The organism is Streptomyces sp. NPDC043878, from assembly GCF_056435735.1.
In genome coordinates, this window is record NZ_JBWKDW010000007.1 from 224,975 (window position 1) to 280,989 (window position 56,015).

The 56,015-nt window shown below is 72.5% G+C and carries 49 protein-coding genes (1 of these 49 cut by a window edge); 28 read left to right on the plus strand and 21 right to left on the minus strand.

Going from position 1 to position 56,015, the window contains the following annotated elements:
- Positions 1 to 957, plus strand: partial view of an acyl-CoA dehydrogenase family protein gene (locus tag AC07AZ_RS12785; RefSeq protein WP_478846777.1) — the 3' portion only. It extends 234 nt beyond the left edge of the window; only the last 957 of its 1,191 coding nucleotides appear in the window; the start codon falls outside the window, past its left edge; the stop codon is at positions 955 to 957.
- Positions 957 to 1,430 carry a nitroreductase/quinone reductase family protein gene (locus AC07AZ_RS12790; RefSeq protein WP_478846779.1) on the plus strand — a complete coding sequence of 158 codons (474 nt, stop codon included), beginning with the start codon at positions 957 to 959 and terminating at the stop codon, positions 1,428 to 1,430. The genes AC07AZ_RS12785 and AC07AZ_RS12790 overlap by 1 nt, the downstream gene beginning before the upstream one ends.
- A gap of 188 nt (positions 1,431 to 1,618) precedes the next feature.
- Here the strand turns inward: AC07AZ_RS12790 and AC07AZ_RS12795 are convergent, their stop codons facing one another.
- Positions 1,619 to 2,254 carry a TetR family transcriptional regulator gene (locus AC07AZ_RS12795; protein WP_478846907.1) on the minus strand — a complete coding sequence of 212 codons (636 nt, stop codon included), beginning with the start codon at positions 2,252 to 2,254 and terminating at the stop codon, positions 1,619 to 1,621.
- 134 nt (positions 2,255 to 2,388) lie between these two features.
- On the opposite strand from AC07AZ_RS12795, the gene kbpA reads away from it, so the two are divergent.
- Both kbpA and AC07AZ_RS12805 read left to right on the plus strand, forming a co-directional pair.
- Positions 2,389 to 3,120, plus strand: a complete 732-nt coding sequence (kbpA, locus tag AC07AZ_RS12800; protein ID WP_478846781.1) for an AfsK-binding protein KbpA — start codon at positions 2,389 to 2,391, stop codon at positions 3,118 to 3,120.
- Positions 3,121 to 3,299: 179 nt separating this feature from the next.
- Positions 3,300 to 5,642: an outer membrane protein assembly factor BamB family protein gene (locus AC07AZ_RS12805; RefSeq protein ID WP_478846783.1), complete on the plus strand. Its 2,343-nt coding sequence runs from the start codon at positions 3,300 to 3,302 to the stop codon at positions 5,640 to 5,642.
- A gap of 96 nt (positions 5,643 to 5,738) precedes the next feature.
- Here the strand turns inward: AC07AZ_RS12805 and AC07AZ_RS12810 are convergent, their stop codons facing one another.
- The 3 genes from AC07AZ_RS12810 to AC07AZ_RS12820 are packed head-to-tail and all read right to left on the minus strand — an operon-like array spanning position 5,739 to position 8,087.
- On the minus strand, positions 5,739 to 6,509 hold the full coding sequence (locus tag AC07AZ_RS12810; RefSeq protein WP_478846785.1) for an enoyl-CoA hydratase/isomerase family protein: 771 nt from the start codon (positions 6,507 to 6,509) through the stop codon (positions 5,739 to 5,741).
- On the minus strand, positions 6,506 to 6,922 hold the full coding sequence (locus AC07AZ_RS12815; RefSeq protein ID WP_478846787.1) for a Zn-ribbon domain-containing OB-fold protein: 417 nt from the start codon (positions 6,920 to 6,922) through the stop codon (positions 6,506 to 6,508). The genes AC07AZ_RS12810 and AC07AZ_RS12815 overlap by 4 nt, the downstream gene beginning before the upstream one ends.
- Before the next feature lie 16 nt (positions 6,923 to 6,938).
- Positions 6,939 to 8,087, minus strand: coding sequence for a lipid-transfer protein (locus tag AC07AZ_RS12820; protein WP_478846789.1), 1,149 nt, complete (start codon positions 8,085 to 8,087; stop codon positions 6,939 to 6,941).
- 94 nt (positions 8,088 to 8,181) lie between these two features.
- Here AC07AZ_RS12820 and AC07AZ_RS12825 point away from each other — a divergent pair, with 94 nt between their 5' ends.
- Positions 8,182 to 9,789: a FadD3 family acyl-CoA ligase gene (locus AC07AZ_RS12825; RefSeq protein WP_478846791.1), complete on the plus strand. Its 1,608-nt coding sequence runs from the start codon at positions 8,182 to 8,184 to the stop codon at positions 9,787 to 9,789.
- 531 nt (positions 9,790 to 10,320) lie between these two features.
- On the opposite strand, the gene AC07AZ_RS12830 is transcribed toward AC07AZ_RS12825, so the two are convergent.
- Entirely contained in the window at positions 10,321 to 10,527 is a 207-nt protein-coding gene (locus AC07AZ_RS12830; RefSeq protein WP_478846793.1) for a hypothetical protein, read from the minus strand.
- 212 nt (positions 10,528 to 10,739) lie between these two features.
- Positions 10,740 to 13,727, minus strand: coding sequence for an SARP-family global regulator AfsR (gene afsR / locus AC07AZ_RS12835; protein ID WP_478846795.1), 2,988 nt, complete (start codon positions 13,725 to 13,727; stop codon positions 10,740 to 10,742).
- A gap of 209 nt (positions 13,728 to 13,936) precedes the next feature.
- Here afsR and AC07AZ_RS12840 point away from each other — a divergent pair, with 209 nt between their 5' ends.
- The 6 genes from AC07AZ_RS12840 (at position 13,937) to AC07AZ_RS12865 (ending at position 21,436) form a co-directional block, all read left to right on the plus strand.
- Positions 13,937 to 15,184, plus strand: coding sequence for an amidohydrolase family protein (locus AC07AZ_RS12840; protein WP_478846797.1), 1,248 nt, complete (start codon positions 13,937 to 13,939; stop codon positions 15,182 to 15,184).
- Positions 15,181 to 16,107, plus strand: coding sequence for an LLM class F420-dependent oxidoreductase (locus AC07AZ_RS12845; RefSeq protein ID WP_478846799.1), 927 nt, complete (start codon positions 15,181 to 15,183; stop codon positions 16,105 to 16,107). Before AC07AZ_RS12840 ends, AC07AZ_RS12845 begins: the two co-directional genes overlap by 4 nt.
- A gap of 9 nt (positions 16,108 to 16,116) precedes the next feature.
- A complete protein-coding gene (locus tag AC07AZ_RS12850) occupies positions 16,117 to 16,893 on the plus strand; it encodes an SDR family NAD(P)-dependent oxidoreductase (RefSeq protein WP_478846801.1) in 777 nt (258 codons plus the stop codon).
- 116 nt (positions 16,894 to 17,009) lie between these two features.
- Positions 17,010 to 18,128, plus strand: coding sequence for an LLM class flavin-dependent oxidoreductase (locus tag AC07AZ_RS12855; protein WP_478846803.1), 1,119 nt, complete (start codon positions 17,010 to 17,012; stop codon positions 18,126 to 18,128).
- Between the two features lie 93 nt (positions 18,129 to 18,221).
- Positions 18,222 to 19,952 carry an N-acyl-D-amino-acid deacylase family protein gene (locus AC07AZ_RS12860; protein ID WP_478846805.1) on the plus strand — a complete coding sequence of 577 codons (1,731 nt, stop codon included), beginning with the start codon at positions 18,222 to 18,224 and terminating at the stop codon, positions 19,950 to 19,952.
- Positions 19,949 to 21,436 carry an aldehyde dehydrogenase family protein gene (locus AC07AZ_RS12865; protein WP_478846807.1) on the plus strand — a complete coding sequence of 496 codons (1,488 nt, stop codon included), beginning with the start codon at positions 19,949 to 19,951 and terminating at the stop codon, positions 21,434 to 21,436. The genes AC07AZ_RS12860 and AC07AZ_RS12865 overlap by 4 nt, the downstream gene beginning before the upstream one ends.
- Positions 21,437 to 21,570: 134 nt before the next feature.
- Here the strand turns inward: AC07AZ_RS12865 and AC07AZ_RS12870 are convergent, their stop codons facing one another.
- Positions 21,571 to 21,963, minus strand: a complete 393-nt coding sequence (locus AC07AZ_RS12870; protein ID WP_478846909.1) for a nitroreductase/quinone reductase family protein — start codon at positions 21,961 to 21,963, stop codon at positions 21,571 to 21,573.
- 108 nt (positions 21,964 to 22,071) lie between these two features.
- Between AC07AZ_RS12870 and AC07AZ_RS12875 the strand changes: the two genes are divergently transcribed.
- Entirely contained in the window at positions 22,072 to 22,896 is an 825-nt protein-coding gene (locus AC07AZ_RS12875; protein WP_478846809.1) for an endonuclease/exonuclease/phosphatase family protein, read from the plus strand.
- 54 nt (positions 22,897 to 22,950) lie between these two features.
- Here the strand turns inward: AC07AZ_RS12875 and AC07AZ_RS12880 are convergent, their stop codons facing one another.
- Positions 22,951 to 24,408, minus strand: coding sequence for an FG-GAP-like repeat-containing protein (locus AC07AZ_RS12880; protein WP_478846811.1), 1,458 nt, complete (start codon positions 24,406 to 24,408; stop codon positions 22,951 to 22,953).
- A 176-nt stretch (positions 24,409 to 24,584) separates the two neighbouring features.
- Positions 24,585 to 25,352: a calcium-binding protein gene (locus AC07AZ_RS12885; protein ID WP_478846813.1), complete on the minus strand. Its 768-nt coding sequence runs from the start codon at positions 25,350 to 25,352 to the stop codon at positions 24,585 to 24,587.
- A 130-nt stretch (positions 25,353 to 25,482) separates the two neighbouring features.
- Between AC07AZ_RS12885 and AC07AZ_RS12890 the strand changes: the two genes are divergently transcribed.
- Together AC07AZ_RS12890 and AC07AZ_RS12895 are read left to right on the plus strand one after the other, a co-directional pair.
- Complete coding sequence (locus AC07AZ_RS12890; RefSeq protein ID WP_478846815.1) at positions 25,483 to 26,070, plus strand: hypothetical protein; 588 nt, start codon at positions 25,483 to 25,485, stop codon at positions 26,068 to 26,070.
- A 67-nt stretch (positions 26,071 to 26,137) separates the two neighbouring features.
- A complete protein-coding gene (locus tag AC07AZ_RS12895; RefSeq protein ID WP_478846817.1) occupies positions 26,138 to 26,860 on the plus strand; it encodes a Type 1 glutamine amidotransferase-like domain-containing protein in 723 nt (240 codons plus the stop codon).
- Here AC07AZ_RS12895 and AC07AZ_RS12900 read toward each other — a convergent pair.
- The gene (locus tag AC07AZ_RS12900; protein WP_478846819.1) at positions 26,846 to 27,064 is read right to left on the minus strand and encodes a DUF397 domain-containing protein; all 219 of its coding nucleotides are present in this window, start codon (positions 27,062 to 27,064) and stop codon (positions 26,846 to 26,848) included. The genes AC07AZ_RS12895 and AC07AZ_RS12900 overlap by 15 nt on opposite strands.
- A 10-nt stretch (positions 27,065 to 27,074) precedes the next feature.
- Entirely contained in the window at positions 27,075 to 27,926 is an 852-nt protein-coding gene (locus AC07AZ_RS12905; protein ID WP_478846821.1) for a helix-turn-helix domain-containing protein, read from the minus strand.
- Positions 27,927 to 28,126: 200 nt separating this feature from the next.
- Here AC07AZ_RS12905 and AC07AZ_RS12910 point away from each other — a divergent pair, with 200 nt between their 5' ends.
- From AC07AZ_RS12910 to AC07AZ_RS12920, 3 genes are all read left to right on the plus strand, one after another.
- On the plus strand, positions 28,127 to 28,558 hold the full coding sequence (locus AC07AZ_RS12910; RefSeq protein WP_478846823.1) for an ATP-binding protein: 432 nt from the start codon (positions 28,127 to 28,129) through the stop codon (positions 28,556 to 28,558).
- Positions 28,559 to 28,659: 101 nt separating this feature from the next.
- Positions 28,660 to 28,935 (plus strand): hypothetical protein, encoded by a 276-nt coding sequence (locus tag AC07AZ_RS12915; protein WP_478846825.1) that lies wholly within the window; start codon positions 28,660 to 28,662, stop codon positions 28,933 to 28,935.
- Positions 28,932 to 29,213, plus strand: coding sequence for a hypothetical protein (locus AC07AZ_RS12920; RefSeq protein ID WP_478846827.1), 282 nt, complete (start codon positions 28,932 to 28,934; stop codon positions 29,211 to 29,213). Before AC07AZ_RS12915 ends, AC07AZ_RS12920 begins: the two co-directional genes overlap by 4 nt.
- 238 nt (positions 29,214 to 29,451) lie before the next feature.
- Here AC07AZ_RS12920 and AC07AZ_RS12925 read toward each other — a convergent pair whose 3' ends face one another.
- Positions 29,452 to 30,975: a CehA/McbA family metallohydrolase gene (locus AC07AZ_RS12925; protein ID WP_478846829.1), complete on the minus strand. Its 1,524-nt coding sequence runs from the start codon at positions 30,973 to 30,975 to the stop codon at positions 29,452 to 29,454.
- 208 nt (positions 30,976 to 31,183) lie between these two features.
- Here AC07AZ_RS12925 and AC07AZ_RS12930 point away from each other — a divergent pair, with 208 nt between their 5' ends.
- From AC07AZ_RS12930 to AC07AZ_RS12945, 4 genes are all read left to right on the plus strand, one after another.
- Positions 31,184 to 32,071, plus strand: coding sequence for an LLM class F420-dependent oxidoreductase (locus AC07AZ_RS12930; RefSeq protein ID WP_478846831.1), 888 nt, complete (start codon positions 31,184 to 31,186; stop codon positions 32,069 to 32,071).
- Between the two features lie 69 nt (positions 32,072 to 32,140).
- On the plus strand, positions 32,141 to 34,771 hold the full coding sequence (locus AC07AZ_RS12935) for a bifunctional FO biosynthesis protein CofGH (protein WP_478846834.1): 2,631 nt from the start codon (positions 32,141 to 32,143) through the stop codon (positions 34,769 to 34,771).
- Between the two features lie 72 nt (positions 34,772 to 34,843).
- On the plus strand, positions 34,844 to 35,404 hold the full coding sequence (locus tag AC07AZ_RS12940) for a hypothetical protein (RefSeq protein WP_478846836.1): 561 nt from the start codon (positions 34,844 to 34,846) through the stop codon (positions 35,402 to 35,404).
- Between the two features lie 149 nt (positions 35,405 to 35,553).
- Complete coding sequence (locus AC07AZ_RS12945) at positions 35,554 to 36,669, plus strand: ADP-ribosylglycohydrolase family protein (RefSeq protein WP_478846838.1); 1,116 nt, start codon at positions 35,554 to 35,556, stop codon at positions 36,667 to 36,669.
- A 134-nt stretch (positions 36,670 to 36,803) separates the two neighbouring features.
- Here the strand turns inward: AC07AZ_RS12945 and AC07AZ_RS12950 are convergent, their stop codons facing one another.
- Both AC07AZ_RS12950 and AC07AZ_RS12955 read right to left on the minus strand, forming a co-directional pair.
- Positions 36,804 to 38,381, minus strand: coding sequence for a sodium:solute symporter family protein (locus AC07AZ_RS12950; protein ID WP_478846840.1), 1,578 nt, complete (start codon positions 38,379 to 38,381; stop codon positions 36,804 to 36,806).
- 160 nt (positions 38,382 to 38,541) lie between these two features.
- Positions 38,542 to 39,327, minus strand: coding sequence for an SDR family oxidoreductase (locus AC07AZ_RS12955; protein ID WP_478846842.1), 786 nt, complete (start codon positions 39,325 to 39,327; stop codon positions 38,542 to 38,544).
- A gap of 80 nt (positions 39,328 to 39,407) precedes the next feature.
- Between AC07AZ_RS12955 and AC07AZ_RS12960 the strand changes: the two genes are divergently transcribed.
- Entirely contained in the window at positions 39,408 to 40,247 is an 840-nt protein-coding gene (locus AC07AZ_RS12960) for a hypothetical protein (RefSeq protein WP_478846844.1), read from the plus strand.
- A 25-nt stretch (positions 40,248 to 40,272) separates the two neighbouring features.
- Here the strand turns inward: AC07AZ_RS12960 and AC07AZ_RS12965 are convergent, their stop codons facing one another.
- Both AC07AZ_RS12965 and AC07AZ_RS12970 read right to left on the minus strand, forming a co-directional pair.
- Positions 40,273 to 42,114 carry an MFS transporter gene (locus tag AC07AZ_RS12965; protein ID WP_478846846.1) on the minus strand — a complete coding sequence of 614 codons (1,842 nt, stop codon included), beginning with the start codon at positions 42,112 to 42,114 and terminating at the stop codon, positions 40,273 to 40,275.
- 207 nt (positions 42,115 to 42,321) lie between these two features.
- Complete coding sequence (locus tag AC07AZ_RS12970; RefSeq protein ID WP_478846848.1) at positions 42,322 to 45,204, minus strand: D-alanyl-D-alanine carboxypeptidase; 2,883 nt, start codon at positions 45,202 to 45,204, stop codon at positions 42,322 to 42,324.
- 222 nt (positions 45,205 to 45,426) lie between these two features.
- On the opposite strand from AC07AZ_RS12970, the gene AC07AZ_RS12975 reads away from it, so the two are divergent.
- From AC07AZ_RS12975 to AC07AZ_RS12985, 3 genes are all read left to right on the plus strand, one after another.
- Positions 45,427 to 46,182 carry a GOLPH3/VPS74 family protein gene (locus AC07AZ_RS12975; protein ID WP_478846850.1) on the plus strand — a complete coding sequence of 252 codons (756 nt, stop codon included), beginning with the start codon at positions 45,427 to 45,429 and terminating at the stop codon, positions 46,180 to 46,182.
- Positions 46,183 to 46,564: 382 nt separating this feature from the next.
- Positions 46,565 to 47,422: a helix-turn-helix domain-containing protein gene (locus AC07AZ_RS12980; RefSeq protein ID WP_371670768.1), complete on the plus strand. Its 858-nt coding sequence runs from the start codon at positions 46,565 to 46,567 to the stop codon at positions 47,420 to 47,422.
- A gap of 180 nt (positions 47,423 to 47,602) precedes the next feature.
- Entirely contained in the window at positions 47,603 to 47,791 is a 189-nt protein-coding gene (locus AC07AZ_RS12985) for a DUF397 domain-containing protein (RefSeq protein WP_356040363.1), read from the plus strand.
- A 365-nt stretch (positions 47,792 to 48,156) separates the two neighbouring features.
- On the opposite strand, the gene AC07AZ_RS12990 is transcribed toward AC07AZ_RS12985, so the two are convergent.
- Together AC07AZ_RS12990 and AC07AZ_RS12995 are read right to left on the minus strand one after the other, a co-directional pair.
- Positions 48,157 to 48,654, minus strand: a complete 498-nt coding sequence (locus AC07AZ_RS12990) for a glutathione peroxidase (RefSeq protein ID WP_478846853.1) — start codon at positions 48,652 to 48,654, stop codon at positions 48,157 to 48,159.
- 95 nt (positions 48,655 to 48,749) lie between these two features.
- Complete coding sequence (locus AC07AZ_RS12995; protein WP_478846855.1) at positions 48,750 to 49,739, minus strand: ArsR/SmtB family transcription factor; 990 nt, start codon at positions 49,737 to 49,739, stop codon at positions 48,750 to 48,752.
- A gap of 188 nt (positions 49,740 to 49,927) precedes the next feature.
- Between AC07AZ_RS12995 and AC07AZ_RS13000 the strand changes: the two genes are divergently transcribed.
- On the plus strand, positions 49,928 to 51,124 hold the full coding sequence (locus AC07AZ_RS13000; protein ID WP_478846857.1) for an MFS transporter: 1,197 nt from the start codon (positions 49,928 to 49,930) through the stop codon (positions 51,122 to 51,124).
- A gap of 183 nt (positions 51,125 to 51,307) precedes the next feature.
- Here the strand turns inward: AC07AZ_RS13000 and AC07AZ_RS13005 are convergent, their stop codons facing one another.
- From AC07AZ_RS13005 to AC07AZ_RS13015, 3 genes are all read right to left on the minus strand, one after another.
- Complete coding sequence (locus AC07AZ_RS13005) at positions 51,308 to 52,351, minus strand: chitinase (protein WP_478846859.1); 1,044 nt, start codon at positions 52,349 to 52,351, stop codon at positions 51,308 to 51,310.
- 216 nt (positions 52,352 to 52,567) lie between these two features.
- On the minus strand, positions 52,568 to 53,371 hold the full coding sequence (locus AC07AZ_RS13010; RefSeq protein ID WP_478846861.1) for a DUF4232 domain-containing protein: 804 nt from the start codon (positions 53,369 to 53,371) through the stop codon (positions 52,568 to 52,570).
- 694 nt (positions 53,372 to 54,065) lie between these two features.
- Complete coding sequence (locus AC07AZ_RS13015; RefSeq protein ID WP_478846863.1) at positions 54,066 to 54,287, minus strand: hypothetical protein; 222 nt, start codon at positions 54,285 to 54,287, stop codon at positions 54,066 to 54,068.
- A gap of 273 nt (positions 54,288 to 54,560) precedes the next feature.
- On the opposite strand from AC07AZ_RS13015, the gene AC07AZ_RS13020 reads away from it, so the two are divergent.
- The gene (locus tag AC07AZ_RS13020) at positions 54,561 to 54,689 is read left to right on the plus strand and encodes a hypothetical protein (RefSeq protein ID WP_478846865.1); all 129 of its coding nucleotides are present in this window, start codon (positions 54,561 to 54,563) and stop codon (positions 54,687 to 54,689) included.
- Positions 54,690 to 55,117: 428 nt separating this feature from the next.
- Positions 55,118 to 55,888: a lamin tail domain-containing protein gene (locus AC07AZ_RS13025; protein WP_478846867.1), complete on the plus strand. Its 771-nt coding sequence runs from the start codon at positions 55,118 to 55,120 to the stop codon at positions 55,886 to 55,888.
- Positions 55,889 to 56,015 lie beyond the last annotated feature (127 nt).

Below are 56,015 nucleotides of genomic sequence, written 5' to 3' on the forward strand. Positions count from 1 at the left end.
GAGACGGGCCGGTTCCTCGCCCCTTCCCCGCTGCTCGCCACCGCCGCCCTCGCCGCGCCCCTGCTGCTCGCGCTCGGGACCGAGGCGCAGCGGGCCGAACTGCTGCCCCGGATCGCCTCCGGCGCGCTGACCGCCGCACTGGCCGTACCCGGCGCGCGGCTCGCCACCGTCCTCGCGCTCACCGGCCCCAACACCGGCGACTGGGCGGGCGGCGGACGGGCGGGCGGTGTCCAGGCCGGGCGCGCGGGCGACGGCTGGCGGCTGTACGGGCAGGTCGACCAGGTGCTCGACGGGCACAGCGCCGACCTGCTGCTCGTCGCCGCCCACGCCGGGGGCTTCGCCCGTTCGCGCACCCTGCTCTTCCTCGTGCCCGGCGACGCCCCCGGGCTCGTCCGCGTGCGGCAGACCGCGCTGGACGCGACCCGCCCGCAGGCGCGTCTGCAACTACGGGACGTGTCCGCGCGGTTGCTCGGGGACGAGGACGGCGACCAGGTCCTGGCGGCGCTCGCCCGGACCGGCGACGGGGTCGCCGCCCTGCTGGCCTGCGAGGCCGTCGGCGCCGCCGACCGGGCACTGGAGCAGACCGTGGGGCACGTCCGGCAGCGCGAGCAGTTCGGGCGGCCGATCGGGTCCTTCCAGGCCGTGAAGCACCGGCTGGCCGACGTGTACGTGCAGGTGCAGGCCGCGCGCTCGGCGGCCTACTACGCGGCCTGGGCCGCCCCGGGCGGCGAGCGGGTCGGCCCCCTCGCCCTCGCGCAGGCCCTGGAGGCGCTGCGGACCGCCGCCGCCGAGGGCATCCAGCTGCACGGCGGCATCGGTTTCACCTGGGAGCACGAGGCCCACCTGTACTTCAAGCGGGCCTGCGGAGACGAACTGCTGTTCGGGCCGGTCCACCGGCTGCGGGAGCGGGCCGCCGCCGGAGCCCGTCTGTTCGAGACCCCGGAGGTGAGCGTGTGATGACCGTCGGCGTGCGCGTGGTGCAGAAGGTGTCCTCGACCCGCGGCTTCGCCCGGGTGGCGCCGTACGTCATCCCGGCGCTCGACCGTGCCGTCCACCGGCTCACCCGCGGGAAAGTGCTGCTCAGCGCGCAGATGCTGCCGGGGATCGTGCTGACCTCGACCGGTGCGCGCAGCGGGCTCGTCCGGCGGGCGCCGCTCGCCTGCATGCCCGAGGAGGACGGGCGGAGCTGGATTCTGGTCGGGTCCAACTTCGGCCGGCCCGGACACCCCGCCTGGACGCACAACCTCCTCGCCCATCCCGAGGCCGAGATCAGCTGGAAGGGCGCGGACCTGCCGGTCACCGCCCGGCTGCTGGCGGGGGAGGAGCGGGCGGCCGCCTGGCGGGAGGTGCTGCGCTTCTGGCCGCCGTACGCCACGTACCAGGCGCGGGTGGAGCGCGAGATACGGCTGTTCAGGCTGGTCCGCCGCTGAACCCGTCGACGGGGAGCGGCCGGGGTCCGTCGGCCGGGCGGTTGAACCGGTCCGCGGGGGCCGGCCGGGGTCCGTCGGCCGCGCTCTCCGGCGTCAACTCCCGCCGGACGTGCGGCAGGCGGTGGCTCACCGGAGTGAACCACCGCCTGGCAGACAGGACTTCGGGACTGGAAAAAGGGCCGGACCGGCTATCTCGTCGGCTTCTTGCCGGTCACACCCAGGTACACCAACAAGGCCAGGTTGGGCTTGAGTTCGGCCTGCTTGACGCCCCAGGTCGAGAAGCCCTTCTGGTGCGAGGCGACCGCCGCGAGCATCGCGACCAGCGCTCCCGCGACCGCCCCCGGGTTCACGTCCTTGTCGACCTTGCCCTTGGACTGGAGTTCGGCGACGGAGTCCGCGAGGGAGTTGTTCACCGAGTTCAGGATCTTCATGCGGATCTTGTAGAACCGCTTGTCGCCCTCGGCCGCGCCGAGGTCGACCACCCTGAGGATCGCCTCGTTGCGGCGCCAGAACTCCAGGAAGCCGTCCACGAGTTCCTGGGCGGTCTGCCAGCCGGCCTTGCCGACCCACGACCTGCCCGCGAGCAGCTCGGTCAACCCGGCGCCCTCAGTGGCCATTTGCTCGGCGATCTCCAGGACGGCGCCTTCGACGTCCGGGAAGTACTGGTAGAAGGTGGCGGGCGAAGTGCCCGCCTTCCGGGCGACATCGATGACTTTGACGTCCCGGTAGGGGGAAGAGCTGAGCATCTCGCTGAGGCAGTCGAGCAGCTTCTGCCGGGTCGCCTGCCCACGCCGACCGGCCACGCGGCCGTCGACGGTACGCACTTGTCCTGTCATGACGTCAGCTTACCGAGGGGTGAGGGGAGCGCGATTCGGCCGACTGCAAATGGGGTGCGAGGGGGCGCGGAGGGTGGCGCGCCTGGTCTGCGAGGTGGGCGAGACGCCGTTACGTTGTCGGCATGGCCGAAAACAGGGCATCCGCGTACGGAGAGGGCGTCCCCTGCTGGATCGACGCCCAGCTTCCCGACCCGGCGGCGGGCAGGCGGTTCTACGGTGAGCTCTTCGGGTGGACCTTCGAGGAGCGGGCGGAGCTGCCGGGCTCGCCCGTGTGGGCGCTGCGGGACGGCGAGCCCGTCGGCGCGCTCGTCCGCAAGGCGGACGGCCGGATGCCCACCGTCTGGACGGTGTACTTCGCCACCCCGGACGCCCGGGCGCTGGCCCGGCGGATCGCCGCCGCCGGCGGGCAGGTCGTCACGGCGCCCGTGCCGGCCGGTGACCTGGGCGCGGCCGGACTGGCCGCCGACCCCGAGGGCGCCGTCTTCGGCATCTGGCAGCCGGGCCGCCACCCCGGTTTCGGCGCGCGGCACGAACCGGGCACCTTCGCCTGGGCCGAGCTGTACGCGCGGGACACCGAGACCGCCAACGCCTTCTACGGCGAGCTCTTCCACGACGCCCTGTTCGGGCCGGACGCCGAACCCGACTTCGGCCGCGCGTCCGTCGCCGAGGTGTTCCCGGCGGAGATGCCGCCGCACTTCCTCGTCCACTTCCGGGTCGACGACTGCGAGGCCGCGCTCGCGACGGCCCAGCGGCTCGGCGGGCGGGTCCAGGTGCCGCCCTTCGGGGCCACGTACGGAAGAGTGGCCGTGATCTCGGACAACCAGGGGGCGTCGTTCGCCGTTCTCCAGCGCTGAACGGCGGACTTATGTCCGCAGATGCGGCGAGACACCCCGATTTTTCCCCGAGTTCGCAACCAGTGCCCCGGACAGGAAGAATCGGGGTGCGTGCCGCCAGGGCGGTGCGGTGGTGAGACGCTGCACGGGGTCGCGTACATATGTGGGTGGCGCGGCTCGTACGGGGAGGTGGCAGGCAAGTGGTGGATCAGCTGACGCAGCACGATCCGCGGCGGATCGGGCCGTTCGAGGTGCTGGGACGGCTGGGTGCCGGCGGCATGGGGCTGGTCTATCTCGCGCGCTCGGCGTCCGGCCGGCGCGTGGCGATCAAGACGGTCAGGACGGAGCTCGCCGAGGATCAGCTCTTCCGCGTCCGCTTCACGCGGGAGGTCGAGGCCGCCCGCGCGGTCTCCGGCTTCTACACGGCGGCCGTGGTCGACGCCGACCCGCGCGCGGCGGTGCCGTGGCTGGCGACCGCCTACGTGCCCGCGCCCTCCCTCGAGGAGATAGTGAACGAGTGCGGGCCGATGCCCGCCCAGGCGGTGCGCTGGCTGGCCGCCGGTGTCGCCGAGGCGCTCCAGTCGATCCACGGCGCCGGGCTCGTCCACCGCGACCTGAAGCCCTCCAACGTGCTGGTGGTCGAGGACGGGCCGCGGGTCATCGACTTCGGCATCGCCTCCGGCGTTTCGAACACGCGTTTGACGATGACGAACGTCGCCGTCGGCACGCCCGCCTACATGTCCCCGGAGCAGGCGAAGGACTCCCGCAGCGTCACCGGCGCCAGTGACGTCTTCTCCCTCGGCTCCATGCTGGTGTTCGCCGCCACCGGACACGCCCCCTTCCACGGCGCGAACCCCGTCGAGACGGTGTTCATGCTGCTGCGCGAGGGCCCCGACCTGGAGGGCCTGCCGGACGAACTGCGCCCGCTGATCGAGTCCTGCATGCAGATGGAGGCGAAGAACCGCCCCAACCCGGCCGACCTCCAGGCCCAGCTGGCCCCCCACCTCTTCGGCTCCGGCTCCGACGACAGCGGTACGGCGTCCGCGTGGCTGCCCGAGCGGGCGGTCACCCTGATCGAGACCCGCCGCGGCGGCCGGCTCGCGCTCCAGCCGGCCCAGGGCGGCCGTGCCGGCGGCCGGGTCGCCCCCGTACCGCCCCCGCCCTCGCGCGACCCCGTCATCCCCGTGCCCGTGGGGGCGCCCGACACCGGCCCCGTGCGGCTGGCCGGCGCCCAGGTGCCGATCGGGCCCGGACCGCGCGTCGCCGACGCCCGCGCCGCCGCCGTGAAGGCGCCTCCGCCGGAGGCCGGCCTGGCCGCCGCCTGGTCCAGACCCCGCCCCGGCGTCAACGGCACGGACGGTGCCGTGGGCCCCGCCGTACCCGCGCCCCCGCCGGTACCCCCGGAGACCGCGGCCGGCTGGCGCCCGTGGCGGTTCCGGATGTCGAACGACGTGTGGGGCACCCCGTCGGTCGCCGGCGACCTCGTCTACGTCACCTCCTTCGAGGTGCACGCCCTCGACGTGGGTACGGGCCGCCGCCGCTTCAAGACGCGGGACGTGGCCTGGTCGATGGCCGTCGCGGACGGCCGTGTCCACGCCTCCGACGGGCCCACCCTGTTCGCCCTGGAGGCCCGCGAGGGCGGCGACCTGTGGCGGCTGTCGACGGACGCCTGGGTGTACTCGCTGAAGGCGGACCGCGGGACCGTGGTCACCGGGACCCGCGGTGGCGGCGTACAGGCGTGGGAGGCGTCCAGCGGCCAGAAACTGTGGGAGCTGACCGGCGTCCAGACCGACTTCGAGTCCCCGGAGGCCGGACCGGCCCTGCACGACGGCACGGTGTACGTGTGGCAGGACGCCCGGCTGCGCGCCCTGGACGCCCGTTCGGGTGAGGAGCGCTGGTCGTACCCGATCGGCGACGCGGCCTCCTGCGGCGGGGTGCCGGTGCGGGTGGCGCCCGCGCCCGACGGCTACGTCTACGTCTCCGCCGGCACCCGCGTGCTGGCCGTCGACGTGGCGAGCGGCCATGTCCGCTGGCACTTCGAGGCACCGGCCGCCTTCCTGTGCGCCCCGGCCTTCGTGCCCGGCCCCGCGGTCACCGGCGGCGGCGTCTACCTCGCCGACTACCTCGGCACGGTCTACGCCCTGGACGCCACCGACGGCCGCGACCGCTGGCGCATCGCCACCGAGGCCCGGGCGTCGGCCGACCCCGTCCTCGTGGCGGCGGGCCATGTGCACGTGGGCAGCGGAAAGGGGCTGTACACCCTGGACGCCGTCACCGGAACCCCCAAGTGGCGCTTCCAGGCGGGCGGCGACATCGTCGGCGCCCCCGTGGTGGCCGAGGGCCGTATCCACTTCGGCTCCACGGACCACCTGCTCTACACGCTGAAGGCCGACGACGGACGCCTGAGGTGGAAACTGGCGACCGGCGGGGAGATCACCGGCTCGCCGGTCGTCAAGGACGGCGTGGTGTACGCGTGCAGCAAGGACCGCTGCGTGTACGCCCTGGACGCCGAGAAGGGCACGGGCACGGCACGGACCGCCTGACCGCGAACGCGGGACCCGGCGGTCCCCCACCGGACCCGGTGGTCGGACCGGACCCGGTGGTCCGCCCGGCCTCGGTCCGCCCCGGTGGGGAGCCTCCTAGCGCAGCCGGAACTCGCGTCCCCGCCGCCCGAACAGCTCGGTCTGGCGCTCGCCCGGGAGGTTGCCGAGCGCGATCAGGTGCGGGGCCTGCGCGAACCCCTGGGCCAGCGGCGCCTCCCTGGCCGCCCACAGGGCGCGCACGGTGCCCTGCACGGCCTCGGGCGGGCAGTCGGCGATGACCTCGGCGCAGGCCAGTGCCGCCGCCAACGCGCCGCCGGGCTCGGTGAGTTCGGACACCAGCCCGACCTCGTGGGCGCGCCGCGCCGACATCCGCTCGGCCGTGCCCATCAGCGCCATCCGCGCGGCCTCTCCGGGCGGCATGCGCTGCGCCATCAGCACGGACTCGTACGCGCTGACCATCCCGTAGGTGGTGTGCGGGTCGAAGAAGGAGGCCGTCGGGTCGGCGACGAGGAACTCCGACTCCCCGAGCAGGTAGAAGGCGCCCCCGCAGGCCATCCCGCGCACGGCCGCTATGACCGGCTTCCACAGGTCGTTGGCCTTCGGGCCGACCCGCAGCAGCGGATCGTCCGTCATGTAGGGCGAGTTCGGCTGCGGCACGACCGTGTCCCGGTCCAGGCCGGTGCAGAACGCACGTTCCCCGGCCCCGGTCAGCACCACCGCCCGCACCGCGTCGTCGAACCGCAACGCGCTCCACACGCCGACGAGTTCGTCCCGCATGGCGAGGTCGATGGCGTTGAGCCGCGCGGGCCGGTCGAGGGTGACGACGGCGACACCGGTGTCCTTGTCGGCGTCGACCCGCACGCTCACGGCCGCTCCAGGACCCACTGGGGCAGCCCGTCCGGGCTGAAGACGACGTGCACCCGCGCGCCGATACGCAGACGTTCCGGGGGTACGGAGTCAAGGCGCGCCCCGGCCTCGGCGACCACGTTCCCGACGAGCCGGACGCGCGGGGCGTCGGCGAGTTCCACGACGACGACGTTGTACGGCGCCTGCTCCGCGTAGTCCGGCAGGAGCGGCGGGTGGGGGACGACGTAGGACCAGACACGGCCGCGTCCCTCGACGCGCTGCCAGTGACTGTCGAAGGACGCGCAGCGCGGGCAGCACGGCCGGGGCGGGAAGCGGAGTTCGCCGCAGCCGGAGCAGGACTGGACGCGCAGTTCGCCCTGCGCGGCGTAGCGCCAGAAGGGGGCGCCGTCGGTGTCGGTGACGGGGGCCAGCATGCCGTTCCTCAACTCCTCAGGTGGTCAGCAGCAGGGCGGAGGTGGGGACTCCCTCGCCGGCGGTCACGAGGCAGGTGGCGGCGTCCGGGACCTGCGCGGTGCTGGTCCCGCGGAGCTGCCGCACGCCCTCGGTGATCAGGTTGAAGCCGTGGACGTACGCCTCCGAGAGGCCGCCGCCGCCGGTGTTGATGGGCAGCCGCCCGCCGGTCTCCAGGGCGCCCCCCTCGGTGAACGCGCCGCCCTCGCCCCGGCCGCAGAAACCGTAGCCCTCCAGCGACAGCGGGATCAGGGCGGTGAAGGCGTCGTAGATCTGGGCGACGTCGACGTCCTGGGGGGTGAGGTCGGCGTGCTTCCACAGGTGCCGGGCGGCCGTCCAGGCGGGGCCGGTGAGCGGGTCGTCGTTCCAGTAGTTGACCATGCCGTGGTGCTGGGCGGGCAGGCCCTGGGCGGCGGAGTGGATGTACACGGGCCTGCGGCGGCAGTCACGGGCCCGCTCCCTGCCGACGACCACACAGGCCAACGCACCGTCCGTCTCCAGGCAGTTGTCGAACAGGCACAGGGGTTCGCTGATCCAGCGGGAGGTCATGTACATCTCGCGGGTGAGCGGGCGGTCGTACATGATCGCGGCCGGGTTCTGGTTGGCCCGGTTGCGGCAGGCGAGGGCGACGTTGAAGAGGTGGTCGCGGGTCGCGCCGTACTCGTGCATGTAGCGACGGGTGAGCATGGCTATCTCGTCGGCGGGCCGCAGCAGCCCGAAGGGGCGCGTCCACTGGCCGGGGGTGGGCAGCTGGACGGCCGTACTGGCCCAGGGGCGGGGCCCGGAGCCGCGTTTGCGGGAGCGCCAGGCGACCCCCACCGTCGCCTGCCCGGAGGCGACGGCGGCGGCGAGATGGGCGACGGTGGCGCAGGAACCGCCGCCGCCGTAGCCGACCTTGCTGAAGAAGGTGAGGTCGCCGAAGCCGACGGCCTTGGCCAGCTCGACCTCGTCGGTCTCCTCCATGGTGTAGGAGGCGAGGGCGTCCACCTCGCCCGGCGCGATCCCGGCGTCGTCGAGGGCGGCGAGCACGGCCCGGCAGGCGAGCGTCTTCTCGTCCTCGGGGAGCCGTTTGGCGAACGGCGTCCGGCCGATGCCGACGATCGCGGTGGCGTCCTTGAGTCCGGCCATGCTGGGCATCCCTCCGCACACCGACAGGCAGCTGACAGGCCGTCAGGTTACAGCTAATCTGACGGTCAGTCAGCTAGTGGGCGGGAGGCCGGTTGTGCGCGGAGACGTGGAGTGGGGCACCATCCCGGGCCTGGTCCGGTCGGCGGCCGAGCGGCACGCGGACGTGGAGGCGGTCGTCGAGGGCCGGACCCGGATCACGTACGCGGAGCTGGGCGCCCGCGTGGAACGCGCGGCGGCCGCGTGTCTCGCCAACGGCGTGACGGCCGGCGACCGGGTGGGCGTCTGGGCCCCGAACTCGCTGGACTGGATCGTCGCCGCGCTGGGCGCGGTGTCGGCGGGGGCGGTGCTGGTGCCGCTGAACACCCGGTTCAAGGGCGCGGAGGCGGCGTACGTGCTGCGCCGGAGCGGGGCACGGCTGCTGTTCGTGACGGGCACGTTCCTCGGCACGTCGTACGTGGCGTCGCTGCGGCGCGCGGCGGGTGAGGCGGCGGGGGAGGGCTCCGGTGACGGGCCCCTGCCCGGGCTGCCCGCGCTGGAGCAGGTGGTGGTACTGGCGGACGACGCCCCGGCCGACTTCCTGACCTGGAAGGACTTCCTGGCCACCGGGGAGTCGGTGTCGGCGGCGGAGGTGCGGGCGCGCGCCTCGACGATCGACGGCGGTATGCCCTCCGACATCGTCTTCACCTCCGGCACGACCGGCCGCCCCAAGGGCGCGGTGATCACCCACGCGCAGACCCTGCGGGCGTACGAGGTGTGGAGCGACCTGGCCGGGCTGGCCCCAGGCGACCGCTACCTGATCGTGAACCCCTTCTTCCACACCTTCGGCTACAAGGCGGGCGTGGTGGCCTGTCTGATGCGCGGCGCGACGATGATCCCGCAGCCGGTGTTCGACGTGGGCACGGTGCTGGCGAACATCGCGGCGGAACGCGTGTCGGTCCTGCCGGGTCCGCCCACCCTGCACCAGTCGCTCCTCGACCACCCGGCCCGCGACACCCACGACCTGACCGCGCTGCGGCTGGTGGTCACCGGCGCCGCGGTGGTCCCGCTGCGGCTGGTGGAACGCCTGCGGGGAGAACTCGGCGTCGGCACGGTCCTGACCGCCTACGGCCTCTCGGAGGCCAGTGGCATCGTCACGATGTGCCGTCGCGGGGACGACCCGACCGTCATCGCCGCCACCTCGGGCCGGGCCATCCCCGGGACGGAGGTCAGGGTGGTGGACGCCGGTGGAGCGGCCGTGGCGCCGGGCGTCCCGGGGGAGATCCTCGTCCGCGGCTTCAACGTCATGCGCGGCTACTACGAGGACGACACCGCCACCCGGGAGGTGCTGTCCCCCGACGGCTGGCTGCGCACCGGCGACGTCGGCGTCCTGGACCCGGCGGGCAACCTGCGCATCACCGACCGGGTGAAGGACATGTTCATCGTCGGCGGCTTCAACGCCTACCCGGCGGAGATAGAGCAACTGCTCGGCCTGCACCCCGGGGTCGCCGACGTGGCGGTGATCGGCGTCCCCGACGCCCGACTGGGCGAGGTCGGCCGGGCGTACGTGGTGCGCCGGCCGCGTGCCGTCCTGACCGCGGACGAGCTGATCGCCTGGGCCCGCCGGGAGATGGCGAACTACAAGGTCCCGCGCACGGTCGAGTTCGTGACCGAGCTGCCGCGCAACGCGAGCGGCAAGGTGGTGAAGGGCGAACTGCGACGGTGAACCTCGCGGTTCAGAGTCACCCGGTGGAGCGCTGCAATGAACTGACCGGTGTCGTGCAGGAGTTCAGCGCACGGCGCTCCGTGCCCACAAGCCTCCGGACGTGCTTCGGCCGCGGTGGCTTCCCCTCCACGCCACCGCGGCCGAACCCCCGTCGCACGTTCCCCCGTTCCCCCGTTCCCCGGCGCCGCCGTGTCCCCCGTTCCCCCGCGTCCCCGGTCCCCGGAGCCAGGTCCCCCCGGACCTGCCCCCTGGCCCCGCGAATCAGGTCCCCCCGGACCCGACTCCCGGACGCGGTCCCCCCGGACCTGGCCCACCGGATCTCGAAATCCCCCGATCCCCCGCACCCCCGATCTTTCGGATCCCCCGATCCCCCGATTCCTCGGATCCCCCGATCCCCGTCGTCCCCCGATCCCCCGATTCCTCGGATCCCCCGATCCCCCGATCCCCGTCGTCCCCGGATCCCCCGATCCGGTTCTCCCGGGTTCCCCCGAACCCGGCCCCCGTCTCCCCCGAACCCCCGTCCGGACGGCGTTACTTCGTCGGCTTGAAGGGCTCCGACGTCGCGTGCATGTCCTTCGTCGTGACGGGCTCGTCGGTGGCGTGCATGTCGCCCGTGGTGGCGGTGGCCGTGGTGGCCGCCGTGGTGTCGGCGGACAGGGTCTCCGTGGTCGCGGCCGTGGTGCCGGCCGTCCCCGTGGCGTGCATGTCCTGAGGCTTGATGACCGTCTCTTCGCTCATGTGCTGGCTCCACTCGGTGTGTTCGTCAGTAGGTCGGTGAGGCCCGTCCGGTCACTCCCCCGAGGGTGGCCGGACGGGCCTCCCGAGCCGCTCACCCTAGTGCGCGGATGCGCGGCCCTCACCAGTGACCCGTCTGCCCCCCGACGCGACGGATCGACTGGTCAGAGCATCGCCCCCGGCGATAAACGAATGATGAACGCGCGGTCGGCGCCTCACACCGTCCGTGCCGGAGCCACCAGTTCGCGCACCGCCGCCGCCTCCGCGGAGCCCAGCTCCTCGTAGATGCGCAGGGCCTCCTGCCAGCAGACCTGGGCCCGGTCCCGCTGGCCGATGCCGGTGAGCGCGTGGCCGAGGACGGTCAGGACGTTGCCGCGCCGCCACTCGCCCCCGATGCCCCGCAGCACCGTCAGAGCGGTCTCCGCGTTGGGGGCGGCCTGGGCGAACCGCCGTGCGGCGATGTCCACTTCGGCCAGCCGGAACAGCGTCATGCCCTCCCACAGACGCTGCCGGCTCTCGCGGAACACCTCCAGCGCCTCCAGGAGGCGTTCGGCGGCGGTGTCGAGCCGGCCGCTCTGGGTGAGCGCCATCCCGAGGGCGTAGCGGCCGTTGGCGCCGCGCATGGAGTTGCCCATCGCGTCGTAGATCTCCATGCCCTGCTGGGCCAGCGCGACGGCGCTGCCGGTCAGTCCGGTCGCCAGGTGGATGCGGGAGAGGTTGCACAGGGCGCTCGCCTCGCCGGGGCGGTCGCCGAGCGTGCGGAAGTGCTCGATGGCCTGGGAGAGGTGTTCCTCGCCGTCGGCGTTGCGGCCCTGGTACAGCGCGATGATGCCGCGGGCGTTGCGGCCCCAGCCGGCCGGCAGCAGGTCGCCGGCCTCCCGGGCGAGGCGGATGACCTGCTCGGCCTCCTGGTCGGCCAGGTCGAACCGGCCGCCGTCGACGTGCGCGTGGGCGAGCGTCATCAGGGCCCGCGCCTCGACCCGCGGCCCGCCGCCCTGCCGGGCCGCCTCCAGCAGCGCCCGTGCGGTGGCCTCGTACTCGCGGGGGTTGGCGCCGGACTCCGAGAGGTCCAGGGCCGCCCACAGCAGGTCGACCGCCCGCCGCAGCCTGCCGGCGCCGGCCGCGGACTGCCGGGCGACGGCCAGCAGGCAGTTCGCCTCGGTGTAGAGCCAGTCCCGGGCCGCGCGCCGGTCGGGGAACGTCAGCCCGGGGTGCTCGGTGGCGGTGAGGTGGTCCACCAGCCGGTCGCCGGGCCGTTCGATCGCGTACACCCCGGCCGCGGTGGCGAGGTAGAAGTCCAGCAGCCGCGACAGCGCGCCGTCCCGCTCGCCCGGCGGTTCGTCGCGTTCGGCGCACGCACGCGCGTAGAGCCGTACGAGATCGTGGTACCGGTACCGGCCGGGCGCCGCGGACTCGACCAGGGACGTGTCGACCAGGCCCTCCAGGACGTCCTCGGTCTCCTCGGCCGGCAGATCCAGTACGGCGGCCGCCGCCGACACCGAGAGGTCCGGCCCGTCGGCGAGCCCCAGCAGCCGGAACGCCCTCGCCTGGGCGGGCTCCAGCTGCCCGTAGCCCAGCTCGAAGGTGGCCTTGACCGCGAGGTCGCCGGCCTGGAGTTCGTCGAGCCGGCGCCGCCCGTCCGCCAGTTTCGCGGCCAGCACGGACACCGTCCAGGTGCGGCGGGCCGCGAGCCGGGAGGCCGCGATGCGGATCGCGAGGGGCAGGAAACCGCAGGCGGCCACCACGTCGAGGGCGGCCTCGCGCTCCGAGGCGACCCGTTCGCGGCCCACGATCTTCGTGAACAGGGACAGGGCCTCGTCGGGCGACATCACGTCCAGGTCGACCAGGTGCGCGCCGGCCAGGTCCACCATCCGCACCCGTGACGTGACCAGCGCCGCGCAGCCCTCGGTGCCCGGCAGCAGCGGCCGTACCTGCGCCGCGTCCCGGGCGTTGTCCAGCAGGACCAGGACCCGGCGGCCGTCGAGGACCGAGCGGTACAGGGCCGCCCGTTCCTCCAGGGAGTCCGGGATCGACGCGTCCGGTGTGCCCAGGGCTCGCAGGAAGGACCCGAGCACGGTCTCCGGTTCCGCGGCCCGCGACCCGGCGCCCTGGAGGTCGACGTACAGCTGGCCGTCGGGGAACGCGCCGCGCGCCTGGTGTGCCACGTGCACGGCGAGGGTCGTCTTGCCGACACCGCCGATGCCCGCCAGCGCCGAGACGGCCATCACCCGGCCCTCCGCCGAGGCCAGCACCTCGCCCAGTTCGGTGACGAACGCGGACCGTCCGGTGAAGTCGGGTACGGTCGCCGGGAGTTGGGCGGGGCGGACCGGCGCCGCGGCCGGCTCGGGCTGCGGGGCCGAGGGGGGCTCGGCCAGCGCGGGGTCGGCCCGCAGGATGCGCCGCTGCAGTTCGCGCAGGCCCGGGCGGGGGTCCACGCCCAGCTCGTCGGCCAGCAGCCGCCGGGTGTCCGCGTACACCGCGAGGGCCTCCGCCTGCCGGCCGCTGCGGTACAGCGCCAGCATCAGGAGCTCACGCAGGCGTTCCCGCAGCGGGTGGGCCGCCGTCAGCGCCGTCAACTCGGACACGGCCTCCGCGTGGCAGCCCTGCTCCAGGTCCATGTCCAGGCGGCTTTCGAGGAGTTGCAGCCGCCACTCCTCCAGCCGGACCCGCTGCGTCTCGGCGTAGCGTCCCGGCACTCCCGCGAGGGCCTCCCCGTCCCACAGCCCCAGCGCCCGGCCGAGGACGTCCCGGGCGTGGCACAGGTCGCCGGCGGCGCGGGACTTCTCCGCCTCGGCGGCCAGCTCCTGCACCACGGCGAGGTCCAGCCCCCCCTCGCGCAGACCCCGCACCGCGTAACCGCCGGACTCGCTCACCAGGAGCCCGGCGTCGAGGACCTTGCGCAGCCGGGAGGCGTAGGTGCGCAGCGCGGCCAGTGCCTGCGGCGGGGGCTCGTCGCCCCACAGGGCGTCGATCAGCTCGGCCGCGGTCGCGGTGCGGCCCTCGCGGAGCAGGAGCGCGGCGAGCAGCGCGCGTTGCTGGGGGGAGCCGGTGTTGAGCTGGTCCTCGCCGCGCCAGGCCCGCACCGGACCGAGCACGCCGAAGCGCAGCACCGCCGACTCCGTGGCGGAGTCGGGACGCCTCTGCTCCGGTACGCGCGGTACCTCGGGCACCTGCGGCGCCCCTGGTGCCTGCGGTACGTCCATCGCCGTCCCCCTAGAAACAGTGAGCAACGACGCCAGTTTGCCTTGTTCATGGCAGATGCGTCAGCCGTGGGAGACGGCGATCACAGGCAGGCGCACGGGGGTGCACAGAGCCCACACAGGATCTCCGCACGGTTCCGGACGGGAAGGGCCGCAGCGGGCGCCGCCCGCACAGCTGACGGGTCGTCAGATCAGCGCTACCGTGAGGTGCCATGGACACCCACGACTCCCAGGGCGGCGCGTTTCCGCTGATCATCTCGGTCGACGACCACACCGTCGAACCCCCGAACGTGTGGCAGGACCGGCTCCCGAAGAAGTACCTCGACACCGGCCCGCGCATCGTCCGGGCCCCGCTGAAGGAAATGACCTTCCTCGGCGGCAGGTTCAAGCCCGTCATGGGCCGGCCGGGCGACGACGGGCCGGTGGGCGACTGGTGGGTCTACGAGGACCTGCACCGCCCCCTCACCCGCCTGGACACCGCCGTCGGCTACGGCAGGGACGAGATCAAGCTGGAGATCATCACGTACGAGCGGATGCGCCCCGGCTCCCACGACGTCCCGCAGCGGCTCGCCGACATGGACGTCAACCACGTCCAGTCCGCCCTGTGCTTCCCGACCTTCCCGCGCTTCTGCGGCCAGACCTTCACCGAGGCGAAGGACCGCGAACTCGCGATCCTGTGCGTGCGGGCCTACAACGACTGGATGGTGGAGGAGTGGTGCGGCCCGAACGCACGGGGCCGGCTGATCCCGCTCACCCTCGTCCCGCTGTGGGACGCCGAACTCGCCGCCCGGGAGGTCCGGCGCAACGCGGCCCGCGGGGTCCGCGCCGTCGCCTTCTCCGAGATACCGCCGCACCTCGGGCTGCCGTCCGTGCACACCGACGACTGGGACCCCTTCCTCGCCGCCTGCGCCGAGACCGGCACGGTCGTCGCCATGCACATCGGCTCCTCCAGCCGGATGCCGTCCACCTCCGCCGACGCCCCGCCCGCAGTCGGCTCCACCATCACCTTCGCCAACTGCTGCTTCTCGATGGTGGACTGGCTGATGAGCGGGAAGTTCGAGCGCTTCCCCGGCCTGAAGGTCATGTACGCCGAGGGGCAGATCGGCTGGATCCCCTACATCCTGGAGCGCGCGGACGTCGTCTGGGAGGAGAACCGCGGCTGGGGCGGGGTCGCCGACAAGGTCCACCGCCCGCCGTCCGAACTGTTCGCCGAGCACGTCTACGGCTGCTTCTTCGACGACGCCTTCGGACTGCGCAACCTCGACGCCATCGGGGTCGGCAACGTCCTCTACGAGACGGACTACCCCCACTCCGACTCCACCTGGCCCAAGTCCCGCGAGGTCGGCGAGGCGCAGATGGGCCACCTGGACGCCGATGTCGTCGAGCGGATCGTCCGGGGCAACGCGATCGGCCTGCTGGGGCTCACGGCGGACGGGCTGTGGCCGGGCGGCGCCCGGTGAACTCCCCGATCGGGTACGGCATCCAGCTGCCCGTGCAGTCGCAGAGCACGATCTACGCCGAACCCTGGGAGGCCGGCGCCGGGCCCGCCGACCTGGTGGAGATCGCCCGCGCCGCCGACCGGGCCGGCTTCGGATACGTCGCCGTCTGCGACCACGTGGCGATACCGCGGCGGCTGGCACCCGCGATGAGCACCGTCTGGTACGACCCCGTCGCCACCCTCGCCCACCTGGCCGCGGTCACCGACCGCGTCCGACTGCTCAGCCACGTCGCCGTCGTGGCCCTGCGCCACCCGCTGCTCACCGCCAAGCAGTACGCCACCCTCGACCACCTGTCGGGCGGCCGGCTCGTCCTCGGCGTCGGAGCCGGGCACGTGCGGGAGGAGTTCGAGGTGCTGGGGGTGGACTTCGAGCGGCGCGGGGCCGTCCTCGACGAGACCATGGACGCCCTGCGCGCGGCCCTCGGCCCGGAGGAGTACCCCGAACACCACGGCAAGCTGTACGACTTCGGGGGCCTCGGCCAGCGGCCCCGCCCCGCACAGGCCCGCGTCCCCCTCTGGGTCGGCGGCTCCTCACCCGCCGCCGTCCGCCGGGCCGCGCTCAAGGGCGACGGCTGGCTCCCGCAGGGCGACCCGCGCGACCGGCTGCCGGGGCAGATCGCCACGCTCAGGAGGCTGCGGGCCGAGGCCGGCGCCGAAGGGCCGTTCACCGTCGGCGCGATCACCGAGCCGCTGTACGTCGGCGCCCCCGGCTGGGACGTGGGCCGGCGCACCCTCACCGGCGCCCCGCAGGAACTCGCCGATTCCCTGCGCGCCTACCGCGCGATGGGCGTGGACCAGATCCAGGTCCGCTTCCGCAGCCGCAGCCGTACCGAACTGATCGACCAGATGGCGGCGTTCGGCGCCGACACAGCTCCTCACCTCTAGGGAGACCACATGGGCAAGCTGGACGGACGGGTCGTCATCGTCACCGGCGCGGCACGCGGACAGGGCGAACAGGAGGCACGCCTCTTCCGGGAGGAGGGCGCCCGGGTGGTCGTCGCGGACGTGCTGGACGACCAGGGGGAGGACCTGGCCAAGGAACTGGACGCGCGCTACGTCCATCTCGACGTCGGCCGGGAGGCGGACTGGACGGCCGCGGTGGCCGCCACGAACGAGGCGTACGGGAGGATCGACGGGCTGGTCAACAACGCCGGCATCCTGCGGTTCAACGCCCTGCTCGACACCCCGGTAGAGGAGTTCATGCAGGTCGTGCGGGTGAACCAGGTCGGCTGCTTCCTCGGCATCAAGACCGTCGCCCCGCACATCGCCGCCGCCGGCGGGGGCACCATCGTCAACACCGCCTCCTACACGGCCGTCACCGGCATGGCGGCGGTGGGCACCTACACGGCGACCAAGCACGCGATCCTCGGCCTCACCCGGGTCGCCGCCCTGGAGCTGGCCGGACGGCACATCCGGGTCAACGCCATGTGCCCGGGCGCGATCGACACCCCGATGTCCAACCCGTCCCTGCTCGACCCCACGGCGGACGTCGAGGAGACGGCCAGGGCCCTGGAGGGGCTGTACCGCGGGCTCGTGCCGCTCGGCCGGGTCGGCCGGCCGGAGGAGGTGGCCCGCCTCGCGCTCTTCCTCAGCTGCGAGGACTCCTCCTACATCACCGGTCAGCCGTTCGTGATCGACGGGGGCTGGCTGGCGGGCGTCAGCCTCATCTGAGTGACCGTCAGCTCTTGACGGTCCATGGGTGCGGTGCCACAGTCGGCCCAGATACTGATCTGACGGTCCGTCAGGTCGGCTGGACGCCGGTAACAGACTGGGGACGGTGAACCTCCTTGGAATTCGGGCTCTTTGTACAGGGATACGTGGGCAAGCGGGCCGAGACCGATCCGCTCGCCGAGCACAAGGCGCTGATGGAGGAGACCGAGTACGTCATCCAGGCGGACCGGTCCGGCTTCAAGTACGCCTGGGCGTCCGAACACCACTTCCTGGAGGAGTACTCGCACCTCTCCGCCAACGACGTCTTCCTCGGCTACCTCGCCCACGCCACCGACCGCATCCACCTCGGCTCGGGCATCTTCAACCCCCTCACCCAGGTCAACCACCCGGTCAAGGTCGCCGAGAAGGTGGCCATGCTCGACCACCTCACCGAGAACCGCTTCGAGTTCGGCAGCGGCCGCGGCGCGGGCTCACACGAGATCCTCGGCTTCCTCCCCGGCATCACCGACATGAACTTCACGAAGGAGATCTGGGAGGAGACCATCGCGGAGTTCCCCAAGATGTGGCTCCAGGACGAGTACGCCGGCTTCCAGGGCAAGCACTGGCAGCTCCCGCCGCGCAAGATCCTGCCCAAGCCGTACGGGAAGTCGCACCCCGCGATGTGGTACGCCGCCGGGTCGCCGCCCTCGTACGCCATGGCCGCCCGCAAGGGCCTCGGGGTCCTCGGCTTCAGCATCCAGAAGGTCTCCGACATGGAATGGGTGCTGGAGCAGTACAAGACGGCGGTCGTGAACGCCGAACCGATCGGGGACTTCGTCAACGACAACGTGATGGTGACGACGACCGCGATCTGCGCCCCCACGCACGACGAGGCCATCCGGATCGCGGCCGGCGGCGGGCTGCACTACCTGCCCTCCCTCGTCTTCCGCTACCACGACACCTTCCCGCGCCCCGAGGGCTTCCCGGTCTGGCCGGAGACCCTCCCGGAGTACACCCCCGAGTTCGTCGAGCTCCTCGTCGAGGAGGAACTGCTGATCTGCGGCGACCCCGACGAGGTCCTCACCCAGTGCAAGCGGTGGGAGCAGGCCGGGGCCGACCAGCTCAGCTTCGGGCTGCCGGTCGGCGTGCCCAAGGAGGAGACCCTCCAGACGATCCGGCTGATCGGCGAGCACGTCATCCCGAAGATCGACACCGACCCCGTCCACCGGACGTCACGGTTCCGGCAGGCCGTCTGACCGCCGTCGCGGAGCGCGGGCCGTCCGTGGCCGGTCCGCGGTTCCCCGCGCCCTCGGGGCGTGGATCCCAACGGAGTTGAGGAGGCAGGGCGCATGCTCGATCACGTCATCAAAGGGGCGACCGTCGTCGACGGCACCGGCGGCCCCGCGTACCCGGCGGACGTGGGGATCCGGGACGGCCGTATCGCCGTGATCGGCACGGTCACCGGAGAGTCCCGCACCAGCGAGGACGCCACCGGGCTCGTCCTCGCCCCCGGCTTCGTCGACCCGCACACCCACTACGACGCCCAGCTGTTCTGGGACCCCTACGCCACCCCGTCCCTGAACCACGGGGTGACCACCGTCGCCGCCGGCAACTGCGGCTTCACCCTCGCGCCGCTCCACCCGGACCGCCCCGAGGACGCCGACTACACCCGCCGCATGCTCGCCAGGGTGGAGGGCATGTCGCTCGTCGCCCTGGAGGAGGGCGCGCCCTGGACCTGGCACGGCTTCGGCGAGTACCTCGACGCGCTGGAGGGGCGGATCGCCGTCAACGCCGGCTTCATGGTGGGGCACTGCGCGCTGCGCCGGTACGTCATGGGTCCCGACGCGGTCGGCGGACAGCCGAGCGAGGACCAACTGGCGTCCATGCTGCGGCTGTTCCACGAGGCGATGGACGCCGGCGCCTGGGGCCTGTCCACCACCCAGTCCTCCACCCACTCCGACGGCGACGGCCGCCCGGTCGCCTCCCGGCACGCCCGGCCGGCCGAACTCCTGGCCCTCGCCAAGGCCGTCGGGGAACACGAGGGCACCCAGATCGAGGCGATCGTCGCCGGCTGCCTCGACCAGTTCAGCGACCCGGAGATCGACCTGCTCGTGGAGATGAGCGCGGTCGCCGGACGCCCCCTGAACTGGAACGTCCTCACCATCGACGCCTCCGTCCCCGAACGCGTGCCCCGGCAGCTGCTGGCGAGCGAACAGGCCCGGAAGGCGGGCGGCCGGGTGGTGGCGCTCACCATGCCGATCCTCACGCCGATGAACATGTCGCTCGGCACGTTCTGCGCCCTGAACCTCATCCCCGGCTGGGGCCCGATCCTCGGCCTGCCGGTCCCGGAGCGGATCGCACGGCTGCGGGACGCCGGCGTACGGGCCGGGATGCTGGAGCGCGCCAACTCCAAGGAGGCGGGCGTCTTCCGGCGGCTGGCGAACTTCGGCCGCTACGTGATCGGCGACACCTACAGCGAGGCCAACGAGGGCCTGTCCGGGCGCGTGGTCAAGGACATCGCCGCCGAACGCGGCCTCGACCCCTTCCACTGCCTGGTCGAGATCTGCGCCGCCGACGACCTGCGTACGGTCCTGTGGCCCATGCCCACCGACAACGACCCCGCGTCCTGGGCGCTGCGCGCCGAGACCTGGAACCACGAGGACGTCCTGCTCGGCGGCTCCGACGCGGGCGCCCACCTGGACCGCATGTGCGGCGCCCCGTACACCACCCGGTTCCTCGGCGACTGCCTGCGCGGCCGGAGACTCGTCGGCCTGGAACAGGCCGTGAAGATGCTGACGGACGACCCGGCACAGCTGTTCGGCCTGCGCGAACGCGGCCGGCTGCGGGAGGGCTTCCATGCCGACCTCGTCCTCTTCGACCCGCAGCGGATCAGCGCGGGCACGGCCACCCTGGTGCACGACCTGCCGGGCGACAGCCCCCGGCTGGACGCCAGGGCGATCGGGATACGGGCCGTATGGGTCAACGGCGTCGAGGCGATCCGCGACGACACCGTGACGGGCGCCGTACCGGGCCGGGTCCTGCGCTCGGGCCGGGACACGGGGACGGTGGCGACCAGGTGACCCGTGAGCGGCGGACGCTCGACGGCGACCGGGTGACCGACGGCCCGGGACTGTTCCTCGGCGGTCGCCGGGTGGAGCCGGACGGCGGTCACTACGAGGTCGTCGACCCGGCGACCGAGGAGACCGTCGGCTGGGCGCCGGAGGCATCCCGGGACCAGGTGCACGCGGCCTGCGCCGCCGCCCGCGAGGCGTTCGGGCCCTGGTCGCGCACCTCCGCCGAGGAGCGGGCGGCGATCCTCGGCCGGGCGGCGGACATCGTCCGCGAGCGGCTGGTGCCCGCCGCGGAACTGGCCCGGGCGGAGACCGGCGCGACGACCGGGACGGCCCGGGCGATGCAGGTGGGAGTGGCGGCGGCCCGTTTCCAGCGGTACGCGCGCGTGGAGCCCGCCGAGTGGGCGATCACGCCGCAGATCACCGAGGCCGGTCCGCTCGGCCGGGCCGGCGTGACCGGTGCGCTGGCGGTACGGCAACCCGTCGGGGTCGTCACCTGCATCACCTCCTACAACAACCCGTGGGCCAACGCGGCCGGGAAGGTCGCCCCGGCGCTCGCCATGGGCAACACCGTCGTGGTGAAACCGGCCCCGCAGGACCCGCTGTCCGTCTACCGCATGGCGGAGGCGCTGGAGGCGGCCGGGGCCCCGCCCGGAGTCGTGAACGTCGTCTCCGGCCGGTCGGTGGAGGTCGGCGAGGCGGCCGTGGACTGCGACGACGTGGACATGGTGAGCTTCACGGGTTCGACCGCGGTCGGCCGGCGCATCGCCGAGGTCTGCGGCCGGGGCATGAAGCGGCAGCTGATGGAACTGGGCGGCAAGGGCGCCGCCGTGGTCTTCGACGACGCTGACCTCCGCTCGGCGGTGGCCGGTGTCGGCTCGACGTTCTCCTTCTACAGCGGACAGATCTGCACGGCACCGACGCGCGTCCTGGCGCAACGCGGGGTGTACGACGAACTGGTCGGCCAACTTGCCTCCTACGCACGTCGGTTGAAAGTCGGCGACCCACGGGAGCGGGACACGGTCGTCGGGCCGGTGATCTCGGAAGTGCACCGGGACCGGATCGAGTCGTACGTCGAACTGGGCCGCAAGGAGGGCGCGGTGGTGGTCCACGGCGCCGAACGCCCCTGCCTGGACCGGGGTTTCTACGTCGCCCCCACCCTCCTCGCGGACTGCACGAACGACATGCGCGTGGCCCGGGAGGAGATCTTCGGCCCGGTGGTGGTCGTGGTCCCCTTCGACGAGGAGGAGGAGGGCATCGCCCTCGCCAACGACAGCGACTACGGCCTGATCGACTACGTCTGGTCCGGCGACGTGGCCCGCGCCTTCCGCGTGGCACGCCGGCTGCGCGCCGGCGGCGTCGGCGTCAACACCGTCGCCCGCAACATGGAGGCCCCCTTCGGCGGCTTCAAGAAGAGCGGCGTCGGCCGGGACGTCGGCTCGTACGCGCTGCACGCGTACAGCGAGGTGCAGTCGATCGTCTGGCCGGGCTGACCCCCTGCCCTCAGGGGGCGCGGGGACCCGCGCGACGAGCCACGACGGTGCCGCGGACGACCGACGGCACCGGACGGCACCGGACGGCACCGGACGGCACCGGACGCTACGTCGCGGCACGTCCGGCGGAGCGCTCAGTCGAGATCCACCCGCACCGTGAGCAGTCCCGCGCCCACCGCCCGTACCGCCGCGCTGTTCATCCGGGGCAGGCCGCGCAGCCGTACCACGGCGTCGTCGTCCGGCAGGAGGTGCGCCGTGCCGGTGAGCCAGCGGCCCCGCAGCCGCACCCGCACCCGCGGGTCCGCCTTGATGTTGCGGATGTACTGCGAGCGCTCGCCGAACTCGGAGACCAGCCAGAAGGAGTCCCCGATCCGCCGGCCGCCGACCGGGGTGCGGCGAGGCTCACCCGACACCCGGCCGGTGGTCTCCAGCAGGGTCTGCGTCGGCATCCGGCGCTGCAAGGGGTTGGCGAACCGTCGCTGGACGGCTGAGACGGCCCGGTACTTGGACTCGGCGTCGCGGAACAGCTTCACTGACACTTCCCCGTCCGTTGTCTTCGTCCGCTGCCTCACGCAGGTGGCGGTGGTCTTCAATGGTCCCAGTGTTGGACGGGAGAGGGGACGGGCGGGTCGGCGATGCGCATCGTGAGCTGGAACCTGTGGTGGCGGTTCGGGCCCTGGGCCGAGCGGCAGAAAGCGGTTCTCGCCGTGCTGCGGGACCTGGAGCCGGACGTCGTCGGCCTCCAGGAGGTGTGGGCGGCCGACGGCGAGAACCTCGCCGGATGGCTCGCGGACGAACTCGGCCTGCACTGGGCCTGGGCCCCCTCCCACGCGTCCGAGCGGTGGCAGCGGCGGATCGGGGACCCGTCCGTCGAGATCGGCAACGCGGTGCTCAGCCGCTGGCCGGTCATCGAACAGGACGTCCTGCGGCTCCCCGCCCCCGAGGAGTTGGACGACGGACGCCTCGCCCTCTACGCCCGCCTCGCCGCGCCCCACCACGAGGTCCCCTTCTTCACGACCCACCTCACCTCGGCCCCCGCGGCGTCGGCCGTACGCGTCCAACAGGTCACCGCGCTGGCGGAGTTCGTGGCGGCCCACCGGAACGGCACCGCGTTCCCGCCGGTGATCACCGGGGACTTCAACGCGTGGCCGGACTCCGACGAGATCCGCCGCTTCGGCGGCTACAGGACGGCGCCGGCCGCCCCCGGCCAGCTCTTCCTCGACGCGTGGGAGTACGCCGACCCGGCGTCCCCCTCCGCGACCTGGGACCCGGCGAACCCGTACGTCGCCGACCACAGCCCGGCCGTCCGCATCGACTACGTCCACGTGGGGCCGCCCGGCCCCGGCGGCCTCGGCCACGTCCGTTCGGTCCGCCGTGCGGGCGCGGGCCCGGTGGACGGCGTATGGCCCTCGGACCACGCGGCGGTGGTCGCGGACCTGGCGGCGGGGGCGACGGACTGACGACCTGGTGCGCGGCAGGCGACTCCGCCGACTGTCACGCACCAGGTCGCGAGCTCAGGAGCCCGACATGGCGTCCCCGAACATGGGGTCGTGCCCCGAGTTCCCGATGCCCACGGACGATGCGCCGAAGGTCACCGCGCCGGTGGCCGTGACGCCTGCGGTGGAGCCGCGCAGGACCCATACGGCGCCGTCGTCGCTGTTCTCGCCGCCCGCGCCCACCGACAGGTCGGCGCGGCCGTCCTTGTCGTGGTCGGCGAGGTGGATGGCGTCGCCGAACATGTCCGAGGACTCGTTGGCGCCCGGGACACCCGGGGTGCCCTGGTTGAAGGACTGGGCGCCGGTCCCCGTCAGGCCGGAGGCGCCGCCGCGCAGCACCCAGACGTTGCCTGCCTCGGCCGCGGAGCCGATGGTCTCGAAGTCGGCGCCGACGGCGAGGTCCGGGTAGCGGTCACCGTTGACGTCGCCCGCGGCGAGGGTGCCACCGAACGAGTCGTGGGACTCGTCCGTTCCCGGCACGCCCGGGGTGTCCTGGCTGAAGACGGCGCTGCGCGTGGTGTCGACGCCCGCCGCACCGCCGTAGAACACGGTGACGTAGCCGCCCTTCGCCGTCTGGTCCATGATGTCGACGAAGTCGGTGCCGACGACCAGGTCGTCGTGCCCGTCGCGGTCGAAGTCGGCCACGGTGAGCGCGCCCGCGTACCCCTCGCCCACCTCGGTCTGCGGAGTGGGCCCGGTCGAGGCGCCCAGGTAGACGAAGTTGCCCGCGGCGGACCCCACCACCACGTCGTCCGCCCCGTCGTTGTCGAAGTCCCCGGCGGCCAGCTGGACGGCGCCGTCGGGGTACGCGCCGGACTCGATCTGCGCGTCGAAGCGCAGCTTCCCGGCCGCGCCACCGGACCTGGTGAAGCCGCCCTTGAAGATCCACACGTCCTTGCCGGTGGACCCCACCGCCAGATCGGCCTTCCCGTCACCGGTGAAGTCCCCGACCGCGAGGGACTGGCCGAACCGGTCGTGGCCCGACGCGTTCGGGTCGCTGATCGTCGTGCCGCCCGACAGGCCGGACGAGCCGCCCCACAGGATGGTGACCGAACCGCCGTCGACATCGCCGCCGACGTCCTCCAGAGGTGTGCCCACGACGAGATCGCCGTAGCCGTCGTTGTTGAGGTCGCCGTGCGCGAGTTCGGTGCCGAAGCGGTCGGAGGTCTCCGAGGTGCCCGGCACGCCGGCGGAACTCTGCGATGTGGACTTGTGGCGCGCGGCGCTGATGCCGTTCGACGAACCGTAGTTGACGACCACGGCGCCCGCCTTCGCCTTCCCGCTCGCGACGGCACCCGGGGCGCCGGTCGCCAGATCGCGGTAGCCGTCACCGTTGAAGTCGTCGGCGAGGTGCGACGGGGCGGCACTCGCACCGCCGGGCAGGGTGATGAGCAGGCCACCGGCCAGGGCGGCCGCGACGGCGGTGGCGCCCAGGACGACGGGACGCCGGGAACGCTTGTGATGGGGCCGGGACATGGGTTCCTCTCCAGGACATACATGCGAGCCCCAGAGATGACCTCCGGTGAGCCTGAAGGGTTGTACGGGAAGGAGAGGTGCTGGTGTGTCGAGCCGCGGGACGGCACGGTGGACGATCGGGCGCGTCGCAGGGCGGCGAGCTGCTGTGGGCGGAGTGCGGGGGGCGCCTCCGGTGGCTAGTGCACCACGACCCGGTCGCCCTGCGAGGTCGCCCCCGTGGAAACGGTGTTGGCGGTGAACCGCCAGCGCCAGGTGCCGGTGGTGTTCGCGGTGACCTCGGTGCGCAGTCTGCCGGCGCTGTCGGTGGTGACCGTCTTGACGGCCTTGAAGGTGTCCGTGCCGGACTTGCGGAACTGGAGGATCACGGACTTGCCGGCGTAGTCGTCCCAGACGTTGGTGTCCCAGTCGGCCCGCCGGAGCCAGCCGGTGACGGTGAGTTCGCCGCCCTTGTCGACCGGCTCGGGCGAGGCGTCGGTGCTCTCCAGCTTGGCGTGCCGCTTGACGCTGAACGGTGCGCCCGGCGACAGGTGGTGGGAGTCGCCGTCGGCGGCCACGGCCTTGGCCTTGAAGTGCCAGCCGCCCGCGGCGCTGTCGCGCAGGTCCTGCGCGTCCGTGCCGTCCGGCGAGAGCGGGAAGCTGTAGACGCACCGCACGGTGGTCGCGCTCTGCGCGGTGCACTCGTCGCGGGTGGGACGGATGACCAGCCCGTCGGGGCCGACCACCTTGGGGCCGACAACACCGACGATCCCGGAGTCGTCCGAGGCGGTCAGCGTGACGCCGACCCCGTCCCCGAGCGTGGCTCCGACGCCGATGACCGGCTTGCTGACACTGATGGATGTGATGCGGGCGTCTCCCACGGTGGTGTCGGCATGAGCGGCGGGCACCACGGCGGCGAGGACGGCGAGGGGAGCGACGGTGAGGACCGCCGCGTAGCGCTTGCGCATGGTTCTCCCAGCACGAGGGGCCGGAACAGGGTCCGGATGTGGGGGAGACCCGCGAGGGCGTCACCGGGTTGTACGGACGCCCGTCCGCAAATCGATGTCTCCTGTTCGCAACAGTTGGCAGGATGCGGCGGTGAGCCACTTCTCCCACTCGCCCATCGGTCCCGGTCGGGACAGCGAACCTCCACCGCCGCCCCGGCCGGCCGAGCCCGGCCGGTGGCCGAAGCTGGAGGCCGCGCTCGCGGTGGTCAACCGCGACGTGACGGCCACCCTGCCCGACCAGGACGCGCTGGTGCTGATGTGCGTGCCCCAACCGGAGAACGAACAGGTCTACGTGGCGATGCCGGACGGCCGCTGGCAGGGCAACGCGGTGAACGCGTGCGATGTGGAGGCCGGCGACCCGCCGGAGCCGGACGACGCGACGACGGTCCTGATGGTGGTCGCGGGGGCGGCGCAGGAGACCCTCATGGAGTTGCTGTGGCAGGTGTGGCCGGTCTGCCGGGAGCACAAGACCGGAATGCATCCGCGCCCGCCCGGGACCACGGAGGACTGGTACCCGGACCACACGGACGCGACCGGCGCACCGGTGTGGTGGTGCCGGGGCGGCCGGGACGGCGAGTGCCACGACGTCGCCGAGGTGGGCGAACTGGCGGCCACCCTGCCGGGCAGACAACGACGTGAACTCCGGCGGAGGAGCCGCAAGGACGACGGTCGCCGATAAATGACGACGGCCGTGGACGACCACGCGTTACGGTCGGCACCGACCAGCTGATCGAGGAGGCGCCCCCATGGCTGTCCGTCCCCCACGTCGCCTGGCTCTCCTCGGCGGAGGGTTCTCCACCGAGGACGACGGCCTGTTGGACGACTGGGTGCTCGGCCACGCCCGCACTTCCCGGCCCAGGGTCTGCTTCGTCCCGACGGCCAGTGGTGATGCCCCCGGTTACGTCGAACGGTTCCTCGCCGCGTTCCGGCCACGCGACTGTGAGCCTGGCGTCCTGTCCCTCTTCCGGCGGGAACTCGATGACGACGCCCTGCGGAGGTTCCTGCTCTCGCAGGACGTCATCTACGTGGGCGGCGGAAACACCGCGAACCTCCTGGCCGTATGGCGCGCGCACGGCGTAGACCGGATACTGCGCGAGGCCCACGACCGTGGAACGCTGCTCTGCGGAATCAGCGCCGGCGCCAACTGCTGGGCCGAAAGCTCACTTACGGACTCCTACGGCCCGCTGACCGCGTTGCCGGACGGCCTGGGCCTGCTGCCCGGGTCGGTCTGCCCGCACTACGACAGCGAACCGGGCCGCCGCGCCTCCTACCGGGCAGCCGTGGCCACCGGCGCGCTGCCCGCCGGGTGGGCACTGGACGACGGAGTCGGAGCGCTCTTCACGGACGGCCACCCGACAGAGACGGTGACCCGCACCCCACAGGCCCACGTGCACCGCCTCGAACCGGACGGCCAAGGAGGCACCACGGAGAACGCCCTGGCGTGCCGGACGCGATCAAAGGACTTCTGATCGCAGGCGCCACGCAGCCTGACCCCGCGACTTCAGCGCGCTGAGAAGGGTGCTGAAAGTGACGGAGTCGGTGATGAGGACGGCTGCGGTCGGATCGGCGGATTCGGTGAGGTGGACAGTGGAAGGGGTGGCGTCGGCGGATATGTGGACGCAGGCGTCCCCTTCTTGGCAGTACGACGATTTCTGCCAGGTGCGCGTGGACATCTTCGTTCCTTCAGAGGTTCTGGGCGATGGACTGGATCAGATCGCGCGACTTCTCGGGACTGAGGGCGATGGCCTCCACGATGTCCAGGAGGGTCCGGTATTTCAGCAGCAGGGCTTCGGCGTCGAGGAAGACCGGGCCATGGAACTGGTCGAGCTGTGCGGTGTCGAGCTGCGGTACGGGGCCGTGGAGATAGTTGATGGACTGGCCCGACCCGGGGAACGCACCAACGCCGAACGGGAGCACGCGGAGGGTGATGTGGTCCTGTTCGCCCATGTCGAGCAAATGCTGCAGCTGGGCCCGGGCCACACGCCTGCCGCCGACGCCCATGTGTAGGGCCGCCTCGTGCACGACGGTGCTGTACGGGGACGGATCCGCCCTGTACAGCACGCCCTGCCGCTTGAGGCGCTGCGAAACGCGATGCTCGACCTCGGGTGGTGTGGGCGCAGGGATGACGTGGCGGAAGATCTCGCGCGCGTGATCGGCAGTCTGGAGCAGCCCTGGCACGTGGGAGGTGTACGCAGTGCGGACAGCAGTGGCGTGGTGCTCCAGCTCCGCGAGGTCGAGGAGGCCTGAGGGCAGTACTTCGCGGTACGACTCCCACCAGCCGAACGTCTTGTCGGTCGCCATGCCGATCAGGGCCTCGACGAACGCCTGGTCCGGACAGGAGTAGATGCGGGCGAGCGCCCTGACCCGTTCAGCGCTCACGCCGAACCGGCCCGATTCCACGTTGCTGAGCTGCCCCTGACTCGTGCCGACAGTTCCTGCGGCCTCTGTTGCAGTCATGCCCGCGCGCTCGCGCATCTTGCGTAGTTCGACTGCCAGCCGGAGGCGACGGGCCGTCAGGGGCGGTCTTGCGGGCATGTGAACTCCTCCTGCACGCGCGTTCCAGCAATGGTCACTCACACGAGGGAAGTTGAAGGAAAGTATCTCGGATATTGGCAAATGACATTTGCCAAGCTCTATCTTCTTGCTCAGGCGCCCCGTCTGGAAGCGCACCGTGGGACGCCGCGGCAGAGACACCAGGCACCCATCCAACTCCCCTCAGTGACCGGAGACTTCCGATGGCCACCGTATCCCCGTCGTGGAACTACACCCTGCACCTTCCGCACGACCCACGCGCACCGGGTATCGCGCGGGCGACTCTGAGGCTCATTCTGGCCGCGCATGAGATGCCCGAGCTGGCCCCCACCGCAGAGCTGGTGGCGGCCGAACTCCTGGCGAACTCGCACTGTCACACCAAGGGCCCCTACGCGCTCCGCGTCCGCTCGGCGGAGCCAGGCCGGCTGCGGGTGGCGGTCTGGGACACGGACCCGCACGTCCCGCCCGGCTTCTCCGACCCGGGACCGCCGCCCCCGCTGGAAGCCGAGGGCGGCCGAGGCCTCCACCTGGTCCGGGCCTGCGCGGACGCGTGGGGCGCGTCGGTGCTCCGGGAACTGGGCGCGTCGAAGGGCGGCAAGCTGCTCTGGGCGGAGTGCGGGGCGGGGGCGTGGTGAGCGGGGTCGCGAGGGCTCTGGGCGACGGAGTGAGATGTCCGTCCCTCGCGGGCGGCGCCATACTGGGAAGTGGAGCCATGCCCGTTCACCAGGAGCAGACCATGAGCGCACAGCCCGAGCACGCCTGGGGAGAGATGCCGCTGCCGGAGATCCGGACGGTGGACGACCTGCGCAGTGCACTCAGCCGCTACGGCTTCCCGGGCGACCGGGAGCGGTTCGAGGACGAGCTGGCAGCCGCCATAGGAGCCTCTCCGACCAATGATTTCGAGGGCGCGGCAGCTGTGGTCAGGGCTTACCGGCACCGGATCCTGATCCGGAACTCGCCCGAGGTCATGGCGGCCCTGGAGGACGCCCGGGCAGGGGGCAGCGGCACGTGAACGGAGTTCCGCTGGAGGAGGCCGAGCCCGCCAGGAAGGCGTTCGGTGACCTGACGGAGGGGGAGCGGGAAGCCGTTCGTGAGGCGCTCGAAGAGATTGCTCGCGACCCGGCTGTAGGGCGAGAGATCCCCGGCTGGCGGCCCCCGTCCGTGGAATACACGTACACGACGCCCCTCGCCCGAGACTCGGCCGAGGCGATCACAGTCGTGTACACGCACACTCCGGGCATGGGTGTGACTGTTGTCTTCTACTTTCGTGATCCACAGGTTGTGGAATGAACCCGCAGGTCAGGCTGGTCGAGCCCGGCCGGTGACCCGCGCCCCACAGGCCCACGTGCACCGACTCGAACCGGACGGCCGAGGCGGCACCACGGAGACCGCCCCACGTGCCGCCCAGCCCCTCATCCGTATGGGAGGTGTGCTGTCGGGCCGTCCCCGTACTTCGCAGAGCCGCCGCTGTCTTCTTCGGCCCACCAGTCGGGACATGGCCGGTCAGTCTGCCACCGCCCAACTCCCGCTAGCGACCCAGAAAAACCGGGTTCGTGAACGCCGCCAGCGCCCCCGGTACTGGCCCCGCCGCCACCTCGTGCCGCAGCTCCGCCCGTACGTACGCCGCGTAGGCCGGGGTCGTGTGCCACTCCGCCGCTCCCGAGCCGTCCACCGGCAACGGCGCGCTCGTGAACAGCACGCCCTGGTCCGTGACGAAGCGGATCGTGCAGCGGGGGGCGCCGGTCGCCTCCAGGCGGATCGTCACCGGGGTGTCGGGGGAGACCTCCAACCGTTCGCCGATGCCCGCCTGCCGGCCCCGGCCGCCCGTCACGGTGAAGGAAAGGGAGACCCGGCTCGACTCCGCCACGTACGACCGGCCCGACCGGATGCCGTCCTGGATCGCCTCCCGGGTCAGGTCGTCGGCCAGGACGACCGTCTGGGGGAGTCCGACCGCGTCCGGGTCCCGGTGGGCGTCGCTGTTGCCCATCGCCGGGATCCAGTCCCGGCCGCCGCCGCGCACGGACGCGACCAGCATGCTGTCCCAGTCGGCCAGCGCGACCTCGTCGTCCGGGGTGTAGGGGCCGTTCCACACCTCGACCGCGTCCGCCTCGGCGAAACCGAACTTCCAGTTGCAGCCGACGCAGGTGGCGTGCGGGTGGGCGGGGACCACCAGTCCGCCGGCGCGGCGGATCTGGCGGGCGAAGCGGCCGAAGCGGTTGTCACGGGCCCGGTAACGCCAGTCCACGAACGTCCCCGGGTCCGTGCCCAGTGCCAGCACATGGCCGTTGCGCGTGGTGATCTCCTCGCCCAGCATGACCAGGAGGTCGTCGCCGGCCACGTCCGCCCAGTGCGGGTGCCCCGCGTTCGTGTTGTGCTCCGAGGAGTTGATGAAGTCCAGGCCCGCCGCGGGCGCGAGCGCCGCGATCTCCGCCGGGGTGCGGCGGCCGTCCGAGTGCCAGGAGTGCAGGTGGCAGTCGCCCCGGTACCAGGCCCGGCCCCGCCCCCTGGCGCGGGCGGGCGGATACACGGGGTCGACGGCGGCGCCCGTTTCGCCGTAGGTCAGCGTGATCGTGATCTCGTACGACAGGCCCTGCGGGGCGACCGTGTAGGGGCCCAGCGCGATGTTCCAGGTGCCCGGCCGCACCGGGCCGGGGAGGTATCCCGGCGTCGCGTCGTCCGCGCGGAGGAAGAACTCGGTGCGCGCCCCGCCCGACCACCCCCGGAAGCCCCGGCCGCCCAGCTCGGTGCCCCGCTCGTCGAAGACGCCGATGTCGAGCGCGTTGCCCGCCGTGCCGGCCGGGACGGCGGGCCGGTCGTAGGTGTACGCGACCCTGATCTCCCGCACGCCGGAAGGGACTTCGACGGGGACGTACACGAAGTCCGGGGAGCCGGTGGGCAGGGTGCCGCGCACCGTCCTGGTCTCCTGGCCGCCCGAGCGGCCGGCCGCTGACGCGAAGCTCACGCCTCCCAACGTAAGCGCGGCGGCTGCGCCCGTCACGAACAACGCGCGCCGGGCCGGGCCCGCCGTCCCGCCGTGGTGGTCCTCGCACATGCTGCTGCTCCCCGGGTGTCGTGAGTGACGGACAGGGCATGGGCTGGGTGGTGCGGTGGTGACCGCCCGCCACTCTGGCCTCCGGCCGTGAACTGCCGTGCACGGCAAGGGGAGCGGCGGATTGCGGGCAGGAACCGGCCGAGCGGTGCACCTGTGATGCCGACCAGTCGGTATGGACAGATGGGCCGCGCCCCGGTACAGATGGGTCATGCGCATCTCCGTGACGATCTTCCTCACCGACGAGACGATCTCCCCCACCCGGCTCGCCCGTGAGCTGGAGCAGCGGGGCTTCGCCGGGCTCTACCTGCCCGAGCACACCCACATCCCGGTCGAGCGGACCAGCCCGTACCCGGCGGGCGGTGAGCTGCCGCCCGAGTACGGCCGTACGCTCGACCCCTTCGTCGCGCTGGGCCAGGCGGCCGCCGTCACCGAGGACCTCGGCCTCGGCACCGGCATCACGCTCGTCGCCCAGCACGACCCGATCGACCTCGCCAAGCAGATCGCGACCCTGGACCACCTGTCCGGCGGGCGCTTCACCCTCGGCCTCGGCTTCGGCTGGAACGTCGAGGAGGCCGACGACCACGGGGTGGAGTGGCGCACGCGGCGCGAGCTCGTCCGGGACCGGATGGGCCTGATGCGGGCGTTGTGGAGCGACGAACCCACCGCCTACGACGGCGAGTTCGGGAGTGTCCGGGCCAGCGCCGCCTATCCCAAGCCCGTGCAGAAACCGCGCGGTCCCGTCGTCGGTCCGCGCACGCTCGTCGGTGGGGCGGCCGGCCCGAAGCTGTTCGCGCACATCTGCGAGTACGCCGACGGGTGGCTGCCGATCGGCGGGCGCGGCCTGTCCGAGTCGCTGCCCGTGCTGCGCGCCGCCTGGGCCGACGCGGGCCGCGACCCGGCCGGCCTCCAGGTCGTCCCGTACGCCGTCCAGCCGAGCCCCGGCAAGCTCGCCCACTACGCCGAGCTCGGCATCGAGGAGACGGTCGTCCAGCTGCCGCCGGCGGGGGAGGCGGAGGTGCTGGGCCTGCTGGACGCGTACGCGCCCTTCATCGGCGCAGGACCCGGCGAGGGCAACGGTTCCGCGCGCGCTGTGTGACCAACGGCCGACGGGGACAAAACGGGCGGTTCCTGTCTGCCCTGATCGCCTCGCTCGTATGCTCGACGGATGACGACCTCCGCGACCACCGGAACCGGCCCCACCGGCCCCACCGACCGCTCCGGTGGCCCTGGCGGCACCGGCCCCACCGAGAACTCCATGCGGCGCGCCCTGAAACGGGCCCGGGACGGCGTCGCGCTCGACGTCGCCGAGGCGGCGGTGCTGCTCCAGGCGCGCGGCGAGGCCCTTGAGGACCTCGCCGCCTCGGCCGCCCGGGTGCGGGACGCGGGCCTGGAGGCGGCCGGCCGGCCCGGGGTCATCACGTACTCGAAGAGCGTCTTCATCCCGCTCACCCGGCTGTGCCGGGACAAGTGCCACTACTGCACCTTCGTGACCGTCCCCGGCAAGCTGCGCCGGGCCGGCCACGGCATGTTCATGTCGCCGGACGAGGTGCTCGACGTGGCCCGCCGCGGCGCCGCCCTCGGCTGCAAGGAAGCCCTGATCACCCTCGGCGACAAGCCCGAGGACCGCTGGCCCGAGGCGCGCGAGTGGCTCGACGCGCACGGCTACGACGACACCATCGCCTACGTCCGCGCCATCTCCGTCCGGATCCTGGAGGAGACCGGGCTGCTGCCCCACCTCAACCCCGGCGTGCTCACCTGGACGGACTTCCAGCGGCTCAAGCCCGTCGCCCCGTCCATGGGCATGATGCTGGAGACGACCGCCACCCGCCTGTGGTCCGAGCCCGGCGGCCCGCACCACGGGTCGCCGGACAAGGAGCCGGCCGTCCGCCTGCGGGTCCTGGAGGACGCCGGCCGTTCCTCCGTGCCGTTCACCTCCGGCGTCCTGATCGGGATCGGCGAGACGTACGAGGAGCGCGCCGAGTCCCTGTTCGCGCTCCGGAAGGTCGCACGGGCCTACCACGGCGTCCAGGAACTGATCATCCAGAACTTCCGCGCCAAGCCGGACACGGCCATGCGCGGCATGCCGGACGCCGAACTCGACGAGCTCGTCGCGACGGTCGCGGTGGCCCGGCACATCATGGGTCCGAGCGGCTGCGTCCAGGCCCCGCCGAACCTGGTCGACGCCGAGTACGAGCGGCTCATCCACGCCGGCATCGACGACTGGGGCGGGGTCTCCCCCCTCACCATCGACCACGTCAACCCCGAACGCCCCTGGCCGCAGATCGAGGAGCTCGCCGAGAAGTCCGCGGCGGCCGGGTTCGAGCTGCGCGAACGGCTGTGCGTGTACCCCGAGTTCGTCACCCGGGGCGAGCCCTGGCTGGACCCGCGGCTGCTGCCGCACGTCCGCGCGCTGGCCGACCCGGAGACGGGCCTCGCCCGGCCGGACGCGGTGGTCGAGGGCCACCCGTGGCAGGAGCCGGAGGAGGCGTTCACCTCGTCCGGCCGTACGGACCTGCACGCCTCGATCGACACCGAGGGCCGTACGTCCGACCGCCGCGACGACTTCGACGAGGTCTACGGCGACTGGGCGGCCCTTCGGGAGGCGGCCGCGCCCGGCATGGTGCCCGAACGCATCGACACCGACGTACGGGACGCGCTGCGCACCGCGGCCGACGACCCGACCCGGCTCACCGACGCCGACGCCCTCGCCCTGCTGCACGCGGACGGCCCGGCGCTGGACGCCCTCACGCGGATCGCCGACGACGTGCGGAAGTCGGTGGTGGGCGACGACGTCACCTACATCGTCACGCGGAACATCAACTTCACCAACGTCTGCTACACCGGCTGCCGCTTCTGCGCGTTCGCCCAGCGCCGCACGGACGCCGACGCCTACACCCTGTCCCTCGACCAGGTCGCGGACCGGGCCGAGCAGGCGTGGGAGGTCGGCGCGGTCGAGGTGTGCATGCAGGGCGGCATCCACCCGGACCTGCCGGGCACCGCCTACTTCGACATCGCGAAGGCGGTCAAGGAGCGGGTGCCGGGGATGCACGTGCACGCCTTCTCGCCGATGGAGGTCGTCAACGGCGCGACCCGCACCGGCCTGTCGATCCGGGAGTGGCTGACGGCGGCGAAGGAGGCCGGCCTCGACTCCATCCCCGGCACGGCGGCGGAGATCCTCGACGACGAGGTCCGCTGGGTCCTCACCAAGGGCAAGCTGCCCACGGCGACCTGGATCGAGGTCGTCACGACCGCGCACGAGCTGGGCATCCGCTCCTCGTCCACGATGATGTACGGGCATGTGGACCAGCCCCGCCACTGGCTCGGCCACCTGCGCACGCTGGCCGGCATCCAGCAGCGGACCGGCGGCTTCACGGAGTTCGTCACGCTGCCCTTCATCCACACGAACGCGCCGGTCTACCTCGCGGGGATCGCCCGCCCGGGCCCGACGGTCCGGGACAACCGGGCGGTCACCGCGATGGCCCGGCTGCTGCTGCACCCGTACATCCCCAACATCCAGACCAGCTGGGTCAAGCTCGGCACCGAGGGCGCCGCGGAGATGCTCCGCTCGGGGGCCAACGACCTGGGCGGCACGCTGATGGAGGAGACGATCTCGCGGATGGCGGGCTCGTCGTACGGCTCGTACAAGTCGGTGAAGGACCTGATCGCGGTGGCGGAGGCGGCCGGCCGCCCGTCCCGGCCGCGCACCACGCTGTACGGCGCGGTGCCGGAGGAGCGGCAGCGGGCGGCGGCCGAGTCGGACGGTCACCTGCCCGAGCTGCTGCCGGTGCTGGACTGACCGGCGGCACCGTCACAGTACGATGATCGGACCCCTGTGTGGAGGGGTCCGTAACTGAGGAGATGCGTGCCCGTGTCTGCCCGACTTCCCTCGTGGGCCTGGGTGTCCGGCCTGACGGTGGGAGCGATAGCGGCCGTCGTCGTCCTGACCGGGCAGGCGGACCGGGGGCCCCATCCCGTCGCCACCGCCGCGCGCCCCAGCGCCTCGGCGTCCACGGGCGCGCACCCCAGGCCGACCAGGAGCGCGGCCCCGGCCGCCGTGCCCGCGGACTCCGGCACCGGGCGCCGCATCGTCTACTCCCTCGGCCAGAAGCGGCTGTGGCTGGTCGACGCGAGCGACACCGCCCGCCGCACCTTCACGGTCTGGCCCGGCACGGTCAGCCCGGATCCCGGCGCGTACACGGTCTCGCTCCGCCGGGACGCCACCACGGGCTCCGACGGCGTGCAGATCGAGCACGTCGTCTACTTCGGCGCCAAGTCGGGCGTGAACTTCGCCTTCTCCAACGCCGTGGACGGCTCCTCACCCCCACCGGCCGCCGACGTCCGGACCGGCGGCATCCGCATGCGCAAGGCGGACGGCGCGGCCCTGTGGACCTTCGGCTCGACGACCACGAGGGTGACGGTCGTCGAATAGGGCCCCGGTTCCGGGAACGCTCAGTGACTGACCGTTCCTGATCGGTCGGGTGCTGTCGCATACCGTTCCTCTCCCGGAACCGACCGTCCCCGTTCGATTACAGTGCTGAGCTGTCGGGCGCGCTCGGTCGGTGGCACGGGGAGGTCTTGGTGGGTGCGACAGCCGGGCCGGTCTGGGGGCGTGCCGAACAGCAGGACTTCCGCAGCCGGGTGCGCGGGACGCTGCTCGGGGCGGCCGTCGGGGACGCGCTGGGCGCGCCGGTCGACGGGCTGGACCTCGACACCATCCAGGAGGCGCACGGCGCCGAGGGCGTCGTGGACCTGGCCCCCGCCTACGGGCGGCGCGGCGCCGTCACGCATCTCACCCAGCTCACCCTCTTCACCGTCGACGGGCTCATCCGCGCCCAGGTCCGCCGGGACACCGGCGCCTGGCACCCGCCGACCGATCTGCACCGGGCGTATCTGCGCTGGGCCGCCACCCAGCGCGACTGGGGCCCGGACGAGCGCCGTAAGGAGGACGGCTGGCTGGCCCGCGAGGAGTGGCTGTACGCCCGCCGCGACCCCACCCGGCCGTTGCTGCTCGGGCTCGGGGACGACACGATGGGCACCCTCGACGAGCCCAAGAACCCCGCCGCGGACGGACCCGAGGCGGTCGCCCGGTCCGCGCCCTTCGGGCTCCTCGTCGGCTGGGAGCCGCAGCTCGTCGTCCAGCTCGCCGTGGAGTGCGCCGCGCAGACCCACGGGCACCCCACCGCCTACCTGTCGGCGGGCGCGTACGCCGTGATCGTGCACGCGCTGGCCTGCGGCGACGACCTCGACACGGCCGTGCAGCGGGCGCTGGCCCTGCTCGCCGCGCGGGACGGGAACCCGCCCGTGTCGGACGCCCTCCAGCGCGCGCTGGGCGCGGTACGCCAGGGGATGCCCGCGCCCGCGCGGGTCGAGGAACTCATCGCGGGCGGTACGGCGGAGGGGCTGCTGGCCGCCGCCGTGTACTGCGCGCTCGTGAGCGAGGACGTACGGCACGGGCTGCGGCTCGCGGTGAACCACGACGGACCGTCCGCCGCCGCGGGCGCCCTGACCGGTGGCCTCCTCGGCGCCCTCTACGGCGAGACGGCCCTCCCGCCGGCCTGGCTGGCCGAGCTGGAGGGCCGTCCCACCCTGCTGGAACTGGCCGACGACTTCGCGATGGAGATGACCCAGGGCCCCGCCCTCCACGGCCCCGCGGGATCGTCCCCGGGGTGGCTCGCGAGATATCCGAGGGGTTGAGCGCGCCGGCCGTCCCGTGTCCGGGTGTGGGGGGATCCGGCGGCCGCGGGATCGTTCCCATGGCCGGAGCCGCGGACCCTCCCCGACGGTGGGGTCCGCGGCTCCTCGCCGGTGGCCGGCCCGTGGGCCGGGGCTCAGTCCTTGACGGGGGCCCGTACCACCGCGCCCTCCACGTCGCCCGCCGGAGCGGGGATCGCCGCCGCGGTCGTACCGTCCCCGTCCGTGTTGATCCGCTCGATGATCGCGAGGCGTTCCGGACTGTCCTCCGGCTTCACGAAGCCGATGACGATGTACAGGATCAGGGAGACCGCCAGCGGTATGGACACCTGGTACTGGAGCGGGACGCCGCCGTCGACCTCCCAGTTGATCGGGTAGTTCACCAGCCAGAAGGCGAGCAGGCCCAGCGCCCAGCTGGTGAGCGCCGCGGTGGGGCCGGAGCGGCGGAACGGCCGCAGCAGGCCCAGCATCATCGGGATCGCGATCGGGCCCATCAGACCCGCGACCCACTTGATCACGACGGTGATGATGTCCTTGAACGCGGGCGAGTTGACCTGGGTGGCCACCGCCATGGACAGGCCGAGGAAGATGACCGTCGTGACACGGGCCGCGACCAGGCCGCTCCGCGCGTTCCACGCCCGTGCCCGCTGCGACACCACCGGCGCCACGTCCCGGGTGAAGACGGCGGCGATCGCGTTCGCGTCCGAGGAGCACATGGCCATGGTGTGCGAGAAGAACCCCACGATCACCAGGCCCAACAGCCCGTGCGGCAGAAGCTGTTCGGTCATCAGGCCGTAGGAGTCGGAGCCGTCCGGCTTCTGCGCGTGCACCAGGAGCGGGGACATCCACATCGGGAAGAACAGGACCACGGGCCACACCAGCCACAGGGCCGCCGACAGCCGTGCCGACCGTTCGGCCTCCCGCGGACTGCCCGTGGCCATGTAGCGCTGGGCCTGGTTGAGCATGCCGCCGTTGTACTCGAAGAGCTTGATGAAGAGGAACGCGAGCAGGAACACCGTGCCGTACGGGCCGACCAGGGGCTTGCCGTGGCCGTGGAGCGCCGGCTCGTCCCAGGCGCCGAGGAACCCGATGCCCTTGTCGTTCAGCTTCAGCACCACCGCGACGAACATCGCGACGCCGGCCAGCAACTGGATGCAGAACTGGCCCAGTTCGGTCAGCGCGTCCGCCCACAGGCCGCCGATCGTGCAGTAGATCGCGGTGATCGCACCGGTGATGAGGATGCCCTGGTTGAGGGAGAGCCCGGTGAAGACGGACAGCAGGGTGGCGATCGCGGCCCACTTCGCGCCGACGTCCACGATCTTCAGCAGCATGCCGGACCAGGCCAGCGCCTGCTGGGTCTTGAGGTCGTACCGGTTCTTCAGGTACTCCAGCGGGGACGCCACACGCAGCCTCGACCGCAGCCGGTTGATGCGCGGAGCGAACAGCTTCGACCCGATGGCGATGCCCAGCGCGATGGGGAACGACCAGGTGACGAAGGACGTGACACCGTAGGTGTAGGCGATGCCCGCGTACCCGGTGAACATCACCGCGCTGTAGCCCGACATGTGGTGCGAGATGCCGGACAGCCACCACGGCATCTTGCCACCGGCCGTGAAGAAGTCGCTGACGTCGTCCACGCGCTTGTGCGACCAGACGCCGATCGCGACCATCACGCCGAAGTAGCCGATGAGGACGGCCCAGTCGAGACTGTTCATGTGCCCCCTTCCAGGGTTCGCCGCCAGGGTCAGGCATGTGAACTCTGGGTTCGGTGGCATGGACAGGGCAAGGAAGAGGCGGGTAAAGGGAGCGTAAAATAGTTCTGCGCAGTGACTCTCGTCCATGTACGTGAACGCCGGATGGGCCGGGAGATACGGCTCAGCGCATCAGCTCACCCGCGTTGACCAGCAACGACTGTCCCGTGATCGCCCGCGCCCGGTCCGAGGCGAGGAAGACCGCCGCGTCCGCCACGTCCGCGTCCGTCGCGAGGTCGGGCAGCGCCATCCGCTCGGTCAGCCGCGCCAGCACCTCCGCCTCCGGCACGCCCTCGGTGTGCGCGGTGAACTGTACGTACGCCTGCACCGGCGGACCCCACATCCAGCCCGGCAGCACGGAGTTGACCCGGATGCGATGCGGCCCGAGCTCCCGGGCCAGCGAGTACATCGCGCTGGTCAGTGCCCCCTTGGACGCCGCGTACGCGGCCTGCCGCACCTGTGAGGGGGCCGCCACCGCCGACTGAGTCCCGATGAACACCACCGAGCCTCCGCACGACTTCAGCGCCGGCAGACATGCCCGGGTCATCCTCAGTGTGCCCAGCAGGTTCACGTCGATCACCGACAGCCAGGTCGCGAAGTCCGCGTCCTCGACCCCGCCGAAGTGGGAGTCCCAGGCCGCCACGTGCACCACGGCGTCGATCCGCCCGAATCTCTCCCGAGCCAGCGCCGCCAGAGCCTCGCACTGTCCCTCGTCGGTGATGTCGGTCGCCCGGAAGGCGGTGTGAGCCCCGTCCGGATCGATCTCGGCCGCGCTCTTCACGAGGTTCGCCCCGGTCCGCGCCCCCAGCACGGCGTTCCCGCCGTCCCGCACGACGGCCGCCGCGACCTGATGGCCGAGTCCGGCACCCACTCCCGACACGACGACGGTCCTGCCCGCGAGCAGTGACATCGCTACCTCCCGGCTCTGGCGCTGCATCTGACGGTCCGTCAGAGTAGGAGCCTCCGCAGCAGGACGGAAGGGGAGCGCCCATGTCGGATGACACCCGCAGCGACGTGTACGCCGAGCTGGCCGCGGTGGGCCCGTACGGGGTCCGCCCCGGCCACGCGCTCATCACGATGGTCGAGCCGCACCCGGGCCACGAACACGCCTACAACCGCTGGTACGAGGACGACCACTACTACGCCGGCGCGATGGCCATGCCCTGGATGTACGCCGGCCGCCGCTGGGTGGCCACCCGCGACCTCCAACTCCTGCGCCGGCCCGAGAAGTCGGCGATCGCCCAGCCCGTCACCGCCGGCTGCTACCTCTCCACCTACTGGATCACCGACGGCCGCTACGACGACCACATGAAGTGGACGGTCGGCATCAACAGGCGCCTCAACCGCGACGGCCGCGTCTACCAGGACCGTACCCACGTCTTCACCGCGTTCCAGGACCACGAGGCGACCGTGTACCGCGACGGCGCGGCCGGCCCCCGCGACTTCCACGCCCTCGACCACCCCTACGCCGGACTCGTCCTGGAGGTCATCGACAGCGAGTCGCCCGCGCGGCGGGCCGAACTCCTGGAGTGGCTGCGGGCCCGGCACCTGCCCGGCCGGGTGGCGGGCAGCCCGGCCGCCCTGGTGACCGTCTTCCGGCCCACCCCGCTGCCCGGCGACCGCATGACGTACGTCAAACAGGTCGAGGGGGTCGACACCCGGCTCACGCTGCTGTGGTTCCTGGAGACCGATCCGCGCGAGTGCTGGGAGGAGTGCTTCACCGGACTCGACGAGGCGGTCACCGGGTCGGGGCTCGGCCGGACGGAACTGCTGGCGCCCTTCGTCCCCACGATCCCGGGCACCGACACCTACGTGGACCGGCTGCGCTGACGCGGGGCCCGGCCGGCCCCGCCGCTCACTTCAGCTCGTCCGGGCAGGGCGTGCCCCGGGGCAGCGTGTACGGGGCCGCCAGCCGGTAGACCCCCGCCTTCGGCGCGATCAGCATGGTCCACCTGTCACCCTCGGCGTCCTCCTCCGTCTCCATCAGGCAGCCGTTGACGTTGTCGAACGTCTTCGGGGTGCCCTCGGACCGGTCCTTGGACGCCTCGGTCTCCTGCGGCGGCTTCAGCTTGTTGCCGTCGCCGTCGACGATGCTCAGCCACGGCGAGTACGGGATACGGATCAGCACCCGGCCCGCCTTGCGCACCTCCATCGTCATCTCGCCCTGCTCGGCGCGGTCGACGACGGCGTTGGGCTCGGCGAGCGGCGCCGGGTCCGTCACCTGGAACAGCTGCCAGTTCGCGTCGCCCCAGACCTGGTTCAGATACGGCATGCCGCGCTGTACCAGCGCCCGCTCCCGCTCGCCGCCGTCCCCGTCGGGCTCGTCCTTCGGCACGACCACGAAGTGCACGGCCCACCGCTGGAGCCACTCGTGGTAGTTCGCCGAGTTGAGGGTGTCGTCGTAGAAGAGCGGGTTGCGCTCCATGTCGGCCTGGCGGTTCCAGCCCCGGGCCAGGTTCACGTAGGGGGCGAGGGCGGACGCCTCGCGGTGGGAGCGGGCGGGGACGACCTCCACCCGGCCCTTCTCGGCGCCGACCTTCTGCAGCTCGTTGACGAGCGGGGCCAGCTCACGCGCCCAGGACGCCGCCGGCGTGGTGTGCATGATGTCGTCGACCGACTTGAAGCCGATCCAGCCGGCGAAGCCGACGAGGGCCAGCACGACCGTGTACCACTTGCGTGAACGCGGCACCGTGAAGGGCAGCGCAGCCACCAGGGCCACCCCGGCGAACAGCATCGCCAGCCGGGAGATGTTCGACCCGATCTGCGAGCTGACCAGCCACACCAGCACGACCGACAGCGCGTACACCCCGGCCGTCAGCCGGACCGTCTTCCACTCGCTGGGAACGAGGAACAGGACCAGGAGCGCGTACGACAGCGGCAGGATCACCGAGAAGATCGTCATCGGCTGGGTGCCGGAGAAGGGGAACGCCCAGGCCGACACCGCCACCACGACCGCCGGGGCGATGCCCAGCGCCCAGGCGCCCGGCCGCCGCTTCTGGAGGAACAGCGCCACCGCGATCAGCCCCACGAACAGGCCCGCGACCGGCGACGACATCGTGGCCAGCGCGGCCAGCGGGGCCGCGCACAGCGCCTTCGCCCAGCGTTTGTAGCGCCAGCGGTGCGGCCAGCAGAACACCACGGCGACCGCGCCCAGCGCGAACACCGTGCCCAGACCGAACGTCACCCGCCCCGAAATAGCGTTGCACAGCAGCGCGAAGACGCCCGCGAGGGAGGCCCACAGGGGATTGCGCACCGAGCGGCTGCGCAGCAGGACCATGGTCAGCAGCCCCGCCGAGAGCGTCCCCGCGATCATCATCGTGGTGCGCACGCCGAGCACCGACATCAGATACGGCGACACCACGCTGTACGACACCGGATGCATGCCGCCGTACCAGGCGAGGTTGTACGCCGAGTCCGGGTGCCGGCCGACGAACTCGGCCCACGCGTCCTGCGCCGCCAGGTCACCGCCACTGTTGGCGAATGTGAAGAACCAGGCGATGTGCAGCAGACCTGAGAGCACGGTGATGGAGAGGACGGGCCGCCGCAGCAGCCGCTCCCGCACCGCGAGCACGAAGCCCCGCGTGGCGGATCCCGCCTGCTCGCGGCTCTCGGGCTCGGACGCGGGCAGGCGTATTCGCGAGTCGGCCCCCGATCCCGGATCGGCGTTGTCGGCCCGTGTCGGCTCCGCAGTGGCCACCTGAAGGCACTCCCCGTGGTGTCCGTGTCCTGTTCTCGGCCGCGTCCCGTTCCCCGCGCGTCACCGGCCTCGTCTGGTGGGGCCGGCGGCCGCGTCCCGTGAACGGCGTCACCTGCCCCGTTTCGCGACGCTAGCACGCACCCCGCCGGGCGGAACCCCGGGAGGGTCCGACCGGCGCAGGTGCGCGGGCCCGTCGCGGGCCCGGGGTCAGCCGAGGCGCTTCAGCTTGTCCGTGAGGCCCGGTTCGACCAGTTCCCTCTCCAGGGCGACCGGCACCTTGACCGCGCCGCTCGCCCCGTCGCCGACGGTCAGCGTGCCGACCCGGGTACCGGCCTTCGCGGTGTGCGGCACGTCGTCGGCGTCGAAGGACAGCTTCACCTTCAGGCCGGCCCAGCCGATCGCCGTGACGTCCTTGGTGAGGACCACCGGGGTCCGGCCGCCGAGCCCGTCGTCCACGTACCCGACGACGTCGCCCTTCTTCAGGATCTTCGTCGGCTTCAGCGCGTCCCGGGCGGCGACCATCGCGGTCCTGCTGACGTCGTTGACGGTCTGGATGATCGGCGCCTTGTGCTGGCCGAGGATCGCGCCCACCACGGTCACCGTCTCACCGCCGACCTCCTTGGTCGCGGCGAAGAGCAGGTTGCCGCCGGCCGCGGTGGTGGTGCCCGTCTTGAGGCCGATCGCCCCGTTGTAGGGGACGAGGTAGTTGTAGTTGTAGTGCTTCTGGCCTGACGGATCGGTCCACTGCCCCATCGACGTGATCGCCGTCAGCGCCGGGATCTTCACCAGCTCGTTGCCCAGCTTCACCTGGTCCCCGGCGGTGGAGACGGTGGTCTCCTTCAGGCCGGAGGCGTCCGTGTACGTCGTGTGCGTCATGCCGAGTTCCCTGGCGGTGGCGTTCATCTTCTTGATGAAGGCCGCCTCGGTGCCCGCGTCCCAACGGGCCAGCAGGCGCGCGATGTTGTTGGCGGACGGGATCATGATGGCCGCCAGCGCCTGCTTCTCGGACAGCTTGTCGCCCCGCTTGACGCTGTTGAGGGTGGACTCGCCGTCCTTGTCGTAGCCGCCCTCCTTCTCGGCGGTCGCGTCGACCTCGATGGCCGGCCCCTCGGCACCCGTCTTCAGCGGGTGGTGCTTGAGCACGATGTACGCCGTCATGGCCTTGGCGACCGAGCCGATGGCGACCGGCGTCTGCTTGCCGAAGTCCCCCATCGTGCCGATGCCGTCGACGTCCATCCAGCCCTGTCCCTCGCTCGGCCACGGCAGGTCCACCTTGCCGCCGTCGAAGGCGTAGGAGTCCTCGGCGGTCAGCGCGAGCGTCGGCGCGGGCAGCGGGCGCACAGCCTGTGCGATCGCGAACACGACCACCAGCAGCAGCACCAGCGGGGTCCAGATCTTGACCCGGCGGACGAGCGTGCGGACCGGGGTCTCCGGCGGCGGCGGCGTGTTCGTCAGCTCCGCCAGCAGGTCCAGCGGGGGCTTCGGCGGCAACGGCTGCTGCGTGGTCCGCTCCGGTCCGAGCCGCGGGGTGACGGCGGTGACGTCCGGCGTGGCGGCGGGCTTGGCGCCCGGCTTGGCGCCCGGCTGGGTGGCGGGCTTCGCGCTGGGCTTGGCGGCGGGGGCTTCGCCGGGGGCGCCGGTCCGGGTGGCGGCGGCCTTCGGCCATGCGGCGGTACGCGGCTCGTCCAGCGGCTTGAGCGCGACGAACTTGCTGGTGCGCTCGGCTGCGGTTTCGGGCTTGGGCTTGGCGTCCGTCTTGGGCTTGGCGTCCGTCTTCGGCTTGGCGTCCGCCGGGGGGGTCGCGTCCGCTTTGGGGGTCGCGTCCGCCTTGGAGCCAGCGTCCGCCGTCGGCTTGGCGTCCGTCTTGGGGGTCGCGTCCCTCGTCGGCTTGGCGTCCGCCGTGGGCTTCGTGTCGTCCTTGGGCTTCGCGCCTTCCGAGGGCTTCGCGTCGTCCCTCGGCGCTGCGGGGGTGCCGACGGGCCTGGCGTCCTTCGGGGCCCGGGCCGCGTCGCCGAGCTTCAGCATGGTCGTCGGCTGGTCCACGGCGGCCGCGGGCGGCGGTACGGCCTTGAAGACGGCGGTGGGCTGGTCGACGGGCCGCGCGTCGGCCTCGGCGGCGTCCTTGCCGTTTTCGGCGGACTCGGCGGGCGTGTCGCGGGGCTCGTCGGCGGGCTCCGGGGTCCCGGCGGGCGTGGCGCGGGGATCGGCCGCGTCGGCCGGCTCGGGCGTGTCCGTGTCGGCCCGGTCGTCTGCGTCCGCCTCGGCAGGTGCCTCGACGGCTTCCCGGGCGTCCTTCCCGCTGTCCGCCGCGCTCTCGGGCGTGCCGGGCGCGTCATCGGCCGCAGGGGCCCGCACGGCGCCCTCGGCCTTCGCGTCGGCATCCTGGTCGTCGGCGCCGTCGTCCGCGCCGTCGTCCGCGCTGTCGGCCTCGGCGTCCGCCTCGTCGCCGTCCTCGGCGCTCGCGGCTCCGCCCGCGGGCTTCTCGTCCGCCGTCCGCACCCACGCGGCCACGGCCTCCCGCAGCCGGGCGTCACCCGTCGGGGCGCCGGCGTCGCCGGAATCCGCCTCGGGCTGGTCCTCGGAGCCGGAACCGGGCTCGGCGTCGGCCTCGGGCTCGGCGTCGACCTCGGATTCGGCGCCGGGCTCGGACTCGGCGTCGATCTCGGCCTCGGGCTCCGCGTCGGCCTCGGAGCCGGCGCCGGGCTCGGCCTCCGCGTCGGCCTCGGACTCGGCCTCCGCGTCGGTGACGGCGTCCGCGGCTCCCGACTCCCCGGTGCCGCCCCGGGCGGCATCCCGCGTGTCCTCGGGGGCCTTCTCGGCCTCCCCGGCCTTCTCGGCGTCCTTGGCGTCCTCGGCGTCGGCCCTCGCGGTCGCCTCCGCGAGGTCTCGCACGGACAGCGTCCTCGTCGCCGTATCGACGCCTCCGCGGGAGCGGGACACCGCGACGCGCGGGTCACGCTTCTCGGCCGCCGGGCCGCCCTCGCTCCTGGCTTCCGGAACCGGGCCCGCGCTCCCCGACGTCGGTTCTGCCGACGACTCGCGCTGCTTCGACCTGTCGGGGGACTCGCCCGCCACCGATGCCTCCTCCATGCGCCGCACGCCCTGCGTGCGTCAACCGAACCGTGAACCGCCGCCCGGAACACCGCCTCGTGGCACTGTCCGAACCATGTACCAGTGTCCTGTGTGCGGGCCTGGCCCAAGCGGTAGACGAGAACGACATACCTACTGGTTCCATTGCAAACAGGTCACGCACCCTCGACAGACCAATGTGAGAGGGGTCACCCTGTCATTCATCCACGCGGGGAGGCATGGATGGGCAGGAGCCGCAGAACCATTCCGGAAGAGCTATTGCTTCTGGCGCTGGACCCGACCACGGGTACCACCGCACAGCCGCAGTCGCTCGACCTTGGTCTGGCCGGAGCACAGCTAGTGGAGCTGGCGCTGGCCGGACGGATAGCCCCAGACGGGGATCGTATCGCCGTGGTGTCCCCACGGCCGACCGGAGATCCGACTTTGGACTGCGCGTTGGAGTTGCTGCGAAGGCGTGGCGCTCCGGTTCGGGCGGTCCACTGGATAGGCGGGCCGCGATTGGGGCTCCGCCAGACCTACCTCTCGTATCTGGAGCGGTGCGGCATGGTGCATGCCGTGGCGGGCCAGATGTGCGGAGTGCTGCCGACGACTCGCTACCAGGCGACGGACACCGAGATCAGCCGGGAGATCAGAGCCCGGCTGGACACCGCGATCCGTACCGGCGTACCGCCGGACCCGCGGACCGCGGCGCTCGCCGCACTGGCGCACGCGGTGGGCCTCGGCAAGCACCTGTATCCGGGCAACGAGGGACGCTCGTCCCGCTCCCGGCTGCGGGACCTGATCAGGCACGACCCGATGGGCGGCCTCGTGGCGCACGCCGTGATGGACGTCCAGAACGGCGCGGTCGCTCAGCCGCGCCGTAACCAGGCACCGGCCGGCCGGCAGGCCGCGCCCGGGGCCAGGCCCGCGTCGGAACCCGCTCGTGGTGTTCCGATGCAGCCGCGTCACGCGAGCATGGTGCGCGCCGTGGCTCACTGAGCCGCAGTCCCACGGCAGCACCGCGAGGCGACCCGTACCACAGCAGGACCGCACGACCCGCAGGAACCGCACCGCCGAGCATGGCCGAGCGCCGCACCGCAGTCCCCAAGACCGGTCCGGGAGCCGCTGGTCCGCGCGGGGTGACGGAACCGTACGTCCGGACGACGACACGGTGCCGCCGCCCCGCGCGGCCGCATGTCCGCCCCCGGTCCGCCCTCTGTGCGCCCCGAGGTGCCCCGGGCTCGTCCCGAGCGCCGCAACCGGCCCGTACGCAGCGCATATCCGTCGTTTGCCAGCGGTAGAAAGCACCTTGGTGGCAGTCTGCTCAACAGCAGATACGCAAAGTGGCAGATACAGGCACACAGCCGGAGGTGCGCGTCCCGTGGCGTCCAATGTCAATCCCACCGTCAGGCGACGCCGGCTGGGCCAGGAGCTGCGCAGGCTCCGTGAGCTCAAGGGCATGACGGCCGAGGAGGTGGCGGAGCGGCTGCTCGTGTCGCAGTCGAAGATCAGCCGCCTGGAGAACGGCCGGCGCAGCATCAGCCAGCGGGACGTCCGTGACCTGTGCGGGGTCTACGAGGTCGAGGACCAGCGGATCGTCGACTCGCTGATGCAGATGGCCAAGGACTCACGCCAGCAGGGCTGGTGGCACGCCTTCGGGGACATCCCGTACAGCGTCTACATCGGCCTGGAGACCGACGCGGAGTCCCTGCGGGTCTACGAACCCCAGGTGATCACCGGCCTGTTGCAGACCCGGCAGTACGCCGAGGCGATCATCCAGGGGGCGTTGCCCGAGACCTCCACCACCGACATCGAGAAGCGCGTCCAGGTCCGGCTGCGGCGGCAGGACCGCATCGCCGCCGACCGGGAGCCGCTGCGGCTGTGGGTGGTCCTGGACGAGGCCGCGCTGCGCCGGGTCGTCGGCAGCCGTCAGGTGATGCGGGAGCAGCTGGAGCAGGTCGCCGAGATGTCCCAGCAGCCGCACATCACCGTGCAGGTGCTGCCGTTCGAGGTCGGAGCCCACCCCGGCATCAACGGCCAGTACGCGATCCTGGAGTTCGCGGACGCGGCCGACTCCAGCGTGGTGTACATCGAGGGCGTGACCAGCGACCTGTACCTGGAGAAGGCGCACGACGTGCAGAAGTACACGGTGATGTACGAGCACCTGCGGGCGCAGGCGCTGAACGTCGAACAGTCCCGTCGGCTCATCGAGGACGTCGCGAAGGAGTACGCCCGTTGATGCCCTCGGAAGTGAAGGGCCGGATGTTACACCCCTGACGGGTGCACTGAAAGAGTCACCTGGAATATGCCACTCGGTCGGGTGAACGAGTCCTCCGAATAGCGATGTTGGCGAGTAGCGTCGATCACGCCACGATCAAAGGCGTTGGCTCAAACCGTACAACTCGCCACCGGAGCAAAAATGGCAATTCTTCAGGGTGCCACGGCAACGTGGACGAAGTCCTCCTACTCCACGGGCAACGGCGCGTGCGTCGAGGTCATGTCGCCGTCGGCGACGCTGGCCGTCCGTGACTCCAAGGTCCACGAGGGCCCCACCCTGGCGTTCCCCGCCGACGCGTGGAAGGCCTTCGTGGCAGCGGTCAAGGCGTAGAGGAGGCTTCCTGATCCTCACCCGACCGTATGACCGACAACCATGCGATCGAGTAACACGCGATCAAGAACGGCAACCGTTCGACGCACCACCGCTTTACGCACCAACCGTTCAACGCAACACCGGCACAACGCACCAACCGTTCAACGCAACACCGGCACAACGCACCAACCGTTCAACGCAACACCGGCACAACGCACCACGGTTACCGCGCAGGACAGGTGCACCGTGCACCGCACACCGCACAACTGCACAGGCGCCAGCGACAGAGCCCTCTCGACCAGCTCGCCGTCCTTGCCGAGGGGGCTCGGCTGTGCCCGGCTCCGGCCCGCCTCTCCGCGTGGCGGCGCCGGTGCCGGGTGGGATCAACCCGCCAGCTGGGCCTCGACGGCCGCGACGATCTCGGCCGACTCCGGCTCGGTCTGCGGCGAGAAACGGGCCACGACCTTGCCGTCCCGGCCGATCAGGAACTTCTCGAAGTTCCACCGGATGTCACCGCTGTGCCCCTCGGCGTCGGGGAAGTCGACCAGGCTCTCGTACAGCGCGTGCCGGCCCTCGCCGTTCACCTCGACCTTCTCGGTCAGCGGGAACGTCACGCCGTACGTCGCCGAGCAGAACTCCGCGATCTCCTCGGCGCTGCCGGGCTCCTGCCCGAGGAACTGGTTGCAGGGCACGCCCAGCACGGTGAAGCCCTGCGCCGCGTACCGCTCCTGCAACCGCTCCAGGCCGTTGTACTGCGGGGTCAGCCCGCACTTGGAGGCCACGTTCACGACGAGCACGGCCTTCCCGGCGTACTGCCCGAGGTCCGCGGAACCGCCCTTCAGGGCGCCGATCTCGATGTCGTACAAAGATGTATGCGTCATGCGGCGATGTTATGGCCTGCCCGAGGGCCCGGACCGTGGACGTGGCGCGTCACACGCCTCCCCGCCCGTCCGCGGCCCGGCCGCCGCCCGGGGGATCACACCGGGGCGCCGTCCCCGCCGGTCCTGCCGCCCCCGGCCCGTACGAGGACCTCACCGGCCGGCGTCCGCGAGTACAGCACGGACCGCCCCGTCCGCCGCCGCTCCACCAGCCCCGCCTCCAACAGCACCCGCAGGTGGCGGCCGACCGAACCGAGCCCCTGGCCCGTGACGGCGGTCAGCTGGCTGGTGCTGAGGGGGGTACCGAGCCGCACCAGCACCCCGGCCCGCGCCGTCCCGAGCAGCGCGCCCAGACTCGCGGGCACGGCCGGGCCCCGGCCCGCGGCGAGGGCGCCGGCACACGGGTAGACCACCGCGTAGCGCTCGTCCTCCTCCCACGACACCCAGCCCGTCTGCGGGGTGACCGGTACGAACACGAGTTGCGCGCCGGAGATCTCCCGCGGTGGGTAGTCGTGTGCGTTCACCTGGAGCCGGTTCTCGCCGAGCCAGCGCGTCCCCGGCCGCAGCGCGTCCAGGACGGCCGCCCAGCCGCCCTGACTCATCCGTGCGGTGCGCGCGACCACGTCCGCCTCCAGGACGCGGCGCCGACGGGGCCAGTACGGCCGTACGGACTCCGCCCAGACGTCCTCAAGGAGAGCGGCCGCCCGCCCGGGGAGGTCGTCCCGGTCCAGCGCGGCCGGGAGCGGGCCGGCGAGGGAGGTCCGCAGGTGCGCGCGGGCCCGGTCGGGGTGGGCGGCGCGCACCCGGGCCACGCCCTCCTCGAACGTCTCCCGGTCCCTCGGGGTCGGCGTGAGGAAGTCGGCGATCCAGTCCCGGCCGAGCCCCGAGCGGACCAGCAGCGCCGTCACCGGGTCGGCTGCCAGCCGCCGCCGGTAGGCGGGCCGGTGGTCACGCAGCCAGACCTGTTCACCCGGGTGCGCGGGCACCCCCGCGTGCAGCAGCTTCAGCGCGGCGAAGGTCTCGGCGAGCGGGGACAGCACGAAGCGGCTGCCGGCCAGCGTGTCCGCGTTGACCTGCCACAAGCCCACCCGCCCACCGCCTCCATTCGGACCCCGGTCGCGTTCCCGCCGCGTGTCCTTCGCGGCCGTCCCCGCCTTGTGTCTTTCGCGGCCGTCCCCGCCGCGTGTCCCTCGCGTCGTCCCCGCATCCGGTCACGAGGTTTCGCCCTGGCGCGAAACAATAACGGGGCCGTTCCCGGGGGTTACAGACTCCGCGGATGCGCAGCTACCGACAACTGTTCCGGACCCCTGAGTTCACCCCGCTCCTGCTCACCTCCGCGGCCCACACCGCGGGGCAGACCGTCGGCGGGCCGGCCCTCGGCACCCTGGTGTACCGGGCCACCGAGTCGCCGCTGCTGTCCGCGCTGAGCATGTTCGGCCCCTCGCTGGCGCAGGTGCTGGGCGCGACCCTTCTGCTGTCGGGGGCCGACCGGCTGCCGCCGCGCGCGACCCTGGCGGGCGTCTCGCTCGCCTTCGCGGCCGCCACGGCGGTGCTGGCGCTGCCCGGGCTGCCGATCCCGGCCGTCTTCGCCGTCGTCCTCGCCCAGGGGATCGTCGCCTCGCTCGGCGGGGGAGTGCGCTGGGGCCTGCTGACCGAGACGCTCCCCAAGGACGGCTATCTGCTGGGGCGTTCGGTCTTCAACATGCAGAGCGGACTCATGCAGGTCACCGGCTACGCCACCGGCGGCGCCCTGATGACGGTGCTCTCGCCGCGCGTCTGTCTGCTCACGGCGGCCGGCCTGTTCCTGGCGGCGGCCGCCGGACTCCGCCTCGGCCTGACCCGCCGGCCGCTGCGCGCCACCGGCCGCCCCTCGGTCCGGGCGACCTGGCGCACGAACGCCGTGTTGTGGTCCTCCCGGCCCCGCCGTCACGTCTTCCTGGCCCTGTGGATACCGAACGGCCTGGTCGTCGGCTGCGAGTCCCTCTACGTGTCCTACGACCCCGGCGCCGCCGGCACCCTGTTCGCCTGCGGGGCGCTGGGCATGTTCGCGGGTGACGTGACCGTCGGGCGCCTGGTGCCTGCCGCCGTCCGCCCGCGCCTGGGCACACCGCTCCTCGTCCTGCTGGCCGTGCCGTACCTGGCGTTCTTCCTGCACCCCGCTCTCCCGGCGGCCGCCGCCCTGGTCACCGTCGCCTCCGTCGGCTTCGGCGCGAGCCTGGTCCAGCAGGAGCGCCTGATGGCTCTCACCCCCGGCGAACTGAGCGGCCACGCCCTCGGACTGCACTCGGCGGGCATGATGACCATGCAGGGCGTGAGCGCGGCCCTGGCGGGTTCGGTGGCCCAACTCACCTCGCCCGCCCGGGCGATGACACTCACCGCGCTGGCGTCCCTCGCCGTGACGGCGGCCCTGGCTACGGCTGCTCGACGGGCGGGGCGACCGGCCCCGGTGCCTGGACCGGCACGGGTGCGGTAGGCACGGCGGGCGGTTCGGTGGGCGCCGGGGGTTGCGGGGTGGGTGCGGTGGCGGGTGCGGTGGGCGCGCTGGGCTGCTCCCCGGAGTGCCGGGCCGCCTTGCCGAAGTACCGCAGCAGCTCCACCGGGTAGGGCATCGCCAGCGTCGAGTCTTCACTCACCGCCGGTCGCGAGCCACCCGTCGTCAGTGGTGGCCGTGCCCGTGGGTGAAGGGCTCGAAGGTGTGGCTGAACTGCCAGGTGTCCTGAGCGATGCCCGAGCAGGCGTTGGCGCCCGCGGTGCCCACACAGCCGCCGTTGTCGCGTTGGAGCGCCCAGAAGGAGAGCGTGTCGATCCCCTTCGCGACGGCCCACTTCTCCACCTTGACGGCGTCCTGAGCGGTGAAGGTCTCCTCCGGCCCGAAGTCGTCGATGCCGGGCATCTCGGTGACGCCGATCATGTGCCAGAGCTTCACCGGGTTCTTCTTCGGGTACAGGGCGGCCAGTTGGGCCCGCAGGCCGGCGGCGGCGGTCACGGTGTCGGCCGCCATGTCATGCGTGGCGCCGTCCCAGTAGTCGAACGTCATGATGTTGACGACGTCCACGCGCGCTCCGTTGTCGACGGCGTTCCGCAGCAGGGCCACACCGTTGGGCGCGAGGCCGGTGTTCGTCGTCGGCAGGGTGTACGAGAACTGCACGGGCCTGCCGCTGCGTTCGGCCCAGCGCTCCACCTTGGCGATGGCCTTGTTGCGGCGGTCGATGCCGGCGGCGTTGTTGATCGAGTCGGCCTCGATGTCCAGGTCGATCCGGGTGACGCCGTACGTCGTGACGAGACTCTCGTACACCGTGGCGATGGCGTCGACGCTGGTGCAGCTGTCGGCGAGTTCGGTGCCGGTGGTGTCGGCGCTGTAGCCGCCGAAGGACGGGATGACGTTGCCGCCGCGTGCCTGGATCGTCGCGATGTCGGCGCCGAAGGCCGCCTCGGAGATCGGCTGGGTCGCGTCGCCGTTCCAGTCGGCGGTGCACGAGCCCGCCGCGGGCGTCTGGAGGAACGCCAGCGTGAGGTACTTGTTGCCGGACGCGGCGGCGAGCGCGGCCGGGCTCTCGCCGGTCCACGCCTCGAAGTAGGGCGCGGCGACGTGCGCGGGCATCGGCCTCGCGGGGTGCGAGGGACGCGCGGGGGCGGCCTGCGGGGAGGCGAGGGCGCCGCCTCCCGAGAGAGCCACGAGCCCGGCGGACACGGTGCTCACGGCCAGACAGGACAGCAACGCGCGAAGACAACCAGGTCGTCTCATTGACGCTCCCAGGAAGAGGGGACAGCGGGGGCTGGGGGGAACAGCGCCATCGTTGGACTAGACCAATTGTCTGTCAAGGTTCTTTACTGTTAACTGACCGATCCGCCCCACGCGGAAGGGCACCCGCCGGACCCGGCGAGTGCCCTTCACGCTGATCGGTCGGTGCAGCGATCAGGAGGGCCTGGCCGCCGACACCGGCGTCACGGTCACCGTGTCGTCGCACTCCGCGAAGACGCCGTCGTCCAGAGCGACTTGGTGCATTCCGGCGCCGGGAAGGCCGACCACCAGAGTGGGGTACGCCGAGGGATCGACGCCGGACGCGCAGTAGCCGTCGCCCTCGCCCTGGACCTGGACGAAGGTCAGCTTCACCCAGGCCGTGGCACCGGGAGCCACCCGCACCGGGGACGCCGACCCGGTGCGGGTCACCGCGAGCGGGGAGTTGTGCTCCGGAGAACCGTTGCCGGCCCCGGCGACCGAAAGGTGCCCGCCGAGCGTGCACGCGGCCCCGGAGACGTTGGTGAACCCGACGACGGCGGCCCCGGTCCCCGTCCCGCTGGGCCGGTCGGCGGCCTGCTGGGCGGCGACGTCGAGCGCGGAGGGAAGGCACCCCTTGACGGCATCGGTGCCGGTGCCGGTGCTTGCGCCGGTGTGGACGCCGGTGCCCGTGCCGGCTCCGCCGCTTCCCGCGGTGCCGCTGCCGGCCCCGGTCTCCGTGCCCCCCGTGCCCTCGGTCCCGGGGGAGGTGGTGTCCGCCGCCGGGGTGGACGGGCCGCCGGTACCGGACTCCGGCGCGGCGCCCGTCGTCGTACCGGACGGTGACGACGAGACGCCCGCCGTGCCCGGGGCGGACCCGGCCGCGGCTCCGGAGTCGCCCCCGTCCCCCTGGCACCCGGTCACGACCAGCGCGGCCGAGGCCGCGACCACCGCCACCAGGGTCTTGCGTACACCGTTGCCACACCGGATCCCGTACCGCATGACGTCCCCCGAACTCGCGTCGCCAGGAGCGGCCCTCGCCACCCCTCGCCGACGCAGACAGCCCCGCCTCACCCGGGGGTTCTCCGGCCCGAGCACCTGTGACTCAGCGGTGACGAGACCGAACCAGGATGTGGTCAAACGGGGAGGGGGGAGGCCGCATGGGGGGGGCCGGGGCGAAGGAAGGTGCGGGCACCGGGGCGCCGGGCGCCGTGGCCGGAGGGGCTCCGTCGCCGTAGCGGTCGACGTCTCTCGGGGGCCGGCCGGGATGCGGGAGGCCGTATGCCGGACGCGTCCGGCCGCCTGAAGGGCGTGCCGGAGGGGTGCGACGGCTGAAGGACATGCAAGGCGTGCGAGGACGCGCAAGGGCACGCCTGAGAAGGGTACGGCGCCGGCTCGTGGCCGGCCGCCGAAGCCACTGTCCGCGGTCGGAGTTAGCGCGCCCCGCGGTAAACCGTGCCCACGTCCGGGACGGACGCCTGCCCCTCGTCGAACGCGTACGTCTCGTCCTCGCCGAAGTCTGGCGCCTGGAACGGGTTCGTCGCGGGAGGCGGCGACGCCGCGGCGGCGGCAGAGCCGTGCGCTCCTCCCGGAGCGGAGAACAGCGAGGTCAGGTCGATGAGGGGTCTCCCATTCGGTACAGGCCCATGAGGGAACCTGGCGTGCCGTGACCGGGCACAGCGGTGATACAGCGGTCCTACAGCTTGCTCATCTTCGCGTACGGGCTGAGGATCCGCTCCTGCGCCGAACCGAAGTCGACGAGGACCGCGATGCCCTCCTCGATGCCGATCACCCGGCCGAGGCCGTACATGTCGTGGGTGACCTGGTCGCCCACGGCGAAGTGCTTGGGCGGGGGCGCGACCGGTGCCTTGAAGGGACTGGACGGCAAACTGCGCTTCAGTGCTGGTGGCTTTGTCATCAACACCAGTATGCGCCCGCGCGTATCCATTCGGTACGGCTGTAGGCATCCACTCTTCCGCCCCGGACGCCGACGGCAGGGGCGGCGGAGCGGGTGAGGCCAGAGCATCATGCCGTTGACCTGCTGTTTCGTCGGCCTGGCAGGTCGCGGGACGGGCCGGCCGCCCTCGGTATCGATCGGGCCGCGGTTCGCATCCGGAGCGCCGCCGCCCCCTCCTGGCCGGTCCGCGGACTCTCCGACCGGCTTCTGATCGACCCGCTGACCGGTGTCGTCATGGCGGCCTCCTTCGCCTACCTGCTCACCGTGGCCGAACCGGGGACACCGGGAGTGTCCTGGCCCGGGCAGCCGGCCGCCCGCGGCGGGTCCCCGCCGTCCGCCGACGGCCGGCGGGCCGACCCGTGAAAGGAGCCCCGCGGCCTGGGACTGCTCCGACCCGGGGTGAAGCCGGCGTTCTCAAGGACCCGCCGGACGCCGTGACGGCCCGTTCCCGCTGTTACCGAAGCCGCGATCGGACCATCGGTCGTTACCCACTTTCGGGTGACGGCCCCGCGGCCGCCGGGGTGGCGCGCCGTGGCGGACGGACGATACGGGCCAACCGCCGCAAGACGGCACGACTCGTTTCGCCGTCAACTTCACGCCCGTACGGCATACATGGACATTGCAGTCGAGAGTCACGGAGATATGGGCAATGGGTAACACCCCCCATGTTTCCATCGCAATCGCAGCGGGCGGTGGACAGAGTGTGAGGGCGCGGCCAGCCGGTCGCCACCCGCACACCGCACCGACCCCCTCGCCGACTCCGAGAGCCGCCGAGGACAGGTGCCCGCACCATGCAGGGGGACTTTGTGTCCGTTTCCGCATCTGTCACCGCCCGCCGTCTGGCCGCCGCCACCTTCGCGGCAGGCGCCCTGGTCGCCGTGGTGACGCTGCCGGCGTCCGCCGCCGACCACGCGCGCCCCGGCCACTCGAGGGTAGAGATCTCGGCCGTCCAGTACGACTCCCCCGGGCCGGAGGACCGTTCCAACCGCTCCCTCAACCAGGAGTGGGTGGAACTCACCAACGACGGGCGTCACACGGTCAACCTCGACGGCTGGACGCTGCGGGGAGAGGACGGCCGGACCTACACCTTCCACCACTACCGCCTGGAGGGTCGCGCCACGGTCCGCATCCACACCGGTGAGGGCCACGACTCGCGCACGGACCTCTACCAGGACCGCCACAACTACGCGTGGGACAACCGCTCCGACACCGCGACCCTGCGCAACGACTACGGCCGCTTCATCGACGACGCCTCCTGGGGCCGCGGCCGGCACCACGGCGACGACCGTCACGAGGGCGGCGGCTGGCACCACGGCGGCGACCGGCACCACGGCGACGACCGTCACGAGGGCGGCGGCCGGCACCACGGCGACGACCGTCACGAGGGCGGCGGCTGGCACCACGGCGACGACCGCCACCACGGCGACGACCGTCACGAGGGGGGCAACCGTCACGGAGGCGACGACCGTCACGAGGGGGGCAACCGTCACGGAGGCGACGACCGTCACGAGGGCGGTAACCGTCACGGAGGCGACGACCGTCAGCACGACAGCCGCCGCTGACTGACCCCGGCACCGCGGTCCGGTGACTGACCGCTGACTCCGGCCCACCGGCACCAACCAGGCGGGGGGGGGGGGGGGGGGGGGGGGGGGGGGGGGGTGGGGGGGGAGGGGGGGGGGAGGTGAGGGG

Excerpts from the sequence above, each read along its gene's own strand:
- AC07AZ_RS13020 (WP_478846865.1), top strand. The coding sequence starts at position 54,561 with ATGGCGGCCTCCTTCGCCTACCTGCTCACCGTGGCCGAACCGGGGACA.
- AC07AZ_RS12820 (WP_478846789.1), bottom strand. The coding sequence starts at position 8,087 with ATGGCCGGACTCAAGGACGCCACCGCGATCGTCGGCATCGGCCGGACG.
- afsR (WP_478846795.1), bottom strand. The coding sequence starts at position 13,727 with ATGGACGTACCGCAGGCACCAGGGGCGCCGCAGGTGCCCGAGGTACCG.
- AC07AZ_RS12955 (WP_478846842.1), bottom strand. The coding sequence starts at position 39,327 with ATGTCACTGCTCGCGGGCAGGACCGTCGTCGTGTCGGGAGTGGGTGCC.
- AC07AZ_RS12960 (WP_478846844.1), top strand. The coding sequence starts at position 39,408 with ATGTCGGATGACACCCGCAGCGACGTGTACGCCGAGCTGGCCGCGGTG.
- AC07AZ_RS12975 (WP_478846850.1), top strand. The coding sequence starts at position 45,427 with ATGGGCAGGAGCCGCAGAACCATTCCGGAAGAGCTATTGCTTCTGGCG.
- AC07AZ_RS12885 (WP_478846813.1), bottom strand. The coding sequence starts at position 25,352 with ATGCGCAAGCGCTACGCGGCGGTCCTCACCGTCGCTCCCCTCGCCGTC.
- AC07AZ_RS12910 (WP_478846823.1), top strand. The coding sequence starts at position 28,127 with ATGGCCACCGTATCCCCGTCGTGGAACTACACCCTGCACCTTCCGCAC.
- AC07AZ_RS12925 (WP_478846829.1), bottom strand. The coding sequence starts at position 30,975 with ATGTGCGAGGACCACCACGGCGGGACGGCGGGCCCGGCCCGGCGCGCG.
- AC07AZ_RS12895 (WP_478846817.1), top strand. The coding sequence starts at position 26,138 with ATGGCTGTCCGTCCCCCACGTCGCCTGGCTCTCCTCGGCGGAGGGTTC.
- AC07AZ_RS12985 (WP_356040363.1), top strand. The coding sequence starts at position 47,603 with ATGGCAATTCTTCAGGGTGCCACGGCAACGTGGACGAAGTCCTCCTAC.
- AC07AZ_RS13000 (WP_478846857.1), top strand. The coding sequence starts at position 49,928 with ATGCGCAGCTACCGACAACTGTTCCGGACCCCTGAGTTCACCCCGCTC.
- AC07AZ_RS12990 (WP_478846853.1), bottom strand. The coding sequence starts at position 48,654 with ATGACGCATACATCTTTGTACGACATCGAGATCGGCGCCCTGAAGGGC.
- AC07AZ_RS12875 (WP_478846809.1), top strand. The coding sequence starts at position 22,072 with ATGCGCATCGTGAGCTGGAACCTGTGGTGGCGGTTCGGGCCCTGGGCC.
- AC07AZ_RS12950 (WP_478846840.1), bottom strand. The coding sequence starts at position 38,381 with ATGAACAGTCTCGACTGGGCCGTCCTCATCGGCTACTTCGGCGTGATG.
- AC07AZ_RS13025 (WP_478846867.1), top strand. The coding sequence starts at position 55,118 with ATGCAGGGGGACTTTGTGTCCGTTTCCGCATCTGTCACCGCCCGCCGT.
- AC07AZ_RS12840 (WP_478846797.1), top strand. The coding sequence starts at position 13,937 with ATGGACACCCACGACTCCCAGGGCGGCGCGTTTCCGCTGATCATCTCG.
- AC07AZ_RS13015 (WP_478846863.1), bottom strand. The coding sequence starts at position 54,287 with ATGACAAAGCCACCAGCACTGAAGCGCAGTTTGCCGTCCAGTCCCTTC.
- AC07AZ_RS12880 (WP_478846811.1), bottom strand. The coding sequence starts at position 24,408 with ATGTCCCGGCCCCATCACAAGCGTTCCCGGCGTCCCGTCGTCCTGGGC.
- AC07AZ_RS12860 (WP_478846805.1), top strand. The coding sequence starts at position 18,222 with ATGCTCGATCACGTCATCAAAGGGGCGACCGTCGTCGACGGCACCGGC.
- AC07AZ_RS12915 (WP_478846825.1), top strand. The coding sequence starts at position 28,660 with ATGAGCGCACAGCCCGAGCACGCCTGGGGAGAGATGCCGCTGCCGGAG.
- AC07AZ_RS12935 (WP_478846834.1), top strand. The coding sequence starts at position 32,141 with ATGACGACCTCCGCGACCACCGGAACCGGCCCCACCGGCCCCACCGAC.
- AC07AZ_RS12905 (WP_478846821.1), bottom strand. The coding sequence starts at position 27,926 with ATGCCCGCAAGACCGCCCCTGACGGCCCGTCGCCTCCGGCTGGCAGTC.
- kbpA (WP_478846781.1), top strand. The coding sequence starts at position 2,389 with ATGGCCGAAAACAGGGCATCCGCGTACGGAGAGGGCGTCCCCTGCTGG.
- AC07AZ_RS12850 (WP_478846801.1), top strand. The coding sequence starts at position 16,117 with ATGGGCAAGCTGGACGGACGGGTCGTCATCGTCACCGGCGCGGCACGC.
- AC07AZ_RS12815 (WP_478846787.1), bottom strand. The coding sequence starts at position 6,922 with ATGCTGGCCCCCGTCACCGACACCGACGGCGCCCCCTTCTGGCGCTAC.
- AC07AZ_RS12930 (WP_478846831.1), top strand. The coding sequence starts at position 31,184 with ATGCGCATCTCCGTGACGATCTTCCTCACCGACGAGACGATCTCCCCC.
- AC07AZ_RS12900 (WP_478846819.1), bottom strand. The coding sequence starts at position 27,064 with ATGTCCACGCGCACCTGGCAGAAATCGTCGTACTGCCAAGAAGGGGAC.
- AC07AZ_RS12830 (WP_478846793.1), bottom strand. The coding sequence starts at position 10,527 with ATGAGCGAAGAGACGGTCATCAAGCCTCAGGACATGCACGCCACGGGG.
- AC07AZ_RS13010 (WP_478846861.1), bottom strand. The coding sequence starts at position 53,371 with ATGCGGTACGGGATCCGGTGTGGCAACGGTGTACGCAAGACCCTGGTG.
- AC07AZ_RS12970 (WP_478846848.1), bottom strand. The coding sequence starts at position 45,204 with ATGGAGGAGGCATCGGTGGCGGGCGAGTCCCCCGACAGGTCGAAGCAG.
- AC07AZ_RS12790 (WP_478846779.1), top strand. The coding sequence starts at position 957 with ATGACCGTCGGCGTGCGCGTGGTGCAGAAGGTGTCCTCGACCCGCGGC.